The organism is Natronocalculus amylovorans (assembly GCF_023638035.1).
Classification (GTDB): domain Archaea; phylum Halobacteriota; class Halobacteria; order Halobacteriales; family Haloferacaceae; genus Natronocalculus; species Natronocalculus amylovorans.
This window is the reverse complement of sequence record NZ_JAKRVX010000009.1, coordinates 1-57,671: the sequence shown is the minus strand read 5'-3', so window position 1 is coordinate 57,671 and position 57,671 is coordinate 1. Positions and strand designations below refer to the sequence as shown.

The window sequence follows — 57,671 nt, the reverse complement described above, 5'->3', positions numbered from 1 at the left end:
GCTGGCAACACCCCTCGGTGTCGTCTCCGATACTGGAGTCGCGGGGCTCACTCTCGGTGGGGGGATCGGTCACCTTCGAAACAAATACGGATTGAGTTGCGACAACATCACATCCGTTGACGTCGTTACCGCGGATGGCGAGTATCTCACCGCTAGCGAGAACGAGAACGAGGAACTCTTCTGGGGCATTCGTGGAAGCGGTGACGCGTTCGGGATAGTCACAGGATTCGAATTCGACCTACATCCAGTTGGGCCCGAGGTTGCGACCGGATTAGTATTCTACTCTGGGAACCGTGCTGGAGAAGTGTTGCGTGCGTTCCGAGATATCGAGGAATCGGCACCGCAAGAGCTCACCACGCTCGTTTCTATCGGGGTGTTTCCCGAGGAGGAACTCTTTTCGGCAGACGTTGTCGATGCGTTAAAAATCGCTATTTTGGGGCTATACGCAGACTCACCAGCGGAAGGAGAGACGGCTATCGAACCGCTACGAGCGTTGGATGAACCACTAGCAGACTTCAGCGGCAGGATGCTATACACTGAATTCCAACAACTGTTCGACGAAGATTATCCTGATGGGATGCGATACTACTGGAAATCATTGTATCTCGAATCGCTCTCCGACGACGTCATCGATCGCAGTCTCGAGTGGGCAAAAGCGAGCCCATCGCCGCTGTCGACGGTCGACGTCTGGCCGCTAGGCGGTGCAATAACCGATATCGGACTCGACGAAAGCGCCTTCCCCGGCCGGGAGGCACCATGTCTTCTCGGTGTAGAGGCAAACTGGATTGATCCAGATCAAGACGAGGCTAACATAACGTGGGCACGCGAGTGTTTGGACGACATGCGACAGTTTTCCGACGGTTCGGTATACCTCAATTTCCCGGGGTTCTTCGAGGACAGCAATGAGATGATGGAAACGACGTTCGGTGATGCGTACGACCGAATCGTCGCACTGAAAACCGAGTACGATCCGGAGAACGTCTTCCGGCTAAATCAAAACGCAAAGCCAGCCGAGTAGAAAATATATCACCGTAGCAGCAATTCAAGAGTACGACCGTAAACAGATCCCTAACAGAGATCAACATGCAGTAGTAGCCGGTGCTGGCATCGCCGGTCTGGTGGCTGCCCGTGTCCTTTCAGACGCTTTTGACGAGGTCACGGTGCTCGACCGAGACCCGCTTCCCGACGAACGGGTTGCACGCTCCGGAGTCCCCTAAGCCCGCCAAATCCATATTTTGTGGGAGGCCGGACGAGCAACACTGGAGAGTCTCTTCCCGGGGTATAGCGAGGAACTTCGTAGCGCTGGCGGGGTGAAAATCAATGGACGACGCGACTTTTACATGTATAGTCAAGGTGGTTTCCTTGCCGCGGGATCGGAACCGTTTCCAATTTACGCAGCGACGCGGCCGCTATATGAGCAGTTGCTTCGACGACGTGTCTCCAAACTTGATGGAGTCCAACTGCGGGGGAACTGTGCATTTCTCAACTATCTCACTGACGACGGTGCAACCAGGGTAAACGGCGTGGTGATTCGGGATGATGGCTCTGTGCAGGAACTCGCCGCCGACATGGTCATCGATGCCACCGGTCGAACAAGTCGGACGCCTAACTGGCTACAGAAGCACGGTTACACGCCCCCCGAGATCGAGGAAGTGCACGTTGACTTAGCCTACAGCGCCATCCTCATCGATCGCCCCGTTGACGACCGCCGAATGATTGGTGTGCTTGCGGAAGCACCGCGTACCCGTGGTGGGGCAGTGTTACCCGTCGAGGACGATCGCTGGTTGGTGAACCTGCACGGAATTCATCTATACGATTTTTGTGTGTCAGTGCGTACCAAATGTATGAATGAAACACCTGATGACATCGAATTTCTCGTCACGTCAGACCACCGGGTCGCCGTGCTAGACACGCTGGCCGCGAGTTCGAGTGACCGTGACGGCTTACGCGCCGCGACAGGGGCTTCCTCGCCAACCATGAGCCGAATCCTTTCTGATTTCGAGGATCGCCACTGGATCGAACGCGAGGGCCGTACGTACCAGCTAACTCGCTTGGGTGAGTTTGTTGCCGATCGGCTGGAGGAATTCGTGGATGCGATGACGATTGAACGGCGGATCCGCGAGGTCTGGCCGTGGCTGCCACACGAGATTGAGGGATTCGACCTCGGGCCATTCACTGACGTGGTGGTCTCTCGTCCCGGTCCAGGTTATCCATACCAACCCGTCGAGCGTTTCACACATTTATTAACAGATACGACGACAATGCGTGGGTTCGGCATGGTAATCCTGAAGTCAAGTAATCTAGAGCCTTTTTTCGACCACGCTCTGGACGAGTTGGAGTGTGAATACATCTATCCTCCTTCTATATTTGAAAAGCTCATCGCTTGGGACAGGGACACGGTCGTAGGGGCTGTCGATCGAGCTAACTACACGGTCTGGCTGCACGATAACCTTCCATTGGCCGATCAGTGTGGGATTTGTCTCTTTGATGATCGTGTCAGTCTCTGTTGTTATGATCACGAGACAGGGACATTACAGACACTCGTTGATACCGGAAGCGAGGACATACGTAGGTGGGCTGAGTCGTACTATAGTCAGTTCCAAGCGGAGGCTCGACCGCTCGGAGACGTTGATAGCGTCGTTCTGGATGATTCATCTCCGTAACCGACGCCAATGGCTTGCATCCTGTTTTTCATAGTGTGAAAGATTTCACTAGGCATTTATACATTTGCTCGTGGCGTACTCGATCGCGTGGTGGTACGATGAGATCACAAAACCGAAAAACTGAGACTAACCACGAGGCGCTTCAGCTTAATCGGAGAGATAGAGGCGCTGTATCACCGATTGATCGAAATTGGGGAACCGTCGATACGCAGAGTCTCTTCCAGCAGCTCGGCGTAATCGGCCCGATGACCAAACGAGGGGAAGACCATGAGTGATCAAATGCGCCAATCGTCAGGCTGGCAGGTCGAGCAGAGCGCTTCCAAGGCCTACGAACAGTATCTTGTGCCGCCTCTATTCGCACCGTGGGCCGATCGGCTGGTCGAAACTGTTGAAATACGAGAGGGAGATCGAGTCCTAGATATTGCCTGTGGGACCGGCATTGTGACGCGTCGTGCCGCATCTCGGGTTGGTACAGAGGGGTCGACCGTTGGAGTTGACATTAACGAAGGGATGCTTGCAGTGGCGGAGGAAACTGCTGCTGAGATACTTCCCTCGATCGAGTGGGAACAGGGCGACGCGACCGATCTCCAGTTCGCCGACGAGAGATTCGACGTCGTCTACTGCCAACAGGCGTTACAGTTCTTTGAAGATTCTGCCGCGGCAGTTGAGGAGATGCGCCGGGTTCTTAGACAGCACGGCCGTGTGGCACTGAGCGTTTGGCGACCGATCGACTATCAGCCAGCATACGTCGTGTTAGCTGACGCCTTAGAACGGTACATCGGCGATGAAGCCGGAGGCGTGATGCGATCTCCATTCCCGGAGTGGGACGGAGAATATCTCCAGGCACTCCTCACAGATACAGGGTTCAGTGAAGTGCTAGTTACCATCCATATCGGCTCTGTACGGTATCCGTCGGTCACTGAATTCGTTAGACGCGAGATGGCTAGCTCGCCGCTGGCTGAACCGATCGCAGCTATCGAGCAAGCGGTACGAGATGAACTGATACACGAGGTCGAGGATGCGTTACACGCGTACATTGACGACGAAGGAATCGTCTCGCCAATGGAATCATACGTCGTCACTGCAGATACATAGCTGATAACTTACACTAATGTTTTCCACGGTTATCGATCGCCTCAAACAAACGTGGAGAAAATAGAACTTATTAATTATTCAAGATGGACAATGTGGACGGCAACGATCTGGTGAGGAATATCGCGGTCGAGTAGGCTATGACAGGGTAACAGGGGATTCAGTTCACATAGATACAAGGCGGATGCCACGGGGCTTGACCCCGTGGAGGAAGCCGACATGAGTGCTGCACGTTCACCTACATTTATAAGACAAGCCTGAGCAATGTGAAGTAGCGATGGAGAACCCGCCGCGTCGCACCGTCATCATCAAACTCGATGTGTCGAGTGATGACGCTGACGCTCTCCATCAGACGAAAGACCAGTTCCTCGCCTGTGCAAACCGGACGAGCGACTGGGCGTGGCGACGTGATGAATACTGCATCACGAGCAAAAACAAAGCGGAGAAAGCCCTCTACGGCGAGTTAAAAGAGGAAACAGATCTCACCGCAAATCTTGTCCAGAAAGGAATCCGGCGTGCCATTGGAGCGGTGACGCACGGCGTTAACCGGCTCAAGAACGGTAAGAAGACCAGCCAACCACACTTCCAGTCATGGAGTGTGGTGTATGATAAGCGGTCTGCGACGTTCAGCGACGATCACGCCACACTCTCGACGGTAGATGGGCGGATCGACGCCGAGTACGTCATCCCGCCAAAATCCGAGCGCGAAGATACTCCGTTCGGAAGGTACTATGATCCCGACGAGTGGGACGCCTCTCACGCCACGTTGCAATATGACGAGATTGCCGATGAGTTCTACCTCCACGTCACCGCGAAGTACGTCGGTGGCGAGGATGACTGTGAAATCCAAGAAGTCGAACACGATGATGACGGCCCCGAGAACGGAGTGGTTCTCGGCGTTGACCTAAACGTGAACGGTGCGTTCGCAGTCACCTCGACAGGAGCGTTTATCGGCTCCGCAGATCACCTCACGCACCGCCGCAATGAGTTCGAGAAGCGTCGCGGACGGCTTCAGCAAGTCGGCACGCGCTCGGCGCATCTCACGATTCAGTCAATCGGGGATCGGTTCTCGGAGTGGTCACTGGATTGGCTTCATAACCGAGCGAACGAGCTAATCGCCGAGGCCGAGCGCAACGGCGTTAACGGGATAATTTTTGAGAACCTGAAGCACATCCGCAAGCGCATCTCGAACGGGGCGAAGTTCCAACAATGGGCGGTTGCCAAGTTTATCGAACTGGTGACGTACAAAGTCGAGGACACAGACCTGTTTGTGGATACTGTGAATCCTGCTTACACCAGCCAGCGATGCTCCCATTGTGGGTTCGTACATGAAGATAATCGCTCGGATAAGGAATTCGAGTGTCTGAAGTGTGAATATGAGGTGAACGCGGATTACAACGCCGCGAAGAACGTCGCAAACCGATACTGTGCGTATATCCATCGCGGGCAGAAGTCTCGCGATGGATGGGCCAGCAGTCAACTGGCCCTGAAGTCAGGAACGTTGAACGTGAATGGCGATTTCAACGCCTCCCCTCATATCGAGGGGTAGAACCGGAGTTCACTGACAAGCCTCGGGGCTTGACCCCGAGGCTGTTGACCCTGTATTGCTAATTATATAACGGTCGTAGTTGGAGAATATGAGTCGCCCACATCAACTCTTAGAACTGCTCGGTGAAAACAGTGAAATAAATATCGTCTGTCACAACAATCCCGATCCAGACTGTCTTGCAAGTGCGCTCGCCTTAGGCCGAATTTCGGCTGCCGCTGACATCGATGAACACCATATTTATTACAGTGGCGATATTTCTCACCAGCAAAACCGAACCTTTGTCAATCTTCTTGATATCGATCTCAAACCGTTCGAAGTGACAATGGTTACAGACCTGCAACCAGGGTCGTTACTGGCCTTTGTTGATCATTCGGTTCCTGGCAGGAACAATCAGGTTCCCCCAGATACCCCAGTAGATATCGTAATCGATCATCACCCTGCTGAAGATATTAATGCCCGGTTCGTTGATCACCGTATTGAAGTTGGAGCTGCAGCGACAATTTTGACGGAATACGTTCGTGTTCTAGATATTGATATCGATGCGGAACTTGCAACAGCGCTCCTGTTTGCTATTCGTTCGGATACCCTTGATTTTCTCCGTGGGGCGACCTCTGCAGAGTATGATGCAGCAGGATACCTTCACGACCACGCAGATCAGGATATGGTCCGACAAATATCAAGCCCATCGGTCACCGGTGGAACTATTGATGCAATCTCAACTGCAATAAATAATCGGTGGACGAGTGGGTCGGTTCTTATTTCTCATGTTGGCCGGACAACTGAGCGAGATTCGCTTCCGCAGGCTGTCGATTATCTTGTCCGATTAGAGGGCGTTGAAACAGCGATCGTCTTCGGACTCGTTGACGACTCGATTCACATCTGTGCTCGATCGCCCGATCCACGAGTTCACGCTGGGGATATCCTGCATGAAGCGTTCAAAGATGTTGGAAGCGGCGGTGGTCATCACGATTCAGCAGGTGGTGAAATCACGCTGGGTATCTTTGCCGATTACACTTCTAATGACGAACAGCTACTCAGTATGGTCGAGCAGGTCATCACTGCTCGGCTCGTTGCAGAACTCAACCTTCCCGGTGAGATGGAAGGGTCTAAATCTGTCTGAATCAGACGTGATTGAGGGTCAATCACGTTCGGACGGTGGACACCTGTCCTGTAGATGGATGTTGGCAACAATATCAAAATGTAATACAAATTGTTGTTAAAATTGCTTGAAATGGTAGTTTTGTTAAGAACCACGCGCTGAGTAATTAATTTGGGTACCAGTAGCTATAATATTGTATTAACAATCCAACACAATTGAGTTGTCTCACCGACTTATCACCTACAAATGATAGAAACGGTAGCTGCATTTCTGTATGTATGAAACCATTTTTAATGTACTCTTAGTCGATATTTCCCGCCACTTACAGGATCTGAACAGGACTCAACAGCCTTCAAAACAGTATATCGCGTTTGTGGGCTATGAAATGATTTGCTTTTTAACAAGGTGATAAGTAATGTTGCCGCCAGATTAATATCACCGTATCCGAGCAATTCGGGGACACGAATGTATTTTGATACAAAGTGTATTGTGTCAAATATCGAATTTAACTCACCGTGGATTTTGATGGAGAATTTATAAACCGACCAACAACGCAGTCGGCAACGCTATGTATTTGTTGATCATTTACTTGCTAATCGTTGATCACATAATAGAAGGACTTCTGAGTCTCTCTGAGTGAACACCCTGTCGAGTGTCGTTGATAACCGATACGAGGCCATTCCGATCAGTTGCCATTTTCTTCTAGTTTCCGTCTCACCTGCTCCAGTTTGAGATACGTAGCCATTCCGATAATTGTCACTGGCCATAGGCCGACAAACTGTCCCCGCTGCTCCTCGCCACGCACATAGTAGTAGTACAGGGCTAAAGCAACTGACCCAATTGAGGCTAGCGCAGCCGGGTCAAGCCCGCTCTCATTAATTTCTTGTGCTATTCCTCCTGCCGAACTTTCTTGTGAGTTGCTCACACGCTACAATCCACACACATAAATATAAATCCCCTTGCAAAGTACGAAGGTAGTATCAATACTGAGGGATCAGTTCAAATGCCCTCAGTTTTGAACCAGTTGATCTACATCTCGCTTCAGTAGCTCCCCATATTGAAGACGTATTTCACGGGCCTCATTCCGATCGATGTACTCTCGACCGTCGATTTTCTGTGTTAGTGGTTCGTACTCTTGAACGTTGAATCCCATTCGCTTGAGGTAATCTGTTAGATCCGGTGATTCCACCCCGTCGTGTATCGCACTCTCAACATAGTCTAGTACAGCATCAAATTCAGGAATCGTGATTCTATCATCTGTTACTTCACCGCGGTTACCCTCGATTCGAACTTCTGTGTGATTGACCTGCCACATAATGGCACCAACATCCTTGGCTAGGCGGAGGATTTGGCTTGGAAGCGATGTATCGGCCGATCGCCACTCGATGGTCGGCATCTCGTCACGTAACCTAATTGGTGTCCAAACAACATCAATTGGGGAAAAACTGGCATCTATCGTCTCTTCATCGATCCCCCTTTTCATGGATTCCTTTTTAAATGACTCAAAAAGCCGATCAAGTTGCCTCTCCCACTGTCCGACGGTGTTGACATACTCCCAAAGCTGACCGTGCAGCGGAAAGTACTCATAGCATTTATTACGATAAATATAGGTACGAGCACCGTTTGCAATTCGATTCCCTTGGAAGTATGGAGAGGAATTTAGTAGGCCTAATGCTGGGTCAAGGCTTGCGAGCACGTTGAGTTGGTCTGTGACGTTTTGCTGTTCAAAATGTAGATGGGTCCCAGCACAGTGTTTTGCGTAGTCAAAATTATCTCCAAGCATACGTTGTTGTATCCGAGTTCGATCGCTGGGGCGAATTTCAATTGATCGACTGTTGATTGGGGTTCCAAGCGGAACGAGCGTTTTATCGAGTTCATCAGCCTTGGAGAGTAACTCATATAGTTGGTTGATGAACGTGGATTTAAGTTCTGAATACGTCTCACATGGAGGGGTTTTGAGTTCAACTTGCGGATACACAAACTCTTCTTCTACGTACTCTGAATACTCGGTAAGTGTGTCGGGTGTGGTGAGTGCGCCATCCTGATCGACAACCCAGTACTCGACTTCGATAGCTCTCTGCATTAATTTATTATCTTCTTTTGAGTGGTTCATAGTATCTTCTCCATGTTTTTATTTACGCAATGTCTCTTGGACCCTCTCAGCTGATTTTGATATTTGGTCCACGTATGCCCATTGGCGTTTGAGTGCTCTGACATCACGTTTAGTACGATCGGTTCAGATGCGATTAGCTCCTGCTCATCGACGCTTGCATAGTCCGTTCCCACTGGGAGCTGATTAATTGCAGTTGGATTGGCGACGATGTACGCACCAACCCATTTACGATCTGGATATGCCTTCCGCAAGCGAGATACCGCAGGTCCGCTGCCTGTCTTGCCGTCGTAGACGCCACTGACAGCCATCACTGCTGGCTCTCTCGGACTTCGGATGGTCACATCAAATAGATTAATTCCACCTTTCAACTTTTTCGCCACGTCAAAGAGATATATTCCACTGATGTTAAATTTCTGCCTCTCAGACTGATATATGACTGATTATCCAGCACGCGATCGGATAATAACAACAAATTATAGAACATTCAAAACTACAATTTCATGCTTAAATGATAAGAGAATCTCACTTTGTTGTCTCTTTCCACTCTTCGGGGTCACCTTCGTGAAATTCGCCCTTAGCCTGGCGCTTTCGGGGCCAGAAGGCAACGCTCAACAGTACAATATAAAATATCCCAATGACTGCGATCACGACAATACCTGGAATACGAGCGATTTCAGCCGTCGTCAGCCAGTTTTGTTGCGATTCGAATGCTGAAATACGGAAGACCCACGCAGCGAGTAACACACCAAGCAACGCGAGGTATACACGTTTTAGCCGGTTTGCGAGCGCTTCGGCGAACGAGACTTTTAACATCGGTCTACGATAGTCCTCACTCAATTCAACCCGCCACGCGTTGTTTTCAACACCCTCCGAAGGATCGAGAGCGTTCGCAAACAGGTTCTCCTGGAGAAGTCGAACTCGCGAGCGAAAGACATCGTAGTCTCGATAGCGCCGCGCTTCGATACCCAGAAAGACGGTGACAACGACGATTCCGACCAGCAAGATGTAGTGGGGGTTATCGGGGCTCGAAAATGCCCACGTCAAGATCGCAGCCAGTACAGTGACCGCCCATGTCGTCGTCTGGTCCAGGCGCTGGCGCCACGTACTCACTCGATCGATCTCCCCACGGTACGCGTGGGCCATCACTGAGCCAAGCCCTCCACTGTCGTTGACCATTTCGCCACCGATCTCTCGTTGGTCTGGCGTTGTGGGGTCAAACTCATCACTCTCCGAATCGCCCATAATAAAGAGACGTCTTCTTGTTCGATAAGTAGGTACGACAGTATCGTGGAATGTACAGCTAACATGGACCGTTTTCTGTGTGCTGTAGTCTTTAATTTGCATGCACTGAGTGTCCCGTTCTGGAGTGAGGCCGGGAACAGTAATATCTGGCTTCAGCCCGTATTGTGAAGAATGGAACGATCGACTGACATATATAATTCCGTTCGCAGACGACTTCTTCCGGGGGTACATGGTGTATTAGATGTTTTAATAGGTGGGTACGCACTTAGCGACACACCACCCGAGGAGTACGTTGGCACGCTCGAGTGTTCTACGTCTGAAGCTGAAGAACTGCTTGCCACCCTCGGATTCTCACGGAATGTTGTCGCCTCGTTAAAAGTTCGAGTCGACGGAAACGTCTCCGATGGCTCGTGGGTGTATCGTGAATCACTGTTTGCAGATTACCAACTACATGTTACCATTCATCGGGCAGAGTCCGGAATTCAGACCTATGCCCACTGGGAGTACTCCTCTATCCGCCACCCATATCGTCACTACCTTGCGCGGGAGTATAGCGCCGAAACTGGTGTCCGGATGATGCGATCGGTACTGGAGCGATCGGAGAATCGATCTGGAATCTCTTGGAACATCACTGCTTCGTATCGCCGATATACTTGGTACATTAGTCTCCTTCGAACCGTTTCAGAGCCCCTCGCTCGCAGAGTTGCGGATGTCTCTGACCGATTTAAAGGAGGATTGACAGAGGGGAAATCAGGGCTCTTTCAACGGATTTCCGCTACCCTGCGTCGATAGCTGTACTGTCACGCCAGTGAACACCGCTGACAGTATCGTGGTGTGCACAGAACAGTCCGGGGTATGATTTGGAACGTCTACCGCTGTCTTTGCATGGTCGATCGTATTCCTCAGCGATGTATGAGTCCCAGTATTCGTTTCCGAACGTCAGTAGCGGACGTATAGGTTTGGTTTCCGGTTGAGGCAAGCACTTCATCGATGGTTTTCCACCCGTTCTGAGTTTCAACTTCGTAGTCTCCATAGCGTTCAGTCAGTTCGTTCGTGGTAGTGGGATAGCTATGGGCTTCGAGGACCTCATCAAGGTCACCCAGCTGCTCGGTAGCGTTGTCTTGTATTGGTTCTGCTTCATCGGCACGATGACGAGCTTCGTCTAGTTCGCGCTCTCGTTGTCGTCGGTCCTTGTCGTCTGCTTTCTTGTCTCGAGATCGTTTGTTGTCTGCCATCTATTCTCATAGATGGCTGGATCGGATAAAAGTGTGGTTGCATATTAGTATACTGTCCTCCAGCCTGCCATTCACGTTCCCATTATAGAACGGTAAACGACCACAGGTTGGGTGACCTGTGGAACTCTCGCTGTTTCTTTTAGATTTAGTACATTATTACACACGTGGTGGTTTTCCACGACGCTCTATAACTATATCTTGATACCACGTATCACGGGATTCGTGAACGTAATTAATCCTGCAACCGGCGAACAGCTCGATAGCTACGATGAACAGACATGGAGCGATGTCGACAGCGCACTTGAACGAGCGAGTGAGGCCTTCGAGGAGTGGCGAAAACAGTCGATACGCGAGCGCGAGCGTCTGCTCGAAACTGCGGGTAGAGTTCTCCGAAACAACAAAAATGAGTACGCTGAGATCATAACACTTGAGATGGGCAAGCCGATAACTCAAGCTCGGGCTGAAGTCGAGAAGTGTGCGTGGGTCTGTGATCACTACGCTGAATACGGAAGCACCTATCTTGAAGATAGACATCACCCTAGCCCACCAGGTACGACAGTCAAAACTGTTCATCAGCCGCTCGGCCCGGTACTGGCGGTCATGCCATGGAATTTTCCGTTCTGGCAGGTCTTCCGGTTCGCCGCGCCGTATCTCACAGCTGGCAATGTTGGCGTGCTCAAGCACGCCTCGAATGTCCCGGGATGTGCCATCGCCATCGAAGACATATTCCGTGAGGCTGGCTATCCCGAGGGTGTCTTCCAGTCACTACTGGTCTCCTCCGATCTCGTCGCCGATATCATTGCTGACGATCGCATTCGTGCCGCGACCCTGACAGGGAGCGGCCCAGCTGGGCGTGCCGTCGCTGCAGCCGCCGGCGAGAAAATCAAAAAGACGGTCCTCGAACTCGGTGGCAGCGATCCCTTCGTCGTTCTTGACGACGCTGATATCGAATCCGCTGCCGAAACTGGCACCCAAGCGCGTAATCAGAATGGTGGCCAGTCATGTATCGCCGCTAAGCGCTTCGTCGTCCACACGGAAATATACGACAAATTTATTGAAGCCTTGATCGACAGTTTCGAGTCGCTTGTCGTCGGCGATCCAACCGACGAGAACACGGACGTCGGCCCACAGGCCCGAGTTGATCTCCTAACGGAGCTCCACGAACAGGTTGAGGCAAGTATTGAGGCGGGGGCCACACTCGTCACTGGAGGGGAGCCGCTCGATCGGGAGGGTGCGTTCTATCCACCAACGATCTTGACCGACGTTCCCGACGGGTGCCCGGTCGACAGCGAGGAGACGTTCGGACCTGTCGCAGCAGTCTATGAGGTCGCCGATGAGAGAGAAGCGATCACTCTTGCGAACAACACCGAGTTCGGTCTGGGCGCTAGCGTCTGGACTGCGGACAGAGAACGCGGCGAACACGTTGCTAAACAGATCGATGCGGGGTGCGTCTACATTAATCAGCTCGTCAAGTCCGATCCGCGGGTTCCGTTCGGCGGCGTCGGTGAGTCCGGATATGGTCGTGAACTCTCCGAAATCGGAATCAAGGAGTTTGTCAACCGAAAGACGGTCTGGATAGAGTAATAACGGTTTCAGAACTGCCCGCGCGGTGTCTCGAACGCAACGGTGTCGAGTACGTCAGTAAGAGAGCCATTCCCTCTCGATCACCTATCGCCGTTACTCACGTGTGTCGTCGAGTGTTCCACAAAGACTGAATGTCTCTTAACGAACATGAGCGAAAAATATACCGCGTCTATTGATTTCCGACCGAACAAACCGATAGCCGTGGTCGCACACGATAGTCTCTGGCGAGTGTGGGACGGTGCCTATTTATATACATTACTGGGTATTTCATGTTTCGAACCATCCGTCAGATACGCTTACTTCCGCGTGAATATGGCCCGATTTTGAAGCACTTCTTCGAATGTTAACAATCAGCGTATAACAAAATAGCTGCGAGTACTTATTTCAGTATGACACTAATTGAATCCGCAGTATCTAACAGCTCAGCGCTCAGCTTCGAACTCTTCCAGCTATTGCCATTACAGTTCTCTGGAGGATTCATCCAACTCGCGATCGTATTTTTCATCTTGGCGATTATCGCAGGTGTTGTCGGTGCGAGCGGCGTGGCAGGTATTAGTATGTCGATCGCGAAGTGGTTCGTTATCATCTTCATTGTGCTCGCCGTCATCTCCCTCATCCTCTAACTGCTCTCTCCTGCGGCTTTGCTCGCGGGAATGAACCGACTTGATCAAGATCTACTGACACGTGATGAATGAAAATCGGTGGCGCTTTTCGACCGTGCGTACGTATTTATCCATCTGAACCGTAGATCCGCGCATGCCGCTTCGTCCGCCGACAGAGGAGGACCTACTCGAACTTGCCGATCGACTCTGGCTCAATCTCACCGACAATGAAGTGTCGACTTTTCTTGAGCTTATTGAGTCAGAAATGGAAGCGTATGAGACTGTTCGAACATACACACCCGAGCAACGCCTCGGCGGTGCGGAGGTGCGGTCGCGCAACGCCGGCACACGTGTATCTCGTAGCGACGATCCACACAATGCATGGGTTTCGTCCTGCCGGGTCTTGGGAGCGGAAAACGGCCCTCTCTCGGGGATGGAGGTCGCAGTCAAGGACAATATCTCCGTCGCTGGCGTTGAAATGACGTGCGGGTCGTCGGTCGTGGAGGGATACGTTCCGGACGTCGATGCAGTTGTTATTACCCGGTTGCTCGACGCTGGGGCCGATATCGTCGGAAAGACAAATATGGACGCGATGGGAACGAGCACGACGGGACACAGCGCCTTCGGGCCGATACACCACCCAACCGTTGCGGATCGACTGGCCGGGGATCGAGCGGGGGAAGTGCTGTTGTTGTTGCAAACGGGGATGTTGATGCAGCGCTGGGAACCGATCAAGGGGGAAGCGTCCGCATCCCTGCGGCACACTGTGGCATCGTTGGACTGAAGCCAACCTACGGGTTGGTTCCGTACACCGGGTGTATCGGGCTCGAATATGCCGTCGATCATCCCGGACCAATGGCCACGGACGTAGAGACTGTGGCAAGCCTTCTGTCCGCAATCGCCGGTAAGTCGGCCATCGATTCGAGACAACCCAGATCGATCGCTGCCGAATCGTATGCCTCCGACCTCACTGGAGATGTTCAAGACTGCGCCGTTGGCATCCTGCAAGAAGGATTTGAACAGTCGAACAGCGACGAACGCGTCCTCGACGTGGTCCGTGACGCCATTGCTCACTTCGACGCATGCGGTGCGTCGACCGAGGTCGTTTCAGTCCCAATGCACGCGGACGTCGGTGCGATCCATACGGTAACGAGCTCCGAGGGGTTGGTTGCGGCGGTGTCCGGAGAGGGGCTCGGACACGGACCAAAGAGCTGGTACGATACGGCATGGGTCGACGCGTTCGGCAAGTTCCGTCGGGCACACAGTGATGAGTTTCCGGCGACGCTGAAGCTTCCTCTCCTCATGGGTGCGTACACGAGCAGATACTACCATTCACGATATTACGGACGGGGGATGAACATGGTCTTGGATCTCCAAGACATGTATGACGCCGCGTTCGACGAAGCCGACCTTCTCGCGATGCCAACCGTCGCAACAACGGCTCCTAAATACGAACCTGAACTGGACGAGTTCGATCGCATTCGGGCGGACGGCCAGCCGTCGAACACTGCCCCGTTCAATCTGACCGGCCACCCAGCGATAACGGTGCCAGTCGGAACCGTTGATGAGCTTCCGGTTGGACTCATGATCGCCGGACCGCAATTTGCTGATGGTATTGTCCTTGACGCTGGCCTTGCGATTCAGAACACAGTGGAGTTCCAGAACACGCCGTAGCATCAAAAACGTTGGAACGCCCCGATGCGCCTCTTCGTCTAATCCGCATACGCTCATATCAGAGCCCAACGCCGATCGGTACCGCTTCGGAACAAATGCCCTCCAAGCAGCAGTTGGACGGGCGACAAGTAGCACGCAAAGCATGGGAAATGATACTGTCTCCTTCGTGAGGTTGTACATGTAGCTTTTGACACCACTTCCATTACATGGGTAGCTTTGTAACACAATACTATAAGATAAGCCAAGGTTACAGCATCTTGCACGTTACTCACGACGATCGGGATATACACGGGCAAAATAAGGCAACGATTCCAGTCCTTTTGTACTCATTCAGTTCGTCCTCGGAGCATAATGGTTGTGTTCTCCTCCAGTTCCTGGAGATTCGTTTAAAGTCTCAAGAGGGCCTACAGTCACGGTATTATTGGATTTGTGGTCGTAAGTACTGAGCCGGTAATGGTCGGCATCTTCGACGAGTACATCCGCATCTCTGGGGGCTCTTGTACCCCAACCTCGACCCTGCCATACCAATCGTCGGTGAACTCGGTAAGCTCACGGTGTTCCGATATATCAGACGAGTTGTCGGCGCGGTCTGCATCGAGTTACTCATATGGGCTATCAAAATGTGCAATGAGTCATACGGCCGCCCGAATTGGACGACCAATGTGATGACGTGTCGGATCAGTCAATGACCGCTGTGACTGTCGCGATCACAGTACGTGATGTCCGCCCCGGTTTGGGAAAAAACGGCGGTACAGTCTGAGGAGGACCGAAGCGGCGGTTCCAATGCCGGGGAATCGGTTGGACACGGCAGCGGCCCCAAGCAGGAGAAGCCCGCTCTTCGGCCGACCTCTCGCAAACTCCAGTGCGGCGTCGACGAGGGTCGAAATGATACTCAGGTCTTTCAACATGTCTGGGATGTTGGATACTGTGGACATGATTCAGCATACTCTTCGACCGCTACCCACTAATAGTCTCCTGCAGGCTGATGCGTAATCGTGAGGACGCACTCGTTGCTCTCAGGAGTCATCCGGGAACAACTACGAAACGCTCACAAAGTGTTCACGCTGTTGCTATTTATTTGCGTGCGTTCCATACTCTGTGCATGACAACCGAGACCCGCACGGAGCGTTCCGTACAGGAGGGAGACACTATCCGGGACCGTATCGTGACGTGGATCCTTCTTGAGGGCAATCGTCCAATCGTCGCGGCCGGAATCGTTACCGCGTTTGTCGCAACCATTGCCGTGCTGATCTCGGTCGATATCCTCGCTGTCGGACCGGACAGTTTCGCAGCGACAATATTTGGAAGCGGACTCACCTCCGGAGTCTTCACGATCGTGACGATCGCACTCTCAATTAATCAGCTCATCCTCTCCTGGGTGTTCGGGACGCCGGACACGCTAACCGCCCGACTTGACGGCTCACGCAGCCTCCGCCACAAGGTCGAGGAACTCGCCAACCGACCGTCAAGCCCTACAGATCCAGCTGCGTTCCTTTCGTTGATCGCAACAACATTGAGCGACCGCGCCGCCGATATCCTCACCGTGAGCGACTCTCCCGGGTGGCAAGCGCCGGACGAACTCACAGCCGCGATGGAGGACCTCGTAGCATATGGTCGGAACATCGATGACTCACTCGGGGAGAACGCGCCCCTCTCGGATACCCTTGGCGTCGTGCTAGGGCCCGAGTACGCGCTAAACATGGCCACAGTACACCGGCTTCGGAACGATTACAGTTCGACGCTCCCCGGAGATGCTCGGGTCGACCTTCGTGCCATCGAAGAACTGCTTGAGTCGATCGCCGTCAGCCGCCAGTTCTTCAAAACGATGGTCCTCCAGCAAGACTTCGCAGCCCTCTCCCGACAGCTTGTCTACTCCGGTCTACTTGCTCTTGTCTGCGTCATATCCCTGACGCTTATTTATCGGATGAATACCGTTACGATCCCACTCTCGACACTGCCCATCGTCATCAGTCTCGGGATCGGCATTATCATCTCTCCACTGGCGCTGTTTGCTGCGTACATTCTCCGGGCAGCAACCGTTGCCCGAAAAACCATCTCGGTCGGACCGTTCATTCCTCCGCAGAACAGGTGAGCGAGTATACTTCGACGACGTGGACGGTGAGGTACCTCACACGATTTGAGCGGACGACGGTTTCCACCGCAGTTCTTATGACGACGAAAAGAGAAATTACCGTATGAAGACGCGTGCAGCAACAGCAACTGATAGCCACCAAATTCGTAAAATCGCGGAGCAGTCGTTTGAGGCGTCATACGCTCTCAGCCCGCTGGATATCGAGTCAATTATTGAAACGGATTTCGACACCGACGCCATCACGGAGTGGGTCGACGACGACGATCGACTCTTGTTTGTCGCGGAGTCCGAGGATAGCCTTCTTGGATTTACACAAGCGCGGATCACAGACGACCAGCGCGGGGAGATTGTCTGGCTTCACGTCGACCCGACAGTGCGGGGCCAAGGTGTTGGAACGGAACTGATCGATCGCGTCCTCGCAGCACTTCGCGAGCGCGCAGTTGAGGGGGTACAGGCGACGATCCTTGCACAGAATCAAGAGGGGGGAGAGTTTCTCGATCGCTTCGGATTCCAGCAGAGCGGTCAAGAAGAACGCACGTTCGGCGGGGAACAGTTCCGAACGGAAGTGTACAGCACTGTCGAGTCCGATCGTATCGATGATGAGCATATGATTACCGAGTCCGGAGAGGTAGCTGTCGGTGGAGAGACTCGATTTATTGACCCGGCGGAAGCGATCGCGGGCGATGAAGGGGAGTTTCTTCTTGTCTTTGCGGGGAAAGACGAAGAGGAGCGCTTGGGGTTCTACTGTACGAACTGTGGATCGATATCCAACTTGGTCGACACGGATGGAAAGGTCGTTTGCGAGAGTTGTGGGAACGTTCACAATCCGGACGAGTGGGACGAGAGCTACCTGTGACCTAGTCCGGTGTTTCAGCCGGAGGACTGAATGATCCTCTGCCATTGCATACGCTACGTTGCCGGATTCAGCCCACACAGCGTGAATATGCCGGCGGTACAGTTATTTTCGTTGCGGACGAGAGTATGTTCATGACTTCTGCCGATCGAGAGCCAAGAGAGCCAAGAGAGATGAAAGAGATGAGTGCTGTCCGTGGGACCGTTCGTGGCATCATTGGGGGAGTAGTCGCTACTGCATTGATGACGCTATATCGATTTCCGCTCTTTCGGGCACTCCCGCCGACAGCGGAGTTTTGGTCAACATACGTTGGTAGTGGCGAACCCGAAGAGTATGTGTTGGAGGGCCTCGTGCTACATTTCCTGTATGGTGGTATCGCCGGAGGTCTATTTGGGGTGGTGTTTAGCCGGATACCATTCCGGAGCGAGCGCAATCAGCGTCTCGGGGCGATCGGCCTCTCGTTGGGGTACGGCCTGGCACTTTCTATTTTCGGAACGCGCATCGTGTTTAAGCGATTTCTCGATGAAACCCTTGAGCCGGATGAGGGTGCTGTCTTCCACGTGGGACATGCCATTTACGGCCTCGCGCTCGGTACGTGGATGAGTTCACGCGAACGGACTGGCGAGGTATACGATTGAATTGCTATTTGTCCTCGCTCGGTTCATATCACATACTGCCGATGCTATTTGTCGATCTTAGGGAGGAACCCACTACTGTCTCTTTCAAAACATTCTCTTTTATAATATCGCGAGTAGCAGATCTCAGTATAATCATTTTAATATAATATTTTAACAGGACAATTATTTTAGCCGTGGGTTGCGTTATAAGAATTGAGTTATAATGAAAGTCCCATTGTTCGCAGCGCAATCTGGGTCGTCAGCGTCCAGCGCAAACGATCAGATGATACAAGCAGTCGTAGATGCTATTGAGGGTTCGAACGACAAGGTCATCGAGATCCGGCCGACAAAACAGTCGAGCGGCTGGGGAAGAGCCTTGGTGTTGTTACTTATTGGTAGCGCAGTTGGAGCGCTCCTCTGGCAGCGAATAGCACAAGAAGACACTGATTTCGTTCAAACCGTGGCAGACAAAACCTCGGACCTGACCCAACAGGCGACCGACCAGGCTGCTGAAACGATCCGGAGCGGTGGCGATAAAGTCGCGATCCAGCTCGAAGAACAGTCAAAAAAAGCCCAGCAGATGACCAATCAAGCTGCTGAGACGGTTAGTGACAGTGGCAAGCAAGTTGCTGATCAAGTAGAAAAAAAGTCAGACGAAGTTGCTGACCAAGTAGAAGATGCAGGTGACGACACAGCCGAAAAAGTTGAAGACGCAGGTGAGTCGCTCTCAGAAAAAACAGATGAAAACAACAGGTCGTCTAAGACTTACGCCGAAAAGACTGAGGGAGCCGGCAATTAGGACGACTGGCCGGTGAAATATGGCTGAGAACCACGGTTCCTCGAGTAGCTAACTCAGACGCGTGGTTCGAGTGAATTTTTTGTAGCCATCAAACGGTGCAGGGACCAGTCGCTCTCGTTTTGTTCACCAATACACGTCACAGTTCTCTTCTCGCACATGTAATTCAATTACGCTCCGGGCGTCGACACTGTTGGTTCGTTCGTATCCTATTTTTCATCCCTGCTCCCTACCCAACGCGGAGCGGATCCACTCCAGTAGCAACGGTCATCGATCGGTACCGCAAACTCGCAGGCACCCACGGTACAACAAGCAAAGGGTCTCCCGACCTAACGAGTCTCAGAACGATTCGTCCGTTTTCTCCTCATCAGTTTCGGTGGCTGTCCCGCCCCGATCGCTGTATCCTTTGCGCCCTACAGCGTCGTCACCGACCATACTGAAGATGGCCTGACGAACGCTCTCAGCATCCTCGTACTCCTGCTCGTTCTCCGGTCCAAGTATATCACGCAGTGACGTGCTACTATCGGCAAGTTCGAGTTCGCGATCGCCGTGTCGGCTGAGAAGGTCGTCATGAGAGAGCGGATACGATTCGTCCTCGAGTTCCTCAGCAAGCGAGCCGAATTCAATGCCTTGTTCACGGGAATTAACGGAATCTTCCGACATATCTGTCCCTCGACTACGTAACAAGTAATCGCTTTTGCTGGCATGTGCAAGGTACTAATATTCAACAGGGAGGTCTCCAGCAGGAACCATCGCTACTAACTAGTTCATTGTGGTGAGAGATCGATCGTGTTTCCCGTTACATTCTGTCCGGCGATCGACAGCACCCGATCGCGATGTTCGGTTCGACGAGCCCTTCGAAGAGTATTGAGCGGTTGCATTCCCCTTGAATCACCGCGCCACAAACCAAGAATAGAGTTGTGTCCACGATACGTCGATCGGAGTAATCTCTAACTAGTACTCATGGATCTATTATACAACATTTCAGATACTAATATGTAGAGTATATTCATTTGTGGTCTCCGTAACTAGAAGGGATGGGTACCATCGTAGACGTAGGTATTTCGTCCAAGGAGTTCGCGCTGTCTGAGACGTTCAACGCCGTGCCCGATGTAACGTTCGAACCACTCCGAGTTACTGCACACGAGCCTGGGGGAGCGATGCAGTTTCTTTGGGCATCGTCATCCGATTCTGAGCGACTTGACAGAGCGCTCCAAGAAGATAATACGACAACCGTAGCCACACGACTGTCGATAGATTGTAAACACACCCTCTATCACATCAACTGGTCTGCGAAAACCCAGGCTGCTATGAATATTTTCGTGGAATCTAATGGGGCGTTGCTCGATGTGCAGGGTACAAACAATTTCTGGGAGTTTCGGATACTGTTCCCTGATCAGGCGGCAGTATCAACAGCATACGACAACTGGTGCAATCACAGTCTAGATCCATCGATTCGACAAATTGGCGGGCTCTCAAACACGATTCATCACAACGGAATGGGGCTTTCGGAGTGTCAGTACGAGGTTATCACCGAAGCGTTTCGGATGGGATATTATGATATTCCCCGGGGTATTACACTACACGACCTCGCGACCAACTTTGACGTATCTCATCAGGCACTCTCGGAGCGGCTTCGACGTGGCCACCAGACCCTTATTGAGAAAACACTCTGCCAATCCCCAATTTCGATAAGACATCATCCGTGACATCCTCCCCGGCGTAAACGCCGGGATTCTCTCTCTCTTTAAAGATAGCTGCCGTCTAGACGAAATCGTTGTCAAAACTACCACTGGTTAGTATTGTTTAATTACCACAACAAAGATCAACGCTTAATTGACCCTGCATATCAGTCTGTTCGGAACCCACGATACCATTTGAACTGCTGTGTTTCTGTATATGCTCTGCAAGAAACCCAGCCTCTCCGCGGACACATTTTATTATCAATATCAATCACCATACCGTTGTCACTCGATCATACCTGTAGACGTAACGTGATTGCATAGAATAACATCTGATCGATACGTCGTTTTAGATATGAAAAATGTGGAGTAAGAGTATCTATAATCAATCAGCGAGTAGGGTTGCGAGCTCGCACCTACTGTGTGCACATTATACACTATTACGCAACGTCTTCCCCTATGTAAGGGCAGGATTTCTCTGTGTAAAATAGAATCGGCGTTTGGAAAGCCCGTTAGGGGCTGGTTTTATTCAGGGTCTCGATCGGTCACGTCGTGTGCGTTCCAGCCGCATGGCGCTAGTTGATGGCCGCGTCCAGCGAGTCGATGGCACCGCCCAGCGTGGTGATGTGATCGCGTAGGCTGTCGGTGACAGCGTCGGCAGGCAGCTCGCCGGCGGAGATATCCTCGAAAAACCCGCCGGCGCTTTCGGTGTAGCCGTCGAGATCCCGGATCGCATCCGCCTGACCCTGCTCGTCGTTCTCGGCAGTGGCGACGGCGTAGTCGACGAAGAAGCCGATGTGGTCGCGCCACAGGCTCAGGAACGTATCGCGGTTGTCGTCGCCAGCCAGTTCGCCGATGGCGTCAGCGAGCTGTACAGAGTTGCTGTCCAACGTTCCCGCCGCCGCCTCAAACTCGCCGCTGTCAAGACCCTCCGCATAGGCGTTTTTGACCGCGATACCGGCCAGGTATACGTGCTCTTGCAGCCCGGTGGCGAGATTCGTGCGGAGCTCCGATGCTTCCGACCCGGTGTCGCCGTCGAGGTCAAGCGCGGCGGCGAATCCGCTGGCCAGCACGCCGCCACCTCCCACGACGTGGTCTGCAGCAGTCTTCAGGTCGTCGAACGCGCTAGCGTCGCCGGCAGCGAGGGAGTCGATTGCGGCCGCGAGCGTGTCGATGTGGCCGTCAAGGTGGTCGGTGACGGTCTCGGCCGGCAACTCGCCGTCAGTAATATTCTCGAAGAACCCGCCGGCTGCGTCGGTGTAGTCGTCGAGATCGTCCAAGGCAGCCTTGCGGCCATCGTCGTCGTCTTCGGCGGCCGCGAGCGCGTAGTCGACGAAGAAGCCGATGTGGTCGCGCCACAAACTTAGGAACGCATCGCGGTTGTCGTCGCCAGCCAGTTCGCCGATCACGTCGGCGAGCGCAACGGAGTTAGTGTCGAGCGCCTCGGCGGCGAGTTCGAACTCACCGCTCTCGGGGCCGAAACTGTAGGCGGCGTCGACTGTGTAGCCGGCGAGGTAGACGTGCTCCTGCAGCAGCCCGGACAGGGTGGCGCGTAGCTCGGCGGCTTCGCTGTCAGAATCACCGTCGAGGCCCAGCGCGGCGGCGAACCCACCGGCCAGCGTCTTCGCGGACCCTTCGACGTGATCTGCAGCGGTCTTTGCGTCGGCGAAAGGATCGCCAGTGCTGATGGTTTCGAGGACAAATTCCACCTCCTCATCGTCCATGTTGTCGTCCATGTCGGCAGCCGTGTTGTCATCCATGTTGTCGTCCGTATTATCCTCCATGTCCGCCTCACCATCGCCAGTACAGCCCGCCAGTGCTACGATCGCAGTTGCTCCGCTCATTTTCAAAACTGTGCGCCGGTCAAATCGGTCGGATCTTTTTTGACTCATACTATTGCTCCATCAGCACGGATGGCACTACAGTAATTGAAGATTTACCGAACTGCAACCATACTCTCACCCAAATCCACCCCGAAAGTCACCCCTGCCCTTGGCCACATTGTTGTCACACAGCACATCGATGCGGTGACGAACCGTTTAGGCTCTTTCCGCCGCCTGTTCCTGTCAGCACATACCAGAGCACCCTTTCGATGGGTGAGTACAAATTAAATAAGCATATGTAACAATACCGCTACGAAAACACGCTCCCACTAATATCGCGTTGGAGTATCCCTGGTACAGAAACAACACGAGGCCATCTCCAAGATACTGGCTTCACGATCTTCGAGGAGTGGAACATTGATGAAAACGAACACTGGGTGTTTCTCGCCGCACAGCTTGACAGTTAGCTTTGAATCTCAACAGATTATTTTAACGTTAAAGAGCCAGGTATTCACCTTTATTATGCAATTCCCATCCATTTATTCCTCAGTGGTATTAATGAGCATCATCCCGTCATGTAGACATGGCTATCGCGAGACACAAAAGCGGTATAAAAGCGGACATCGGGGCGCTGCTCTCGCAAATACACCCCGTATTCATGCTGCCTCCGCTTGCTGCCTCCTGGCTCGGTGCTGCTATCTCCGGGGAGTTCACGATTACCATCGGCGCACTCCACATGCTTGCGATGTTCTTTGCCGTGTACACTGCCCACGTCAAAGACGGTTACATCGACTTCTATCAGCGAGGAGAAGACGACGATCACCCGATGTCGATCCGCGGCTGTCGATTTGCACTTATTGGTGCAACTCTCAGTTTCGCCGTCTGTACGCTCTTACTTGGGGTGATCGTGGGGCCAGGAGCAGCACTCATCACACTTCCAACTTGGTTCATCGGCTATCTCCACGCGCCACAATTAGATACGAATCCAATTACGACGACCCTCGGCTATCCGACCGGAATCATGCTCGCAATCCTCGGTGGATTCTACGTCCAGACGACGACTCTCACTCCGACAGCGATCGGATTTGCGCTCGTCTTTCTGGTTACATTAGCCGGTGTCAAAATCATCGACGACGAGCAGGATTACGACTATGATCGATCGATTGACAAGCAGACAGTCTCCGTGTTACTTGGCCCCTCGCCGGCACGGCGACTGGCTAGCGCGCTCATGTTTCTCGGTCTTGTGGGTGTGCTCTGGGGGACGATCGGTGGGTTTTTTCCACCATCTTCCCCACTTGCCGCACTCGCATTTGCAACGATTGTGCTGATCGCAATCCGGGCGGAACCGACGATCGCAACAATGCTATTGATTCGGGGGGCGTACGTTTTTTTGGCGCTCCTGTTCGTGGCTGTCTGGTTCCGTCCTTTGTCCGGGACCGCGCTCCCAGATATTACAGTACTCGGACCGTACACCTATCTCGCAACGGAGATTTTCTTTGGCGCCATTGCGCTTGGCCTGCTGTACCATGCTGATGCGCTTCGCAGTGCGGCGTACACCATTGCTGCTCTGTACCCTGTGGCGTACATCTGGGACTGGTATACCCTGGAAGTGGGCGTGTTCGAGATTACAATGCGGACGGGGTATGACTTGTTCGGCATCCCGATCGAGGAGCATCTATTTATGATCGTTGTGCCGGCGCTTGTTTTAGGTATTCACGAGACAATTCGAACAGTGTCTGCAGACTCGATGATCACAGATGGTAATTCAACCGATAAATCTACCTCACACGTGGATGAGTAACATCACAAAGTGTCATAACCAATACTGACGGCACTGACCGGTGCTGTACTCTTGATGAGCAAATAATGACCATCGGCTAATATCCGCGTTTTTAGATACATCTTCAAGCGACGAGTCAGGTACCAACGACAATCATCGCTGATTTACTGGACTGAAGTACCACGGGCACAGTGGCTCGTGGCATCTGTGAATTGAATCAGGCGTTCTCCAACGTCTTCGAAATTTCTTCAGTAATCGCTGAATTGTTTGTCCAGAACCCTGTGAACTCTCCCGATCGCTCTTTGCCAACTAAGCTACAGGATTGTGTTTCATCCGTCCCACCGTCGTAAGCTAAGACCCAGTATGCTCCGAATTGTTCGGCTGCATTAGCATGATACGTGATTCCAGAGATTGGTGGAGGCGTCCAGTCCTCGATGGCATAAATATGGATATCGAGATCTGTTTCAGTTGCGAGAGTCCGATACAGTTCGATCTGTGATTTGAACGTTGAAAAAGTCTGAAAACTAACTTTGAGTATTCCGTTCCCAACACGAAAGGCACGGTCTTCGATTTCCCGACTAATCGCGAGTAAATCGTGTCTGTTCATCCCGGAAAACATCGTCTTTTCAAGAATATCAAAAAGCACTCGATACCCTTCAGAAATCCCGTCTCTTTCACCAGGGGTGACGAGCGGAGGCTCAATCAGTGCTTCAATTGCTTCGACTCCGATCACACCGACGACCTCGTCATTAGCCTTGATTTCGATGAATGGTTTTGGCCAATGTGGTGGAAGTGACCGGGACCGTATGGTCACACCGTGGGTAGCAAGCCACTGTTCAATTTCAGTTGGCTCACCACTCCGATACACTGTAAACTGTCGATCTTTATTCTGTACCTCGGCAATCAGCGAATCAAACATGGCTACGAATCATCTGACTGTCTGACTCCTACACTTTGACGGATGATGTCTGCAACTTGAGGATGGAGTGTGTTAATTTGGACAGAACCGGTGTTTGGTTCATACTCTATCAGGCCCGCATCGACAAGTTTCGGTAGATGGACGTGTACCAGTGCGACGTAGATTTTTGAATGGTCTGTTGATGTTTGCATCGTCCCAGTGGTAGTGGTTTCCCAGCCACAGAGAACGGTAGCAAGTTCATCGACGGTAGTTTCGTTTTCTTCAAGCAAATAAGAGAGAACACATCGGCGATGATATGAAGAGAGTGCTCGGTAGAATTGATCATCGGATAGTTGTGGTGGGAAATCATCCTCTACACTGTGCCTCCTTCGATTGATACTGTTATCGGATCCACCCATACCACGATGATAGTTGTCATCCTACATGAATTTATTTCCCTAATTACAGTTAAATAGTATCAGATATATTGTATGTTTGTTTTGGAGATGTACTGCATCCCTGTTTTTCATCAGGGTACAAGGCGGATACCCCGAGGCTTGACCTCGGGGAGGAAGCCGACACTCCTTTCTACAACCCACGCGCGATAGCAGACTGACTCCCCACACCTCAATAAATACTATTAGGTATTCCCGAGCATACTAATGAAGTATGGAGGTTGTTCGGAACATCCAAGTCAAACTCGACGTTTCCAAAGAGGACTACGAAGTCCTTGATGAGACGTTCGAGCAGTTCCGACAAGCGGCGCAACACGTCGCTGACCACGGATGGGAAGACAACCCCTACAATATCACGGATACGAAGAATACACTCCACGACGAGACGTATTCCGATGTTCGTGAAGAACTCTCCCTGCAATCCAGCCTCGTCCAAAGTGCCCGAAACCTCGCGGCGACAGCACTCGGCAACTGCAAAGACAGAATCATCGAAGACGGTGACAAGGCAAGCAAACCCGAGTTTCGAGGAACGGTTGTCGTCTACAACGGTCGCACCATTACGTACAACGACGACCACGTATCCCTCGCCACCACCGACAAGCGCGTGACCGCAGAGTACGTCACGCCCGTCAACGAAGAAGGCACGCCGTTCGAGGACTACTGGACGGACGAGTGGAAGAAATCCGAAGCCACGCTCCACAAGCGTGATGGTACGTACTACCTCCACGTCGCCGTGAAGAAAGAAGTCGAACCCTCTTGCGAGGAAGAATCCGAGAACGGAGTGGTTCTCGGTGTGGACTTGAACGTGGACGGATACGTCGCTGTCACCAGCACGGGGGCGTTCTTCGGCAATGCAGATTACCTCAACCACCGCCGCGACGAGTACGAGCGTCGGCGCGGCAACCTCCAACAGACAGGCACTCGCTCATCTCACCTTACTCTCAAGAGCATCGGTAGTCGATTCGCTCGGTGGAGTGCCGATTATCTCCACCGCGTGTCAAAGGCCATCGTTCAGGAAGCCGTGGAGAACGACTGTACGGCAATAGCGTTCGAGAACCTGAAACACATCCGGAAGCGTATCTCGAACGCTTCAAAGTTCCAGCAGTGGGCGTTCCGAGAACTCCAACGCCACGTCGAATACAAAGCCGAAGAGTACGGAATTGACGTGGACGATGTTGCGCCTGCATATACGAGTCAGCGGTGCAGCCACGGTGAGTGTGGGTTCACGCACGAAGACAACCGTGATGGTGACGAGTTCGAGTGTCTGAAATGCGGGAAGCAGTTGCACAGCGATTACAACGCCGCTCGGAATATTGGGTGGCGTCTTATCCAGCATTGGCTCAAGTCTGGTGCTGGACGAGCCACGAGTCAACTGGCTCTCAAGTCAGGGACGTTGAACGCGAATGGTCGATTTCGACCTACTGCCCTTCGCAGTTAGAGCGGGAGTCCACTGACAAGCCTCGGGGCTTGACCCCGAGGCAGTTGACGCTTTCTGTGGAGGTGGTCTGCGTTTCATAGAAATGCAAGGAAGAAGCCCACGATCTTAGTTGTGAGAGGAATCCGACCCGAGTAGCTATCCAGTTAGTATGCAGTCAAACTGACTTCTACCGGTTGATCGACTCAATCTCTGCTAACCGGGTGTACTCCTCGTCCGAGAGCGAGATTGTGGAGGCAGCGACGTTTTCTTCGAGGTGTTCAAGGCTTCCGGTACCGGGAATTGGCAGCATCACATCCGAGTGTTCTAACAGCCACGCGATCGCAATTTGGTAGACTGTGGCGTCGTGTGCATCGGCAACAGTATTGATGGTATCGATACCAGAGATCGACCCTGCAGCGATCGGGAAGTATGGAATGAAGCCGATGCCATAGTCTTCACAGGCCTGAAGAACATCCTCCTGATCACGATGTAATACGTTGTACTGGTTCTGAACCGACGCAATCTCAACGTGCTCTCTGGCTGCTTCGAGCTGGTCGACGCTCACATTTGAGAGGCCTACGTGATCGATGAATCCGTCGTCTTTGAGCTCTGCGAAGGCTGTGATACTGCTCTCGAACGGTGTGTCTGGGTCAGGGCTGTGCAGCTGGTACAGATCGATCGAATCTACTCCGAGGCGGTCACGGCTGACTAGCACCTGATTGCGGATGTAGTCGGGATCTGCATGGTTGAGCCATTGACCCTCACTGTTTCGGAGTAGCCCAGCTTTCGTAGCGATCGTTACCTCGCCCGTATCGACTGCATCGCGCAGCAAGCGTTCGCTAACACCCGGTCCATAGGAGTCTGCGGTGTCGATGAAATCAACACCAAGGTCGACAGCGTGTTGGACGACTTCTTTGGCATCCTGCTCATTCTCTGGCGGTCCGATGATACCCTCGCCACAGAGGCGCATCGCACCGAATCCCAGTCGATTTATTGTTAATTCTCCATCAAGATCGAATGTACCACTCTCGTTTGTGAGGTTCACAGGATTGTTTACATTCTGGAACCAGTTACCTCTGGTGGTGAGCAGCTGATGATTACCGCGGCAAGCCAGACTTCAGGGTGATTTATTTCTTTTTTGACAAAATCTAAACAGTACCTTACAATAGTGTTCAAGATAGCCAATTCTCTAGTGGACATTTCTCTAAATTTCCACCCACAAGTGATGGAGGCAATAGGTATCTCTTTTGAGGGCCTGAGACCATTTTATACGAAGCTACGGTCAGCATAATATGGCCGATAGCGAAGTCCTAGTGGAGCAAGCTTGGTCTAATAGTTGAAGCCGTTATATTGGTACTATACCATCCGAAAAATTCAGCGTTAAGAAGTAATTTTGACTTGCAGTATATTGTAACACACAAACAAAACAATCTGTCAATAATTCTGCCAGTGATTTCGACAATAGCAACCTGTTCAAGCCCTGAATCAGGCGACAAAAAATGTATTATGGAAGTTCCGAGGGTGATATCCTGTCCTTCAGGGCGCGAAAGTATCAATTATTTATACACCTCACAATTTAGAACTCATAACTGTCAGACCACGATGTAGGTCAAAATCAACAGCAATGACTTCCCAAAGTCTAGCTGAGGTCCCCTCATCAAGCAGTGGTGAAACAAGGTTTGTAAATTTTGTCTGAAGTTCTGCAGCTGTGAATGGATTACTGTGACCTCCTTTTGCCTCACTGACTGTTTCGCTCAGTTTTTGTCCATCTGTAAGCGTAACCGTAATCCGGCATCCGCGTTCCGCAGGTGCACGGTCTTCAAACTCATCAGTCGCAGCAAGTGTCATAATGTTCATCACACTAGTAAGTGAGTCAGGTACTGTATCAAAGTAAAATGCCTTCTTTTCAACAGTCCCATGGACACACTGCAAAGCAACGGTGAATGGAAGCGAAAACCGAGCCGCAAGTGCAGAGGACGGAGTCGTCGAATCAAGCGCTGCCGCGGCATCGTATGTTTCGATCGTAATGTCTTCGATTGAATCTATAGAGACGGTATTTGATGCTTGGATCGCAGCCATCGCATCAATCGCAGCGTGAGTGAACCGGCACGCAGGATACTGTTTGAAATATCCGCGTTCAATCTCGAATGGATCACCAATCGATCGGGTGAGGGCGGTGGTATCAAATCCATCTGCAGTGGCTAATGAAAGATGGCGTTCGATCCCCGCAACGGTCCCAGTAACACCCGCGGCTGCAACGCGAGCAGCAAGATAGCCGGTGAGGTTACTCATACCGGCATACGTATTTCTTACAGTTGCACCCTCTGTTGCCGCCGCAAAGTGTGTATGCTGTGCATTATTTGCTGCAATCTGCATCGCAGCACGGGTGGTCGCAACGTCAAACTGTCTGAGTTTCGAGATTGCTGCGGCTGCCCCGACACCACCCCAAACACCATGTGGATGGTACCCATCTGCTAATGGAGCGCATGCTTGTCCAACTCTCGCAGCAACCTCATAACCAATAATAAACGCAGTCTGTATCTCTGTACTTGTGTAGCTGTTCTGTTGGATTGCAGCAATAAGTGCAGGCAAAACATGAATCGCTGGGTGGCCACCGGCAAACTGGTGACCCTCATCGAGTTCCAACGACGTCCCAGCAGTACCTTGTACAAACGCACTGTGCTCGGGTGCCATTGGTATGTTTGTCCCGATAGGGTTGCTCGTTCCTGTAGACTGTTCGAACTCTGTAAGGAGTCCCTGAACTGTTGGATCATCGAGCCCACCAATGATTGCGCCGATGGTATCTGCAGCAGTGAGTGCTGCCCGTTCGAGGATTGCCTGATCCACGGACTCGATCGAAAAACCGACAACTAGCGTCGCAAGATCGGTTTCAATGGAATTTCGATTGGTCATAGTCTGTTAGTTGTGCGTCTCATCTACTGCGTCCTCGTCTGTTGGTGAGTCCTGCCATCCAAGAAGGTCGGCAAGACGCTTCGGCCACGATACAACCCCTTTGGGACTGTATAGCACAATCAGCACGAGCAGGAGTCCGTAGACGATTCGATCGGTCCCGGGCAGATCAAGCGACTGTCGTGCGATCTCACTGAGCGGAGTGACAATAAACGAGCCAAGAATTGGTCCGATAACGGTTCCAAGGCCACCAACAATCGCTGGCAAGAGGATCTCAACATTAATCAGCAGGTCAAATACCGTGTCTGGGCGGATTGTGTCGAAGTACATCGCCCAGAATGCGCCTGCCCATGCGGTAAAGAATGCACTAATAGCGACAGCAGACAGTTTGTATTTGAATGTTGGAATCCCAACTGCTGCGGCTGCATTCTCGTCCTCACGAATCGCAAACAGATACAAACCGAACCGCGAGTTTCGAATAACGAATGCGACAGTTGTGACAATCAACAGGAATGCCAAAATCACATAGTAGTACGGCAGGTCGGTGCTGAACTGGAACGCAAGCAGTCCCGGCCCATCCGCATACTCGCGCGGAAGCGGTTTAATGAACCCGCTTGCCCCACCTAGTGCGCCAATATTGTTGATAATGAATCGAAGCAGTTCTGCGAACGCAAGTGTCGCAAGCGCAAAATAGTGGCCTCGAAGGTCGTATCGGAAACAAAGCACACCAATGAGCAATCCATAGAGTGCAGCTAACACTGCACCGACCAGCATCCCGATCCACGGGTTGATGGAGTAGTTTGAAACAAGTAGGATTGTACCGTATGCACCAAGTCCAAAGAATGCAGCATGTCCAAAAGAGAACTGCCCGGTGAACCCGGACATAATGTTCCACGATTGGGCAGTGTATGCCCACACAAGCGTGACAATCAGCATCCCAAGGCTGACTCGAGTCCCAAGCGAGTATCCGGCAATTGATACTTCAAGCAGTGCAGGAAGCACAATCAGAATGCCAAAAATGATCCCAAGCAGTAACGGTGTTGCATATGATTCATTACGGAACTGTTTGTATCGATGCCACACAGTAGAAAGTGAAGAACCAGTTTCTGAACTCATGTACGTTTCCCTCCAAGAAGCCCCTCAGGTCGAAGCAACAGAACCAGAATGAAGATCATAAATATCATCACTTGGTAGACTGACCCTGGTAGGTAAAACTGCCCAAACACCTGTACAAATCCAATAATCATACCGCCAAGGAGCGCCCCAGGGAACGACCCTAACCCACCGAGCACAACAATGACGAATGCATTAATTAGGTACACATCACCAATGTATGGGTCAAACCGTTGGATAAGCGGAATCGCTGCACCGGCAAGTCCTGCGAGTGCCGCACCAAGTCCGAACGTCAGGTAATCAATGCGTTTGATATTAATTCCAACAAACTTTGCGCCCGATCGGTTGTCTGCAGTTCCACGAATTGCACGGCCCAACTGTGTTCGTTGCAGGAATAGCCACATTCCAATCACTGCAGTGATGGAGATTACAAGTGCATACAGTTGCCCTTCCGGAATGAACACGCCCGCAGCCCCAACAGAGCCGAGGTCAATATTGTAGCTTCGTGGGTTCGGTGAGAATGCAATCTCAATCGAGCTAATAAGGATCAACATCACACCAAACGTTACGATCAGCTGATTTTCTTGGGGTGCCTCCATAATGGGTGCGATCGTAAAGTGGTGTATCAAGATGCCAACCCCGAATAGAGCGACGACAGCGATCGGGATGAAGACCAACGGTGTCAGCCCGCTTGCGCTTGAGAGCGACCAGACGATGTACATTGCAAGTACCATCAGTGCACCATGGGCGAAATTAATCACATCCATGACACCAAAGATCATGGTAAGCCCAAGGGCAACAAGCCCATAGATTCCGCCCAACAACAGTGCAAAAACGAGTAGTTGTACAATCGTCGTCCCGGATTGGAGCGGAACACCAACGGCAGTTGCAACAATACCCGGTGATAGGTGGGAAGATACTGCCAAGATCGAAGTAGATACCATTTGTAAATTGTATATCTTTTGTTAGAACGTCGGTTCAGCCTCGGCAAACTCCTCAGGGGAGATAACACGATCGACGAGGTCCTGAACTTGGAACAGCACACCAAGTGCATTTTCATTCTCGCCGTCGTCTCTAAACGTGACTGGCGGCATTGCAGCGATGTGGTCAGTTACTTCGATCTCTTTGAGCGTGTTATTGATATCTTCTGGGTCTCCGCTACCTGCTTCTTCGATCGCTGCGATAATCACTTGCGCTGAAGCATATGACATTCCAACGTTAGCATCCATTGTCTGGTCGAACTCTTCACTGAAGCGCTCTCGTACCTCGGCGGTCTCATCCAGCGTTGGATTCAGTCCAAAGTTTGTAGCGAGTGCACCGTTCGCGATCTCACCTATTTCAGCAAGCTCACCGGTATCATTGAGTGCCGCATTTGCACAGCCAGCAAGCACTGGTGGTCGGTAGTCCTGATTATCCATTGCTCGAAGCAGTTCAACAGTCCCTGCTTCGTACGTGGTTGCAATGATAACGTCCGGATCAGCCTCACGGAGGCTTGTTACTTGCGTATCTGCGGTTCCACCAAAGTCAATGGACGTTTCTTGAACAATCTCCACACCGTTCTCTGGAAGCGCGTCACGAAGCGTATCTCTAACAGACTGTCCAAAGCTGATGTCAATGTAAAATAACCCTGCAGTCTCTACCTCAATACCAGCGTCGCGTGCCACTTGTGGCATGATTTCCGCGTGATCGCGAGACATACGATCTGCACTTGGCTGTGGACGGTACACGTAATCAAGTGGTGTCTCTTGCAGAATATCGTCATCGATCGAAACCGAGATAACGAATGGTATCTGTTCACGCTCTGCAACACGTGTTGCAGCGTTAGTGACCGGTGATGAGAAACACCCGGTGAGTACGTCTGCTCCGTCGTTTACAAGTTCCTGTGCAACTTCACTGCCAAGTTCCTGTTCCCCCTGATTGTCTTCGCTGATAACTTCGACCTCAGCACCATCGAGGGACTCAATGCCTCCCTGCTCATTTTTGAGCATTGCAGCCAGTTTAATTGCATTATCCATCCGTGTCCCTGTAAACGAGAGGTCACCCGTGAGTGGGTGGTTTGACCCAATAACAACGGTATCGACCGAATCATCGCTATCCCCGACGGTCGCACCATTCCCGTTCCCATCTCCGTTCCCGTTCCCATTTCCATTACCGTCATCAGTCAAACAGCCAGCCAGTCCAACGATACCCGCTGCCCCTCCGTACTTGATAAACGATCTTCTACTAGACGGATTTGTCACTGTCGGATCCATATTCATGGTATGTGTACTCATACAACATATATCTTTGCAAAATTTTAATCAAATTTACACTATAGGTCAGATACCGAGATACAATTCAACAAGGTCGTCCTCGTCTGTAAGCGTCGTAGGATCACCTTCAAACTGCAGTTCTCCCTGTGCAAGAATATATACATAATCTGCAATACGAAGGGCCTCGCGAACATTCTGCTCAATCAGAATAACCTGTGCACCATGATCAACGAGCCGTGTTGCCATTTCGAATGCATCATCAACAAGAGATGGTGCAAGTCCTGCACTTGGTTCATCAAGGAGGTATACATCAGCCCCAGTCATCATCGCCCGAGCGAAGCTAAGCATCATCTGTTGTCCGCCAGAGAGTGATTTTCCGTCATCTGCCATTTTATCTCGAAGCGCAGGAAAGGCGTCCAATGCAGTCTCCATCCGTTCTTTCATCACATCAGGATCATCAACGGTAAAACCGCCTAACAACAAGTTCTCTCGAACACTCAAATTTCCAAAAATACCGCCATCTTGTGGCAGCATTGCGACCCCAAGACGAACATTTTCATGTGGACCATTTGCCGTAATATCTTGTCCGTTGTATGTAAGTGTACCAGACCACGCAGGGACCACACCCGCAAGCGATTTCAGGAGGGTTGATTTACCGCTTCCGTTCGGCCCAAAAATACACGTGATACCATCTCGACTCTCAACGGAGATACCCTTGATGACTTTGTGATTGCCGTACCCGGTAACAATATCTGTTCCAACAAGGCGGCCTTCTGATTTGGGCGTTTTTATGTTTTGTTGAACAGCTGTAGCACCACCGCCAGTAGGGACGTCAACAGGATCGGACGTGTCGGCCACTGAAGAGCTCTGTTCCTCAACATCTGAGAGTACATCTGCAACACCAGCGTTTGGATCATCGCTTTGCCCTAAGTATGCCTCTCGGACTCTGTGGTCCGCCGTGACTTCTTCAAACGATCCTTGTGTGACGATTTGCCCCTGATCAAACACGGTAACACGATCGGCAATGTTTGAAATAACGCTCATGTCGTGTTCAATCAGTACAAACGTTGTCCCCTGTTCATTGATCGTTCGCAGATGTTTGAGGATTCGGTTCTGTAGCGCGGGATTTACTCCTGCTGTTGGTTCGTCAAGCAGAATGCACTCGGGCTCAAGCATTAGTATACGCCCAAGCTCCAAGAGTTGTTGCTGCCCACCACTAATGTCACTGGCCTCATGATCAGCGATATGTGGAATCTCCAGTAGTTCAAGGATCTCGTCCGCCCGTTTCCGCTTTTCTTTTGAGATCCTGATGCCGGATCCAAGACCTTCAGTATACACACCAAGGAGATTCTCTCTGACCGTTAAGTCCTCAAACGGCGATGCGATTTGAAATGTTCGACCCAATCCGCGGCGTGCAATTCGATCGGATCGCCACCCAGTTATTTCCTCACCATCAAACCGGACGGAGCCGGAATCTGGCTTATAGAATCCAGTTATCGTATTAAAAAACGTGGACTTACCGCTCCCGTTTGGCCCGATTATTGCATGTACCTCGCCCGCTTCCACAGAAAGCGAAATACCGTCGTTTGCGACGAGCGCGCCGAAAGACTTCTTCAGCTCGCTCGTCTCTAGAATCGTGTCATTCACATTCACACTGAGACACGGATTGATATTATACGTTTCCCTGTCACAGACCAACAATCCACAAACAAATAAAAGCAACTATGATTCGAGTTTTGATTTCGTGTACTCTTTGAGTCCCCCGGATTCAACAAGCGATTGCAAAAACGGTGGGAGTGCCTCCGCCTCGTATGACTCATCTTTTGTGTGGTTATGGACAACGCCATCAGCAACATCCATACTAATTTCATCACCGTCGTCGATCCGATCGGCGTCTGGGCAGATCAACAGTGGAAGCCCGAGGTTGATGCCGTTTCTGAAGAAGATTCGTGCAAACGACTGTGCAACGACACCTGAGACACCGGCACCAATCAACGAGAGCGGTGCATGCTCTCGTGAGGAGCCGCTGCCGAAGTTTTCACCAGCAACAACAAAATCACCTGGAGAAACGTTCGCTGAAAACTCCGGTCGAAGATCGTTGAACGCATGCGTTGCAAGCTCTTTAGGATCCGACGAGACAATAAATCTCGATGGCGTAATCTGATCGGTATCAATATCAGCACCGAATACCCACGCTTGTCCGGCAGTGTCTGGGTCGCGATCACTCATCGCTGTACCTCCGAAAGAATGTAATCGTCATGGCGATTGAGCTTTGATTCGACTGATCGTGGATCGGTTATCTCACCATACAAGGCGGATGCACCAACTGTGGCTGGGCTTGCGAGGTATACCTGGCTCTGCATTGATCCCTCCCGGCCAGGGAAGTTTCGATTTGCGGTTGCAAGACAGACATCATCATCACCAAGAACGCCTTGGTGATAGCCTGCACATGGGCCACAGCCTGCGCTCTGAATGATCGCACCGGCATCAATGAGTGTCTGGAACACACCGGTCTCGAGTGCCTTCTGGTACACACGCCGTGAGGCAGGGACAACAACCATCCGAGTGCCTTGTGCAAGCGTTTCACCTGCAAGAATGTCAGCAACAATTTTGATATCTTCGTATCGGCCATTGGTACACGTCCCAACAAACAGCTGATCTATCGATGTCCCTGCAACCTCCGATACGGAGACCGCATTCTCCGGGTTCGATGGTTTCGACACCTGCGGTTCGATCTCTTCGCCGATATACCGTTCGACCGATGCAAACTCTGCATCGTCGTCCGAATAGAGGTTCGGATCGAGTTCGACGGATTCACCTGTTTGTGCTTCAAGGAATGCAACCGTTCGTTGATCCGGTTCAACAAGCCCTGCTTTGCCACCCATCTCAATGGCCATGTTTGAAAGCACGATCCGCTCATGAATCGGGAGCGATTCGATCGCCGAGCCAGTGTACTCTGCCGCCATGTACGTTGCACCCGCAAATCCAACGTCACCGATAAATTTGAGGATGAGGTCTTTTGCATACACACCTGGTGAGAGCTCACCGGTTACCTCAAAACGGCGCGTTTCTGGGACCCGAAACCAGAGCTCACCCGTTGCCATTGCGGTTCCGAGGTCGGAAGAGCCAACACCGGTTCCGAATGCACCAAGTCCACCGAAGGTTGTCGAGTGCGAATCAGCACCGATCACGAGGTCGCCCGGTTTCACGAACCCTTCTTCAACGACAAGCTGATGACAGATGCCATCGCCGACTTCAAACTGTGCGACACCGTGTTTCTCACCAAACTCACGAAGGATATTGTGATTATTCGCTGCTTGGACGCCATCAGCAGGTGCATGATGGTCGATTGCCAACAGAATCGACTCGGGATTCTGTGGGGAAGCATCCTCACCAGCAACCTCATAGAACGTTTGAAAACTCAGTGGTCCGGTGATATCATGCGTCAACATTGTGTCAACCGTTGCTTCAACGTAGTCACCCGCACGAACATCGTCGCCCGATTTGTCCGAGAGAATTTTTTCAGCAAGCGTTTTTCCACTCATTGTGATCCCTCCTTATCCGCTCGAACATGTTCAAGCACACGTTCCGGAGTGCCACCCATTAAGACGTGGCTCGTTGGGCCGAGGTCAAGCTCATCTTTGACTATGTGTGCAGTTTCTTCAACCCGATCGAAGTCAGCAGTGACTGCAATTCCCATTGCGGTAAGCATGTGCACAAGATCTTCAGTTGGTGTGTTGCCAACGCCGCCCATACCATCAGGGAGGACGACCCCACCGCCAAGCCCACAGACAGAGGAATCAAATCGATCGACCCCACACTGCATTGCAGTGAGTGTATTTGCAAGGCTCATCCCGTTCGTGTCATGAAGATGAAGCCCGACGTCAAGGTCTGGATAGCGCTCAAACACCGCTGTGAACGTCTCTGCGATCTGGAGTGGGTTCGCTAACCCCATTGTTGTGGCAAGGGTAACTTCATCAACTCCAGCAGCAACAACCCCATCGACAACGGCAAGGGTCTGCTCCATCGGGATTCGTCCCTCATACGGACAGTAGAAGCTGGTACCCATCCCTGCCTCAACCAGAATGTCATGATCGTGTGCAAGCTCAACGATATCATGAATGCCAGCAACAATTTCATCAGTGCTCATTCGCTGGTTGTTCTGGCTGTACGTTTCGCTCACAGTGACGAGCGCATTGACTTTGTCTACCTCCGCTTCAACCGCTCGTTCCATTCCACGAAGGTTTGGAACAAGCGCCCGGTAGCAGACATCGGGATTTCGATCGATCTGTTGGGCAACCGCATCCGCATCTTTGAGCGTTGGCACCGCTTTCGGATGCGTAAATGAGGTAAATTCGATCTCATCGACACCAGTCTGGGAAAGCTGATTGATTAGTTCGACCTTTTTTTCGGTCGGGACAAACCTATCAAGCCGCTGGAATCCATCCCGAGGGAGCATCTCTACGATCGAAACCGCCTCAGGCGTTGACAGAGAGCCAGCAGGCAGTGGAATCTCCATTAGATCACCCCCTCTTCAGCAAGCCGAGTACGCTCTGTCGCATCATATGCAAGCAACTCACCGTAAATTTCGTCATTATGTTCGCCAAGCTGTGGTCCGAGGTGGCTCACATGTCCGGGTGTCTCGCTAAACACAGGGAATGCGTTTTGAACCAGCCCTTCACCAAGTTCGGGATCGGGAACTGAGACGACAGCCTCGCGCGCATTATAGTGTTCATCGTCGAGAATATCCGCAATATTGTAGATTGGGGCAACGGTCGCTTCTGCATCTTCGAAGACCGAGATCACCGTTTCGCGATCGTTCTCATCCATCCATGCTTGGATGGCGTCGTCGAGCGCCTCGACGTTTTCAAGCCGTTTCTCGTTTGTCTCGAATCGTGGATCATCTTTCAGCTCTGGGCGTTCGATCGCATCAAAAACACGCATTGCAATCGGTTGGGCGCTCGCAGAGATGGCAACGTATCGATCGTCTTTTGTCCGGTATACATTGCGTGGCGCAGATGAGGTTGAGCGGTTGCCCGATCGTTCTTCAATGTCGTCTAATTGTTGGTACCGAAGCGACTGTGGACCAACGAGCGAAAAAATCGGCTCAATCAAGCTCGTATCAATATACTGGCCGCTCCCCCCATTTGCATCCCGATGATAGAGCGCAAATGCGATCGAGAACGTCGAGAACAACGCCGCAATCCCATCAGCGAGCCCCGTTGGTGGCAAAAGCGGTGCTCGATCCGGATAGCCATTAAGATATGCGAATCCACTCATCGCCTCCGCAAGTGTGCCAAACCCGGGCCTGCCAGCGTACGGCCCTGTTTGCCCGAAGCCGGAGATTCGGAGCATAATCAGTCCAGGATTGCGTTCCGAAAGCGACTCCCACCCAACGCCCCAACGCTCAAGCGTTCCTGGGCGGAAGTTTTCGACCAGTACATCTGCTTCTGAGATAAGGTCCTCAAACACGATTTTTCCATCTTCGGTGCTCAAGTTGAGTGTGATCGATCGCTTGTTTCTAGCAAGATACTTCCACCATAGTCCAACGCCCGCTTTTTGTGGGCCAAAATGGCGGAGATGGTCGCCGTTTGCAGGATGTTCGACTTTGATTACATCCGCTCCAAAGTCCGCCAGCAGTCGGCCGACCGTGTTTCCAGAGATCATCGTCCCCGCTTCGACGACAGTCACGCCGTCTAGTGGCCCTTGTTGTGTGTCAGTCATAGTCAGTGATCAGCAGTTGCCATCTGCATGAAGGCAACAGGTAGTATGTGTTTCATTGTCGCAATTGGTCTTAAATTGTATGTGTAAGTACAGATAAGTAACAGGTTTAGATCGGTCGATCGATGTGTGTACCGAATCCACGCTCGCCGACGATTTCACCATCATCATATGCAAGCTGTCCGCGGACGATCGTTTGGGTTGGCCATCCAGTGACGTCTCTGCCCTCATATGGTGAATAGTCCGGACCGCCTTGGAGCAGTTCAGGAGTGACAGTCTTTGTTTCCTCCAGATCAACCACAACGAGGTCTGCGTCGCTGCCGACACGGATAGCGCCTTTTTTCGGGAAGAGGTTCCAGGCTTTTGCCGTGTTTGTGCTTGTGATTTCTACAGCACGCGTGAGCGAGATTCGATCGTTGTTGACACCCTCTGAGAGAATGAGCGGAAGCATTACCGGTGTACTTGGGAATCCAAGTTTGGAATCTCGAATATCGGTTCCCACCTTTTCGGCACGCATATTTGCACAGTGATCGGTCCCAATACAGCTGATGGTTCCATCAGCAATGCGCTTCCAAAGCGTATCCTGATCGGCTTGGCTTCGTACCGGTGGGTTTACTTTCATTCGTTCGTCGCACTCCTCGGCAGTGAGTGCCAGATAATGAATACAGGTTTCGCCAGTGACATTATATCCTGCAGTATGAAGTGCAGCAAGCTCATCTGCAGTCTGGCCTGCACTGATATGAACTGCGTAAAAGTGATCATCATAGTCGTGAACTTTTGCCATCGCAGCACCTGAAATCATATCTTGTGCTTCAGCATGTGCAGGGAACTCCTCAACCATGACCTCGTACCCTTCATACGCTTTGTTTTCATCGGCCTCCTCCTCAATGTAGACGTTGCCACCTGCAAGCGCATTGGTGATCTCAACATTTTCCGAGTGGTATCCAAGCGTTGTCGGGACATCTTGTGCGGCGAGTTTCGCAATGAAAGCATCGCCAAAATCATCTTTCATTTCGCAATCGACGCCAAACTTCTCCGCGGCAGCATACTTGTAGTTCATATACCATTTGAACGAGGTGATGCCGAGCTCGTCAATGATATACGGAATTTCGTCGATATGTTCGAACGACAACAGTCCAAGCGAAAAGAAGTAGTCATGGTAGTAGTTTGCCTCCGCATCGGCAGTATACTCACCCATAATCTCCTTGTAGGATCCCGCTCGCCGGAAGTAGTTCCCAATCGTCGTGACGCCGCCAACAAGATCCCCTCTAGATTCACTCTCTGCATCTGCAGCCATTCCACGGTAGATACTGTGGTGGGTGTGTGGATCGATCGCACCGGGAAGAACGTGTTTCCCTGCCGCATCAATGACCGTCTCTCCATCGACACCAAGTGAGCCCGGTTCTGCAATCGCCGCAATCGTCTCTCCACGGACACCAACATCAGCCGAGAAGACACCCTGTTCTGGGATGACGACCTGCCCATGCTCGATCACAAGATCGTAGCTGCTCATGCGATTGACTCCTCGATGTATGCTTGTACTTCCGATCGCTCAAGCACCTCCGCATATTTCATCCACAAATCAAGCAACCCAATTTTGTGTGATGCCTCAATACGATCAAAAATACACTCCTGTGGCAACAAGACGCTGAATCCGTTCTGTTTCGCATCCACTGCCGTTGCACGGACACAGCCGCTTGTTGAGTTGCCAACGATAATGACCGAATCATGCCCACCACGAACCAACCGAGAGAGCAAGTCTGTCCCATAAAACGCAGATGCGTATGATTTGTCAATAACGGTATCCCCTGGCTCGGGACCGACCGCATCAACAATATCTAAATCCGGATGAGTCGGGTCATCGTAGCTTGATGGAACAACTCGAGTATACGTGATCGGAATCTCATGCTCTCTAACAAACGAAAGGAACGGTTGGATCTCCTCGATCGCCTCCCATGCAATATGTCCCATTGCTGTCCGGTACTCTTCGACTGCATCAAGGATATGTTCGTTTTCTCCAACAATGAGCCGTTGCATATCAATGACAAGAACCATTGGATTGGTTCCAAGTCCTCGTGACTCCCACGAAGAAGCACCCTCTTTGTCATATCCTGCTTTTGTAATAACTTGTTTATCTTGTTCGGACAGTAAGTCCTCCCAGATTCGTTCTGTCATTCGTGTTGACCTCTAGCATGAATCGGTACGGATTGATTATAAAGCTATGGCCACTGCGGAGTTCAGCTCTCTGGAGCGAACGTCTGCAGAACGGTGTCTCTCATTTCGTCACTGCAGCCAGATGGGGCCCGCACAATCGGTAAGTCAACACCTGCGCGCCGATACTGGTTGAGCTGTTCGACGGCTGTTTCAGGCGTCCCCGTGATTGCGACGAGATCAATGAATTCCTGAGAAACGGCAGTGACTGCCGCATCAAACGTTGGTGCAGCTAAGATGTCATCAACGGTCTCATCAAGACCTGCCTTCCGTGCAACACGCTCGTAGTAGCCGGGGATCACGCGCATATAGTATGCAATATGGTGAGCTGCGGCTTGGTGTGCAACAGTTGAATCCTCATCGACCGCGGTGAGAATGTACATTGCAACGTCAATGTCGTCACGCGTGCGACCGCCACGATCGAGTCCGGTTTCGAGCCACTCGAGGGCCGTCTCAAATCGATCGATCGGATACAGATTTGGGACCCACCCATCGGCAAACTCCCCCGTCAAACGGACGTTTCCTGGGCCAAGTGCGCCATTGTAGATCGGAATATCAGATCGGAGTGGCTCAAACGCATCCCAAAACGCCGTCCGAGTAGGTGAAAAGAATCGTCCATCGTAACCGGACACGTCACCATTGAGGTACCGACGGATCAGTTCAATATATTCGTGCATTCGTGGGAGCGGCTTCTCAAACTTCGCACCATGAAATCCCTCGACAACTCCCGGATGTGCAACGCCAAGACCTAAGATTGCACGACCATCCGAATGATCATCAAGCGTTGCGATCGCTGATGCGGTCGTTGCAGGTGTTCTCGCGAAAATATTGACGATTCCTGTCGCAAGGCCGATTGATTCGGTGACTGTCGCCCAGCGCTCAAGTTTGCCAAAGGCGGATTTTCCTTGTCCCTCAGCAGCCCAGAGGCTTTCATAGCCCAACGCTTCCGCGGTTTTGACGGTGTCTAGATCATCTTCAAGTGCCAGCAGAAATCCGGTTCGGGGGGTCATTGGCCGGCCTCAGCGACGCTCACGACGCCATCGACTGCGAGATCGTTCCAGATATCTAATCGAGCGATCAATCCGGTGTCAGGATCGATTGTATACACATCGATGTAGCGAACGTCCGCAAACTCGGTCCCAGCATTTGTTTCACCGTAGAGTGTCCCGATGCTGATGACCTCGTTTCCTGTTTCGATCCAGCGATCAAACGATTTGTCAGCCCACTCATACCGTGGGGCAAGGAACTGAAGAAAATCGTTCGCTGCAGACGAACCTGAAAACGTTGCTCCAGGGAGCGATATTGTTGCATCATCCCGAAACAGTTCACCCACAGATTCCCGCGCAGTCCCGCCTTCAGACATTTTGGCAAAAAATGATTCGACGACGTCTCGTGGAGTGTCACCCATATCAGATAAGAGTCCTCATCCATGTTAAGCGTACGCACCACATGATTCTGTGGTGAGATATCAGCCGATAGACTTAGGTGAAAAACACACAAGGTCATGGTATGGGTACGCAAGGCAGTAGTACACCGTTGGAAACACGTGTGCAGTCAGCCACAGACGTTTCATTCGACGAACAGGCAGATATCGTAGTTGCAGGTGCTGGTGGAACCGGACTTGTTGCGGCTCTTGCAGCGTGTGAGGATCCGGATATTTCAGTCCACCTGTACGAAAAGGCAGACAAAGCAGGTGGGAACGCAGCACTTTCTACAGGAATGATACCTGCTGCGGGGACACGGCTGCAACAGGACGCTGGGATTGAAGAAACACCCGCAGATTTTGTTGCTGATGTGATGGCAAAAAACGGTGGGAACGCCGATCGGGCGATGGTCGAACACCTCTGTCAAACGAACATAGATCTCATACATTGGATGGTAGATGAGTGGGATATTACACTCCATCTAGTTGCTGATTTCAAATATCCAAAACACTCCGAGTATCGGATGCATGCCCCCGATGGGCGCAATGGTGAAAATCTCGTCGCGGAGTTCGTTGAACGGATTAGAGAGCAGCCAAATATTGCATTCCATACGCAGCGTCCAGTGACAGGGCTCGTTGCTGAGGATGGTGCAGTCTGTGGTGTGCTCGTTGATTCAATCACGGAAGATGGTGAGTTAGAGAACGATCCAACAGCAGTAGCCGCAGAGAAGGTGATACTCGCGACGGATGGATTTGCTGGAAATACGGAGATGGTGACAGAGTACTGCGACGAGATGGTGGATGCGCTCTATTATGGCTCTCCGGGCAATACAGGGGATGGAATCAGGCTCGGAAAAGAGCTTGGAGGAACCCTTGCCTGTATGGATGCGTATCAGGGCCACGCAACCGTTGCAGCGGACACGGAGACGCTCTCAACGTACGCGGTGATAATGAACGGCGGGATTATGGTGAACAGTGACGGAGAGCGATTTGGAAACGAATCTGCAGGCTACTCGAAGTTCGCGGTCTCAGTCGTCCAGCAGCCGGGTAATATTGCGTACGAAATATTCGATAAGTCAATTTTTGATTCGCTTCGAGGCGAATTTGAGGATTTTGAGAAAGCGATCGAGTTGGGAAGTTACATCCACGGTGAGACACTGTCAGAGATCGCTGAGAAACTGGATCTCCCAGTTGAGCAAGTAAATGAGACCGTCGCCACGTACAATGACGCTGTTGCTGCTGGTGAACCGGATGACACAGGCCGGGTTGATGGACGGTCGGTCCTCTCAGCGCCGTTTGTTGCTGCAAAGGTTACTGGCGCCCTATTTCACACCCAAGGTGGGCTGGTCGTGGATAAGAACGGCCGTGTGCTCAGAGAGGATGGCTCTGCAATCGAAAATCTCTATGCGGGCGGCGGTGTCGCAGTGGGAATCAGCGGCAATGGGGCAGGCGGATATTTAAGTGGAAATGGACTGACTGCAGCCTGTGGACTGGGTCGGCTTGCCGGGATTGATGCGAGAAAAACGCTCTAAGAACATTATGACAGATCAAAAGATAGACACGGAGATAACACCGATGTCAGAAGAACCGGTTCGAGAGTGGGAAGCGAACGTATACGAGTTTCTAACAGCGGACATACCGGAGTCTGCGATGAACGCAGGAAGCAACGTGGTGCTGAATGTAGTTGCTGCAACAGTTGCGGGTTCAACAGTGTCTGCACACCAACATGCCCAGGCTGCTCCGCTGGCAGACGGAAATGCAACCGTTCTCGGTACTGACAAATCATACCACCCCACACATTCGGCATTGTTGAACACGGCCGCAGCAATCACTCCCGAAATAGAAGAGGGACACAATTGGGGTGGACATGTTGGAGCAAGTATCGTTGCTGGTGCAATCGGCGTCGCCGAAGCCGAAAACTGCTCAGGTGAGGAGTTTGTCAAGGCGTGTGTACGGAGCTACGAACTCTGCGTACGGATTGAGTATGCGATTTTCGCAATGAAGGCGAAGTTGAACGAGGCGGTGCCATGGCTCCTCCGTGATCCACATGCAACGTGGACAACGATCGGCCCGGCGCTCACTGCAGCACAGTGTATGGGTGCAACCGGAGAGCAGTTGCGAGAGGTGTTCCGAACTGCGGCGAATCTCGCAGTAATTTCAATGCACGATCCATATGAGGAGGGTGCTCCGGCTCGGAACTTCACAGCGGGATACTCTGCACAAGCGGGTGTGTCCGCAGCCGTTCTGGCAATGTCCGGTGTCAAAGGCTCAGCAACCGCGATCGCAGATGTGTACGATCCATTCCAATCGATGCTTGAGGAGGGTGAATTTGACCGGCTTTTCAGCGAGCTAGGAACAGTATGGGAGATCGAAAATGCATATTTCAAGTGGGCACCTTCGTGCCGATATACACATCCCCCGCTTGATGCACTTGAGCAGATGGATATCGAAGCAATTTGTCCGTCCGAAATCGAATCGATCGATGTCTACACGTATGCCAATGCAGTTGCAATGGGTCAGAAACATCCGAAAACAATGACCGGCGCGAAGTTCTCTATTCCATACGTCCTAGCACGACGGCTCGTTGCTGGGCCGCTTGAACTTGCTGATTTTATGTCAGCGGCGGTTGCCGATACAGCGACACAACAGCTAGCCGATCGGGTGAATGTCCATCATGACGATGCATTTGAAGCGGCGTTTCCTGATGAGTGGGGCGCGAGCGTCGAAATTACGCTCACCTCTGGAGAGACGCTACACAAAACGTGTCCATATCCAAAGGGAGATTATCGAAACCCACTCTCAGAGACAGCATTTCGATCGCTATGCAAGGACCTGTTCGCAACAGCAGTGGGAGATGAAACAGCCCAGAGCGCTGTTGATGGGTGGTCAGAAATTATGAATACAGAGATCAGGTCACTCATAGAGCTACTGTCACCAAAATGAAATTGGTGGGCCAATTGTTCAACAATGTAGAAACTTTGTTCGGTATCGTCGGAAAATAGAAAGGGTTTTTAAACTGCGTAACCGGTTATTAGTATGAAAAATGATGAAAATACAGCGCTGGAAATCAAATCTGTTGGAAAGGTGTTCGACATTGTTGAATATCTTGGGGAGAATGGGACATCATCTGTCACATCAATCGCAGATGCGCTGGAGATGGCAAAAAGCACCGTTCATGCATATCTCTCATCGCTTGAAACACGTGGGTATGTCGTACGTGAAAAAAAGAAATACCGTCTATCGCTGCAGTTTCTTAGTTTAGGAGACTACGCCCGTCGGCATCACGGATTATACATGTCTGCAAAATCAGAGATTGATGAGCTAGCTGCAACAACAGGCGAACGGGTGCAGCTGATGGTTCAAGAGGGTACTATCGGTGTGTATATCTATCAGACACAGGGAAACAAAGCAGTGCAGACTGACTCTCATGTTGGGACTACTGTGGCGTTACATGCAACCGCAGTTGGGAAAGCATATCTCGCATTTTTGCCTGATGATCAGGTCAAAAAAATACTCGATCGCACAGAACTCAGTGCAGTTACTGACAAGACGATTACCGATCGATCGGCGCTTCTTGATGAGCTGAGGGTGGTAAGAGAACAAGGATATGCAACAAATATGGAAGAGCGTATTGCAGGTATGCGCGCAGTTGGTGCGCCAATACGTGATTCGGATGGGGACGCAATTGCAGCGATCAGCCTATCGGCTCCAACAACCCGACTCCAGGGAGAACAGCTCGAGAAAGTCATTCCGGAAAAAATACTGCAAACAGCCCGAGTTATTGAGCTAAGAACAACCTATTCATAAGATTGTATAAATTACAACGTTATGTTTGTAATACCCTTCCAGCGTTTGTTCACTCCTCAAAAAACAGTTGAACGGATCGCCAGTCGAATAGATGAAGTATAAAAGTTAAAACACTTATGTACACGTGTCTAGTAAATAATATTTCTCTACATGAGTTCACAGCGGATAAAATGGATTACGATCGAGGTATACTGATGTATCTTGAGAAACGTATCGAGTTTGAGCGGTAGACAAGGGCTTCAAGTCACGATATCATCTTTATGGAGAACGCCTTCCATCAGCAGCGTTACACAAATCTAATGACAAAAATTAATCAAATTGTGCAAAAAATCGAGGTGGAATGTGAGACGAACGTCCGATAACTAGTAGCTGGGATATCGATCATGATCGCTCGTGCTGTCTTTTTAAAAAGAATTTATTACGACAACTGTCAAATAATATATTTATATATTCATATTATACTTCGATTTTAGATATAACATAGTTAACGGCCTCTCCGGTTGACGTTCGGCCGCTTCGCAAAGATTCCCACATTGATTTTGAGGGCGAAAGCCCACGACTTTAGTTGTGGTAACTGACCCGGCTTACAACTCTTCAAATCCGGTTGACTCACCACCACCAAAATCAGCAGGCTCCGATCGGACTGGTTGTGATTGCTGCCGATCGTACGTTTCCGACCATTGCTCTGTTGCGGAGAGACTGCCTGCTCCGTGATCTGTCAATCGCTTTCGTATCTGTACCAGTGCGGGTGTATTCATCGCATCTCCAGACAGCACTGCCTGTCCGGGGGTGAGTCCCGGAAGCTCTCGGAGGACATCTTCTCCTGCTGCTTCGACCGATTTTTTAATTGCTTCTTGGTCGGTTGGGTTTCTGATTTTCATCGTAATTTGTGTCCCACATTGTGAGAGGACGTCTTGGTCGATCTTAGAGGGTCGCTGACTAATGATGCCGATACCAAACCCAAACTTCCGCCCCTCAGATGTGATTGTTCGCAGAATTCCAATTGATGGTGCACTGCCAGACCCAGGAGCAAACCGATGACCTTCTTCAAACAGTGCAAACACTGGACATTCAATATCTGACTCACGTCCTCGCATTGCGTTTAAACGCTCTCGATAGATCCGTCGAAGAAGAACTGTCGCAATGAGCTGTTGGTTGCGCGAGTCCAGTGTCTCCATGTTGAGGACCGTGCACTGACCAGCAGCAACAATCTCATCAAGTGGAACATTAGCGTCAGGCTGGAACAGTTCGTTACGCTGGATCGATCGGCGAAGCCGCCACTCTAGACCACCAACACTGGAGTCATCTTCGCCGTACATAGTGTACATTTGCTCGACAAGTTCATCAACGCCCCATGTTCGGCTATCTTTATTCTGCATGGCTCGCCATCCACCTGCAAGCCGTTCCTGCATTCGATCGCTTGGGTTGTCAAGAATGGCCATGATATCTCCAAGTTCAAGTTCGGAGATACGGATTCGAAGCCGATCCTCGTCGAAGTATACAACATCCGGTTGATATCCGTCATCACCTTCGAAAGCGGAGTGTGTCTGCATTTCCGAGAGTGTATCATACTCACCATGTGGATCAAAAATCAAGAGTGCAGCCCGCGAAGACGGCAGCATCATCTCTTCGATTAGCACACCACCAGTGTAGGATTTACCACTTCCTGTTGATGCGAGAATCGCAAGGTGTGTTGAGGCAAATTCATCGATCGGCATTCGGATGTCAACCTCTCCAGCAGGTCGATTGAGGAGCCATCCAGTATGTGCGAGGCCATCAAACTGCGCCACATCAGCTGTTGTTGAAGCAACACCAAGATTCGGGAGAACTGCCTCTAGTTGTTCAGCAGGCGCAATTCGGAGTGGGGTACCTGTTTGTGGAAGTTGTCGTGGATTCGCAAATGTAGACATCATGGTATCGTAGTAGCCGATCACCATTGCAGTCAACTGATACAAATCAGTGTCATCGTGTGGAACGCCAAGTGTTGCTGCGATCGTTTCGGGGGCAACGGCAGGATCTGCGAGAAACGTATCCGGAAGGCCTCGAATCTGCTCACGGTTTGTAACACGAGCGAAGACATCCCGACTCTCACCTTCGACAGTGACTGTGTACGTGATGAACTCTCCAGTCTTTACTGCCTGATCTTCTGGTGTAACAAAGAGGAATTCGTTTGGATTGTCTCCCGGACCGGACACTGCTCCTATTACATCTGATCGATCGTTCATCGAATCACCCCCCGATCGGTGTGGGCTTGCCATGTAATGTTTTGCTCAACAACATCTAACACACGCTGGTTTTTATCCGTATCTGCAATCATCGATCGGAGTCGCCCGATAATAGATAGCAAAACGTCCGATCCAAGGGGGCCACCAACATTCAAGATCCGATCCGCATACGCAAATTGAAGATCTCCCTCATCGTTCATATGGAACGTTTTTGTTAATTCATCTGGACATTGACAAACAATGTCATCAACTTCGAGTGTCCACCGAGGAAGTTCGTGTGATGGGTCTGTAAGTAATCCATCTTCGGTTACTCTAGCGGTTCCAAGAAGCGCAACACCTGCGAGAGTAGTTCGTTCTTCAATATACCCCGGGGTGAACTGTCCTTGATCGCTCTGTGCAAGGCGTGTCCCTGTCCGTCCCTGATCTGGATCAACTAATTGTGTATTATAAATAACGCCCATGACGAGGTACGGTTCTCCGCTAACGCTTTTCTGAATGAAGACTGGTTGTCCAAATTCCCGCTCATCAATTTGCGGTGCACGCTCCCGATCGGTCTCTTTGTAGATTTCGACGGTGTAATCGAGGTGGCTGTTCGAGCTGACAATACTCCCAAGTGCTAAGCAGTTGTCAACGTGTGTGTCTTCTGGTTGTGTTTCGATTGTCATTTGTGTTGTAGGTCTGTGTGAGATAGTCAGTTGTCGATACCATTGCTGTACGTCTGATTCACCGGTTACCGACGTCGACGTTCCTTGCTCAATGCTTTTGCGTTCCATTCGAGAGGGACATTGTTCTCTTCGGCCCACCGTCCGAGAATTCTCGTGAAGCGATCTCGATCTTGTTGAGAAATTACTGCATCACTGTCTGCTTGTTGAAGAATTTCTGGGTACCCGCGACCGATCGCTGCTTCAGCTCGAACGATCTCCTTGGTATAGTCATACATTGAATCGTATCCATCAGGGCCCGCAGCATCTATCAGCCACCCAGGGAACTCAATTCGATCAAGGCCTGTGCCGGGTGGGACTTTGAGATATGAGAACAGCAAGTCATTTTTGAACGAGTATGACTCTCCTTTGTACGTCGTTTCCAGTGCATCAACACTCCCATCACGACGAGACGCAAACGGGATTGTTGTATCTCCCCACGGACTCATGAGCTCTGTGAGGATTCTAGAGTCCGCCAACACAGGGCTATCCCCGAATTCTTCTTGTAGAAGTAGCCGTGTCATTTTGACAAGTTCAGACGCATTCGATCCAGCGACATACCCAACGAGTGGGATCTTGTGATGCTGGCTTGCTGCGACAATGTTGCTCAGTGTCTCAAGATACCGATCACGTGTTTCCGGTTTGAGCGGGGTGGCAAACGAACCAATAAGTGGACCATCATAGAACACTACGGGCCGGTGATCCAACTCACCTTCTTCATAAGCACTTGCGATTGATTGGAGCTCAGTAATTAGTTTTTTTCCTTCATGTGCAAACCGATGATGGCCAACAAGCTTTGAATCAATAAACCGATACTCTCCGTTCGCGGACTCCGCAGAGATTAGATCCGGTGTGAGTAGCTTCCCGTCCAGTCCCCGAGTAATTTTCCCATCCGGGTGGTGATAGTTGAGACACCATGCAGTCTGGATGTATGCAACGGGAAGGTTGTATTGTGTCGTCGGTGGAAGTTCTGAGCCATCCACTGCAAGCACAGGGACATCACGAAGAATGTCTCTCGCCCAGTCATTGACTGCCTCATGGCTCTCCCAGTGATTGCTTTCTTCATGCGTCTCAATGAGAGATGATGCAGTGTCAAACAGATCTATCGGGAGTGCTCCCGGATACGACGCTGATTCAAGCTCCGATTTAATTTTATCGCTTGACCACTCACGTGGCAGGCTCTCGAACACGTTACGATACCGTTCAATGAGATCGTAATCGTCTGTCAGATATGCCTCGATTGCATCACGGTTATCGTCCAGTGCGGTCGCGATGCTGTAGTTATCGATCGGCATTACTGCGAGACAACCTCCGTTGTTTGTTTGTCCTTTTCGACGGTTACTGTGTAGTCAGTCATGGAGTCAAACGTTTCATCGTGGCTGATCACAGTGAGTTGTGTGAATGCATCCAATGTATTCAGTTGCTCAACGAGATTTGCTCTCTTTTCAGCATCCAAATTAGCGGTTGGCTCATCAAGGAATGCGATGCCAATCGTTGACAACTGTTCTAAGGTTGCAAGTCGGACGGAAAGAGCCGCAGCCATTTTTTCACCGCCTGACAGTGTTGTGAACGACTTTTGGAGACGCGCATCATGGACAATAATCTCGTAATCACTACGCCATTCGAGTGTCTCGGAAGATCGTCCACGAATCGATCGGAAGATCTGGTTTGCTCGTTGTCCAATACGATCCGTGATTACTTCACGCATCTTTGGCCCAGCGGCACGAACATTCTCCCGAACCCAGTTAGCAAATTGAAGGTCTGCTTCGAGTTCTTTGTATTCGGTGAGCTTCTCCGATCGACTGTCTAATTTGGACTCTAACTCAGCGGTCGTTTCTTTGACCTCAGTCAGTGTATCCTGTGTTGTACGTTTGCTTCCCTCTTTTGCTGCTTTTGCACGCTCTTTCTCTGCTACCTCTGCTGTCAGGTTCTCGAGAGTCTCTTTGTCGAATGACTCTTGTTCCGTTTCCAAGTCTGTCTGAAGACCTGATTTCGCATCAGTTACCGACTCAATCGTAGATTGAAGCGACTCCACAGCCGCTTTTCGATCGTCAAGTTCTGCAGCCTGTTTTTTGTGTTGAATATACTTGTTATAATCTTCCTGAGTCTCAGAAAGCGTCTCTTTGACAGCTTTCAGTTCTGGCTCAACGTGGTCATACTCACTGATCTGCTCCTCGATCGACGACTGCGCTTCTACGTGCTCCTCAAGACGTGATTTTGCATCCTCTAAGTCAGCATGTGCGCCACTGAACTCATTAACCCGTGCCTTTGCAGTAATGTGGTTATCGTATACATCTTGTAATGATTCTTTTTCAGAGACACGCTCAGGCAATTCCGCGGCCTTTTCTTTTGCTTCCTGAAGTTCTGATTCCGCCTCTTCTTTTTTATTGGTTGTCTCTGAAAGGTTATCTTGTAGCGACTCCAGCATCTCGTTGTGATTCGGTAACGAAGCAACTTCCTGTTCAATCTCTTGTGCTTCAGTATGCTCTGATTCGAGCGCTTCAATTGATGCTTCAAGCTCTACGTATCGCTCGGATATCTCCTCCAGCCTGCTCTCTTTTGTAGCGATCGTTTCTGAACGGTGTGTCTCATCAAGTGGTCGGTCACAGGTTGGACATGGTGCATCTGCATCTGCGTCTCTGAGGCGGTCTATCTGGGTCTTGAGCTTCTTTTCCTCTGACTCAAGCGCTTTTTTATTTGCTTTCGCAGAACTCAGCTCTTCGCGGATCTCAGATGTAGGGCGTATTGCTTCTTCTTTTCTCTGAATGGACTCAATCGTCGATTCTCTCTGTTCAATATTGGTTTTGGTTTCTTTGATCTTTTCAGAAAGTTCCGACACCTCCTGCTCTAATGTCTCAGTCAATTCGGCACGCTGCTTCAATGCCGATATTTGAGTCTCAAGTTCATCATACCGCTCCTTTTCAGATGCAGTTTCTGAAAGTGTTTTTTCGGCCTGCTCCAGCCGCACCACATCCTTTTGACACTGTTCAACAGCTGCCTCAGCCCGAGCAACCTCTTGGTCTTTCTGGCTTTTTTGATCTTTGAGATCGTTGAGTTCGGCCTCTTTATCCTGAAGTGTGTCGCGTTTCTCTCGAGCAGACTCATGTGCCAGATATCCTTTCTCTGCCTGTTCGCAAACGCTAACTGCCTCTTCTGCAGACTCCAACTCAGCCTCTGCGGTTTCCAGCGCAGCCTCTTTTGCATCAATCTCTTGTTGCTTGGAGTTGATCTGTGTTTCAAGCTCCTCGATCCGACCTTGCTGTGACTCTAATTCATCGCGCTTCGCCTCAAGTTTAGTGATCTCGTCGCTAAGTGAGTCGATCGCATCTTTGAGAGATGTGATCTTCGCTTGGAGATCTTCCGCACGTCTCCGTTCATCGGGGAGACTCTGGACTTCTCCAGTGAGGGTTTGAATCTCGTCCCGAAGGTTATTTTTGTCGGCCTTGATCGTGTCGGGAGCGTCTTTGAGCGCGTTCTCCCATGACTCCTCGTATGCATCTACTCCCAATAGCGGGTCGAATGTTTCCTTCCGTATTCTAAAGCTTGATCCAAAATCCGAGAGGAAACTTGTTTGTGGAACACCGATACAAGATTCCCACAGTCTCGACAATTCATCTCCATCAGCCACACTGAACTGCGAAGTCAACCAGTCGATAAGGTCGGATTTTGAGCCGATATCCAAGTCAATCCACTCGTCAGCAGCCTCGTCATATCGATAGACATCATAGGTCGATCGGCCAACACCCCGTTTGACTCGGAATATCTGTTGTTTGTCTCTACTCTGTTTTGTAAACGTGACTTCAACAAGCCCAGACTTAGCACCTTCTCGGATCAACTCCTTATTATTGAATGGAAGCGAGTCAAACAGTGCAAATCCAATTGCTTCTTGGATTGTTGATTTCCCCGAACCATTCTCTCCCAAAATTGCGGTTACTCCACCACGCAGTGGCACCGTCGTCCGATCGGAATACGATTTAACATTCGTTAGTGTGACTTCTGTAATTTTCATTCTTGCAGCACCTCCATCTCTTGCTCTTCCTGTTCGCTTGTATCACGAACGAACGGGTCCTCCGGAAGATCAACCACAACATCATCAACCATGGTTTCAAAGAGCTCTCTTCGCTTCTCCGTAACGGAGACTCGGATATCTTCTGGAGACTCGTTGCGCTGTGCCATATGGTGTGCCCGCTCCAGTACATCTGCAACAGCATCCGACTCAGTATTGTACACGGATTCTTCGGCGATTGTCTCAAAGACGCGTCGCTCCAAAAGTGCCGTATTCAGCCGTCCATCAACGAATACATCACCGTCTTCCATCTCTGAAAGGAGTGCTTGGACGTTCGCAGTTCGAATCCCCGTATTTGTCTGTACGTACAACGCACCATATTCCTCTTCTGCCCACTCGGCAAGCTTTCCGGTACGGAAATCAGCACGATCAAATTGGAGCGTGCCAGTGAAACGGAGATCAACTATTGGCTCTCGTGGCGAGCCACCGGACAGATAGAGTGGTTTTTGAAGATGGTTGTTGAGCGCATACTGGCTTTCAGAGAGCTCCGATCGGAATGCCTCTTCAAGTCCACTTTGTGATTTGTACCCCGTCACGTCAAAATCGATTGTGAAGTATGGCCGACGCTTTGACTCACAGTGAGAGACACGGTGCGAAAGGCTCGTTCCACCCTCACTATCGCTCAGTGTAACTGTATAGTAACCGTGTTCCCAGTCTGTTCTTCCTTCGCGTGTGTTGTGTGCCTCTGGTGAACCCGGATTATAGATCCAGCCAGCGGAGTCATATCGCTTGTGTATATGCCCAAGTGCGAGATAATCAACAACCTCTTTGACTTCCCGAAGCTCCGCATGTGTCACGGTACCACCAAGCGTTGGGACTTCGTCTTCAATGCCAAAGTGGGCTAATAAGACTGTGAAATCAGGCTGACCATGAAAATCGTTTGTTTCTTGTATTCCTGCAGCAACCTGTTGCAAAGCAGTGTCAACTCGTGCACCGCGCCATTGGAGTCCAAAGAAGCGCACGAGCCCTTCATCAGTTTCGAGGTCGTAGAAGCCCGAACTGCTCCCAAGGTTCTCTGTATCATGTGGAGTGAATACTGCTGCCTCACTGTTTGACTCCAAATCAGCTTCCAAAAGAATGATTTTACCTTTCTGATGGAGATATTTTAACCATGTCACCTGTCTTGGTGTGAGGTTTTCGTCGTGGTTCCCACGTGAAACAAGAACTGGAATGTCTTCGGGAACAGAATCAAGCACCCGCTCAGCATCAGCAAGGATTTTTGGGCGAATATCACGAGCATGGAATAGATCACCGGGGAGAACGATCGCTTCTACACCATGGTCTGTGACCATCTCTTTGACAGTCGCATATGCAGTTGAGGCCATATCGTCTTCGCGCTGACGCAGTCCATACTGTCGATGGCCAAGATGTGTATCTGCAAGATGCCCAAATACGCTCATTCAATTACACCTCCCTGACAGCAGTGTGATGGGCCGAGAATGACGTTGCCTATATTTTAAAACCAGCTTACATAAGGGCGATATACTGTGTTGGAGCATCGTATCTCCAAAGTTTATTTGTGATAACATAAGGGCTGGCCAAGCGCGGTGAAAGTAAAACAAAATTGAAATTATATGAGGGGACAGGAGTTCCTCGCAGCTGGCTGTGGTTCCGTTGGTGGAATTAGTGCCGCAGTCTTGATGAAGACAACTCTGATCCAGTCCCCGAGATTGTTAGCTTGGAAGTTCGAAATGATCACCGGGGAGAACGATCGCGAATTCATGGTTCAAATTGAGGACGAAGAGAGAACTATTTTTGAGCACTCAACTGTGCCCACCTATCTTTCAATTTTTTACTAGGTTGATACACTTAATATGTTAGCGTACAACATAATCTTGTGGCAATATCTTTGGATTTACCGCAGGTGACAGAGCCGTCGGTAATCGCAATGAGATGGCTTGTGCTTGCAACAGCCTACTTTACCCTTGTATTATTCATTATTGGCGTATTTGATCTCTTGCTCGGTCTATGGGAGCTCGTTACAACTGGACGCTTTACCGACCCAATCGCCGTCGTTGAACTTCTAGATATGGTACTCTTGTTACTGATCATTGTCGAAGTTCACCGAACACTGATCGCATACGCTCGCAAGGAAGCTGTGGTGCCGATCGTGATCAGTGCTGCGATCATTGCAATCACCCGTGAGATAATCAGCTTACGGATTGACGAATTCGATACAACTGGTGATGCAGTGAACGCTGCTGGCGCGTTAGCCCTCCTTCTCGTCGGGCTCGTCATTGCATATTTTGTGATTCGATACATGGAAGCCAAAGAGTTAGCATATCAGTCGTGACATATTTTCTCACGCGGCACGGTCTAACTAAGCCAGTTTGGGACGCGAGTAGTTCGTAATTTAAGTTAGCTATTCAGCGTCCAGCGCTCGCATCAGAGGATTTCAAATGGGCACCTCCAGTAGCACATATTTCTGCCACCGGGTTTTATAAAATCAAATAACTAGCCGCTGTTAAATTAGCGATGCATTTTTGATTGTGTACATACACTGTATGTACATGAGCACAAAAAGAGTCAATTTTCGCCTTCCTGAAGAATTGGTGGTACATGCCGATATCGCAGCAGAAGTGACTCACAAGAACCGAACAGAGATCCTTATTGAAGCACTCAGACAGTATCTCGAAGAGAAAGAGTCTGATGAAAACTTTCGGGAAGCCGTTGTTGAGCTATATTTGGAGGATCATATCCAATTCAAGAAACTTGCTGAGGTTATCGGCCGACAAGATGCTGAAGCCGTTCGCGCCTCGAAACAGGTACTCGATCGTGGCGAAGAGCTTGCAGACAAACTTGCTGATCGCTAAATGATCATTGTAGACACAAGCGCATTTATTTCTCTCGCAGTTGGCGGTGCTCTCGAACCCGCTATTGATGAGTTCGAAGTTACCACTTCCGAGACAGTTCTTAATGAGCTGGTAAAAACTGCCGAGTACAATGACAACCATGGTGAAGCTGCCAACCGCGTCCTCAAAATGGAGGACAATTTTGGCGCTGTTGCTGTTGATAGTGACGAATTTGTGACGAGTCGAATTGATCATGGTGAGGCCAGCTGTGTGGCCGCCGTCCGTCAGGAGACTGCAGATTTCTTGATTACCGATGACTACAGAGCTCTTCCTGAACTCCGTGAGTTAGTGGATGCGGAAGTTGCGTTGTCTCCAATCGTTCTTCGAGCGTTGGTCAAACGTGGTGCTCTCAGCGAAAAGGAAGCAATAGCCGCTTTCGAAACAATGGCCGAGGGACGTGATTGGCTTGGTGCACCAATCTACCGATACGCTCGCCAACTCCTTGACGGTGGCCCAAAGTAAGGGATTATAACAGTGCAAGGAGAGTGTTCGGCCCTTTAGCATCAGAATGATGGTGTGAGAGAGCAACAAAAAAGATACTAAGACAGGACGGATGCCAATCGGATATACTAAGACTTGATTATGTCAGACATACCATTAATCGCTATCATATTCCATTATTTTCCAGTGTCTAAGTGTACACTACTACTTGATTTTGCTTGTATTCTGGCGTTTCTGGAAATTCTGGAAAGAGCCCTCAGAGCGTTATGTATTCTGCATCCGATCGGACTATCATGCGATCGAACACACAACCAACACGTATTCCTGAACTCCCGACACTCGGGGGAAAATATACGCAACTTATTGCGACGGAGGATACCAGATCGGTATTAGCGGCACTCGTCGTTGACCACGCACTGCTCAATGACGGTCCACTATACTGGATCGACGCGTGTAACTATGCAACAACGGATGCAGTCATGAGTGTTGCACCGAACCCACGAATGCTCGATCGAATCCATGTGGCTCGCGGATTTACTGCGTATCAACACCGCAAAATCGTGGAATCACTAGACACTGTGACATCCTCCCTGTCGTAAACGACGGGGCTTCCCACACGGTGGGAATGCCAGTTAATCGTCGTCACCAGAACCGTAGGTTCTGGTTGGCCCACGAGACATAGT

At 50.9% G+C, this 57,671-nt stretch carries 50 protein-coding genes and 1 pseudogene (1 of these 51 running past the window's edge); 23 read left to right on the top strand and 28 right to left on the bottom strand.

Annotation, left to right across the window (positions count from 1 at the left end; all coding sequences use genetic code 11):
• The 5 genes from AArcSt2_RS15130 to AArcSt2_RS15110 form a co-directional block, all read left to right on the top strand.
• Positions 1–1,018, top strand: partial view of an FAD-binding oxidoreductase gene (locus tag AArcSt2_RS15130; RefSeq protein WP_250585829.1) — the 3' portion only. Its footprint begins 392 nt before the window's first position; only the last 1,018 of its 1,410 coding nucleotides appear in the window; its start codon lies off the left edge, out of view; it ends in the stop codon at positions 1,016–1,018.
• Between the two features lie 826 nt (positions 1,019–1,844).
• Complete coding sequence (locus AArcSt2_RS16880) at positions 1,845–2,663, top strand: helix-turn-helix transcriptional regulator (RefSeq protein ID WP_425493675.1); 819 nt, start codon at positions 1,845–1,847, stop codon at positions 2,661–2,663.
• A 267-nt stretch (positions 2,664–2,930) separates the two neighbouring features.
• On the top strand, positions 2,931–3,758 hold the full coding sequence (locus AArcSt2_RS15120; RefSeq protein WP_250585824.1) for a class I SAM-dependent methyltransferase: 828 nt from the start codon (positions 2,931–2,933) through the stop codon (positions 3,756–3,758).
• 274 nt (positions 3,759–4,032) lie between these two features.
• A complete protein-coding gene (locus AArcSt2_RS15115; protein ID WP_250585822.1) occupies positions 4,033–5,304 on the top strand; it encodes an RNA-guided endonuclease InsQ/TnpB family protein in 1,272 nt (423 codons plus the stop codon).
• Positions 5,305–5,392: 88 nt separating this feature from the next.
• Positions 5,393–6,424 (top strand): DHH family phosphoesterase, encoded by a 1,032-nt coding sequence (locus AArcSt2_RS15110; RefSeq protein WP_250585820.1) that lies wholly within the window; start codon positions 5,393–5,395, stop codon positions 6,422–6,424.
• Positions 6,425–7,412: 988 nt separating this feature from the next.
• Here AArcSt2_RS15110 and AArcSt2_RS15105 read toward each other — a convergent pair.
• The 3 genes from AArcSt2_RS15105 to AArcSt2_RS15095 all read right to left on the bottom strand — a co-directional run bounded on the left by AArcSt2_RS15105 (position 7,413) and on the right by AArcSt2_RS15095 (position 9,758).
• A complete protein-coding gene (locus AArcSt2_RS15105; protein WP_250585818.1) occupies positions 7,413–8,516 on the bottom strand; it encodes a glutamate-cysteine ligase family protein in 1,104 nt (367 codons plus the stop codon).
• On the bottom strand, positions 8,513–8,896 hold the full coding sequence (locus AArcSt2_RS15100; RefSeq protein ID WP_250585816.1) for a hypothetical protein: 384 nt from the start codon (positions 8,894–8,896) through the stop codon (positions 8,513–8,515). Before AArcSt2_RS15100 ends, AArcSt2_RS15105 begins: the two co-directional genes overlap by 4 nt.
• 142 nt (positions 8,897–9,038) lie before the next feature.
• The gene (locus AArcSt2_RS15095; protein WP_250585814.1) at positions 9,039–9,758 is read right to left on the bottom strand and encodes a DUF2270 domain-containing protein; all 720 of its coding nucleotides are present in this window, start codon (positions 9,756–9,758) and stop codon (positions 9,039–9,041) included.
• Positions 9,759–9,929: 171 nt separating this feature from the next.
• On the opposite strand from AArcSt2_RS15095, the gene AArcSt2_RS15090 reads away from it, so the two are divergent.
• Positions 9,930–10,550, top strand: a complete 621-nt coding sequence (locus AArcSt2_RS15090) for a hypothetical protein (RefSeq protein WP_250585813.1) — start codon at positions 9,930–9,932, stop codon at positions 10,548–10,550.
• Positions 10,551–10,660: 110 nt separating this feature from the next.
• Here AArcSt2_RS15090 and AArcSt2_RS15085 read toward each other — a convergent pair whose 3' ends face one another.
• Complete coding sequence (locus AArcSt2_RS15085) at positions 10,661–10,993, bottom strand: DUF5789 family protein (protein WP_250585810.1); 333 nt, start codon at positions 10,991–10,993, stop codon at positions 10,661–10,663.
• A 222-nt stretch (positions 10,994–11,215) separates the two neighbouring features.
• Here AArcSt2_RS15085 and AArcSt2_RS15080 point away from each other — a divergent pair, with 222 nt between their 5' ends.
• From AArcSt2_RS15080 to AArcSt2_RS15070, 3 genes and pseudogenes are all read left to right on the top strand, one after another.
• Entirely contained in the window at positions 11,216–12,577 is a 1,362-nt protein-coding gene (locus AArcSt2_RS15080; protein ID WP_250585809.1) for an NAD-dependent succinate-semialdehyde dehydrogenase, read from the top strand.
• Between the two features lie 389 nt (positions 12,578–12,966).
• Positions 12,967–13,200 carry a DUF1328 domain-containing protein gene (locus AArcSt2_RS15075; protein WP_174654675.1) on the top strand — a complete coding sequence of 78 codons (234 nt, stop codon included), beginning with the start codon at positions 12,967–12,969 and terminating at the stop codon, positions 13,198–13,200.
• A gap of 133 nt (positions 13,201–13,333) precedes the next feature.
• Positions 13,334–14,853: pseudogene (locus tag AArcSt2_RS15070) on the top strand (amidase family protein).
• Between the two features lie 707 nt (positions 14,854–15,560).
• Here the strand turns inward: AArcSt2_RS15070 and AArcSt2_RS15065 are convergent.
• A complete protein-coding gene (locus AArcSt2_RS15065; RefSeq protein ID WP_250585807.1) occupies positions 15,561–15,788 on the bottom strand; it encodes a hypothetical protein in 228 nt (75 codons plus the stop codon).
• 167 nt (positions 15,789–15,955) lie between these two features.
• On the opposite strand from AArcSt2_RS15065, the gene AArcSt2_RS15060 reads away from it, so the two are divergent.
• The 4 genes from AArcSt2_RS15060 to AArcSt2_RS15045 all read left to right on the top strand — a co-directional run bounded on the left by AArcSt2_RS15060 (position 15,956) and on the right by AArcSt2_RS15045 (position 19,214).
• Positions 15,956–16,945 (top strand): DUF7972 family membrane protein, encoded by a 990-nt coding sequence (locus tag AArcSt2_RS15060; protein ID WP_250585805.1) that lies wholly within the window; start codon positions 15,956–15,958, stop codon positions 16,943–16,945.
• A 103-nt stretch (positions 16,946–17,048) separates the two neighbouring features.
• Complete coding sequence (locus AArcSt2_RS15055) at positions 17,049–17,801, top strand: GNAT family N-acetyltransferase (RefSeq protein WP_250585803.1); 753 nt, start codon at positions 17,049–17,051, stop codon at positions 17,799–17,801.
• Between the two features lie 131 nt (positions 17,802–17,932).
• Entirely contained in the window at positions 17,933–18,436 is a 504-nt protein-coding gene (locus tag AArcSt2_RS15050) for a hypothetical protein (protein WP_250585801.1), read from the top strand.
• A gap of 202 nt (positions 18,437–18,638) precedes the next feature.
• A complete protein-coding gene (locus tag AArcSt2_RS15045; RefSeq protein WP_250585799.1) occupies positions 18,639–19,214 on the top strand; it encodes a hypothetical protein in 576 nt (191 codons plus the stop codon).
• A gap of 336 nt (positions 19,215–19,550) precedes the next feature.
• On the opposite strand, the gene AArcSt2_RS15040 is transcribed toward AArcSt2_RS15045, so the two are convergent.
• Entirely contained in the window at positions 19,551–19,874 is a 324-nt protein-coding gene (locus AArcSt2_RS15040; protein WP_250585797.1) for a DUF5789 family protein, read from the bottom strand.
• A gap of 374 nt (positions 19,875–20,248) precedes the next feature.
• Here AArcSt2_RS15040 and AArcSt2_RS15035 point away from each other — a divergent pair, with 374 nt between their 5' ends.
• Positions 20,249–20,920: a helix-turn-helix domain-containing protein gene (locus tag AArcSt2_RS15035; RefSeq protein WP_250585795.1), complete on the top strand. Its 672-nt coding sequence runs from the start codon at positions 20,249–20,251 to the stop codon at positions 20,918–20,920.
• Between the two features lie 548 nt (positions 20,921–21,468).
• Here AArcSt2_RS15035 and AArcSt2_RS15030 read toward each other — a convergent pair.
• A complete protein-coding gene (locus tag AArcSt2_RS15030) occupies positions 21,469–22,677 on the bottom strand; it encodes a hypothetical protein (protein WP_250585793.1) in 1,209 nt (402 codons plus the stop codon).
• 622 nt (positions 22,678–23,299) lie between these two features.
• Here AArcSt2_RS15030 and AArcSt2_RS15025 point away from each other — a divergent pair.
• Positions 23,300–24,517, top strand: a complete 1,218-nt coding sequence (locus AArcSt2_RS15025) for a UbiA family prenyltransferase (protein ID WP_250585791.1) — start codon at positions 23,300–23,302, stop codon at positions 24,515–24,517.
• Positions 24,518–24,713: 196 nt separating this feature from the next.
• Here AArcSt2_RS15025 and AArcSt2_RS15020 read toward each other — a convergent pair whose 3' ends face one another.
• Together AArcSt2_RS15020 and AArcSt2_RS15015 are read right to left on the bottom strand one after the other, a co-directional pair.
• Entirely contained in the window at positions 24,714–25,415 is a 702-nt protein-coding gene (locus AArcSt2_RS15020; protein ID WP_250585789.1) for a DICT sensory domain-containing protein, read from the bottom strand.
• Positions 25,416–25,417: 2 nt separating this feature from the next.
• Entirely contained in the window at positions 25,418–25,813 is a 396-nt protein-coding gene (locus AArcSt2_RS15015) for a DUF7344 domain-containing protein (RefSeq protein ID WP_250585787.1), read from the bottom strand.
• A 250-nt stretch (positions 25,814–26,063) separates the two neighbouring features.
• Here AArcSt2_RS15015 and AArcSt2_RS15010 point away from each other — a divergent pair, with 250 nt between their 5' ends.
• Positions 26,064–27,287: an RNA-guided endonuclease InsQ/TnpB family protein gene (locus AArcSt2_RS15010; protein ID WP_250585785.1), complete on the top strand. Its 1,224-nt coding sequence runs from the start codon at positions 26,064–26,066 to the stop codon at positions 27,285–27,287.
• A gap of 166 nt (positions 27,288–27,453) precedes the next feature.
• Here AArcSt2_RS15010 and AArcSt2_RS15005 read toward each other — a convergent pair whose 3' ends face one another.
• From AArcSt2_RS15005 to AArcSt2_RS14940, 14 genes are all read right to left on the bottom strand, one after another.
• Complete coding sequence (locus tag AArcSt2_RS15005; protein ID WP_250585784.1) at positions 27,454–28,311, bottom strand: aldo/keto reductase; 858 nt, start codon at positions 28,309–28,311, stop codon at positions 27,454–27,456.
• Between the two features lie 524 nt (positions 28,312–28,835).
• Positions 28,836–30,179 carry an MmgE/PrpD family protein gene (locus tag AArcSt2_RS15000; RefSeq protein WP_250585782.1) on the bottom strand — a complete coding sequence of 448 codons (1,344 nt, stop codon included), beginning with the start codon at positions 30,177–30,179 and terminating at the stop codon, positions 28,836–28,838.
• Positions 30,180–30,185: 6 nt separating this feature from the next.
• On the bottom strand, positions 30,186–31,292 hold the full coding sequence (locus AArcSt2_RS14995) for a branched-chain amino acid ABC transporter permease (RefSeq protein WP_250585780.1): 1,107 nt from the start codon (positions 31,290–31,292) through the stop codon (positions 30,186–30,188).
• Positions 31,289–32,215 (bottom strand): branched-chain amino acid ABC transporter permease, encoded by a 927-nt coding sequence (locus AArcSt2_RS14990; RefSeq protein ID WP_250585778.1) that lies wholly within the window; start codon positions 32,213–32,215, stop codon positions 31,289–31,291. The genes AArcSt2_RS14995 and AArcSt2_RS14990 overlap by 4 nt, the downstream gene beginning before the upstream one ends.
• 39 nt (positions 32,216–32,254) lie before the next feature.
• Positions 32,255–33,562, bottom strand: a complete 1,308-nt coding sequence (locus AArcSt2_RS14985; RefSeq protein WP_425493673.1) for an ABC transporter substrate-binding protein — start codon at positions 33,560–33,562, stop codon at positions 32,255–32,257.
• Positions 33,563–33,607: 45 nt separating this feature from the next.
• Positions 33,608–35,188: an ATP-binding cassette domain-containing protein gene (locus AArcSt2_RS14980; protein ID WP_250585776.1), complete on the bottom strand. Its 1,581-nt coding sequence runs from the start codon at positions 35,186–35,188 to the stop codon at positions 33,608–33,610.
• A 75-nt stretch (positions 35,189–35,263) separates the two neighbouring features.
• Entirely contained in the window at positions 35,264–35,770 is a 507-nt protein-coding gene (locus tag AArcSt2_RS14975; RefSeq protein ID WP_250585774.1) for a 3-isopropylmalate dehydratase small subunit, read from the bottom strand.
• Positions 35,767–37,086 carry a 3-isopropylmalate dehydratase large subunit gene (locus AArcSt2_RS14970; protein WP_250585772.1) on the bottom strand — a complete coding sequence of 440 codons (1,320 nt, stop codon included), beginning with the start codon at positions 37,084–37,086 and terminating at the stop codon, positions 35,767–35,769. Before AArcSt2_RS14970 ends, AArcSt2_RS14975 begins: the two co-directional genes overlap by 4 nt.
• Positions 37,083–38,060, bottom strand: coding sequence for a hydroxymethylglutaryl-CoA lyase (locus AArcSt2_RS14965; protein WP_250585770.1), 978 nt, complete (start codon positions 38,058–38,060; stop codon positions 37,083–37,085). Before AArcSt2_RS14965 ends, AArcSt2_RS14970 begins: the two co-directional genes overlap by 4 nt.
• Entirely contained in the window at positions 38,060–39,265 is a 1,206-nt protein-coding gene (locus AArcSt2_RS14960) for a CaiB/BaiF CoA transferase family protein (protein ID WP_250585767.1), read from the bottom strand. The genes AArcSt2_RS14965 and AArcSt2_RS14960 overlap by 1 nt, the downstream gene beginning before the upstream one ends.
• Positions 39,266–39,371: 106 nt before the next feature.
• Complete coding sequence (locus AArcSt2_RS14955) at positions 39,372–40,775, bottom strand: dihydroorotase (RefSeq protein WP_250585765.1); 1,404 nt, start codon at positions 40,773–40,775, stop codon at positions 39,372–39,374.
• Positions 40,772–41,437 carry an isochorismatase family protein gene (locus AArcSt2_RS14950; RefSeq protein WP_250585762.1) on the bottom strand — a complete coding sequence of 222 codons (666 nt, stop codon included), beginning with the start codon at positions 41,435–41,437 and terminating at the stop codon, positions 40,772–40,774. Before AArcSt2_RS14950 ends, AArcSt2_RS14955 begins: the two co-directional genes overlap by 4 nt.
• Positions 41,438–41,499: 62 nt before the next feature.
• The gene (locus AArcSt2_RS14945; RefSeq protein WP_250585760.1) at positions 41,500–42,483 is read right to left on the bottom strand and encodes an LLM class flavin-dependent oxidoreductase; all 984 of its coding nucleotides are present in this window, start codon (positions 42,481–42,483) and stop codon (positions 41,500–41,502) included.
• Entirely contained in the window at positions 42,480–42,881 is a 402-nt protein-coding gene (locus tag AArcSt2_RS14940; RefSeq protein WP_250585758.1) for a nuclear transport factor 2 family protein, read from the bottom strand. The genes AArcSt2_RS14945 and AArcSt2_RS14940 overlap by 4 nt, the downstream gene beginning before the upstream one ends.
• A 101-nt stretch (positions 42,882–42,982) precedes the next feature.
• Here AArcSt2_RS14940 and AArcSt2_RS14935 point away from each other — a divergent pair, with 101 nt between their 5' ends.
• From AArcSt2_RS14935 to AArcSt2_RS14925, 3 genes are all read left to right on the top strand, one after another.
• On the top strand, positions 42,983–44,428 hold the full coding sequence (locus AArcSt2_RS14935) for an FAD-dependent oxidoreductase (protein WP_250585756.1): 1,446 nt from the start codon (positions 42,983–42,985) through the stop codon (positions 44,426–44,428).
• A 43-nt stretch (positions 44,429–44,471) separates the two neighbouring features.
• Complete coding sequence (locus AArcSt2_RS14930; protein ID WP_250585754.1) at positions 44,472–45,839, top strand: MmgE/PrpD family protein; 1,368 nt, start codon at positions 44,472–44,474, stop codon at positions 45,837–45,839.
• 93 nt (positions 45,840–45,932) lie between these two features.
• Positions 45,933–46,703: an IclR family transcriptional regulator gene (locus AArcSt2_RS14925; protein ID WP_250585752.1), complete on the top strand. Its 771-nt coding sequence runs from the start codon at positions 45,933–45,935 to the stop codon at positions 46,701–46,703.
• Between the two features lie 584 nt (positions 46,704–47,287).
• Here AArcSt2_RS14925 and AArcSt2_RS14920 read toward each other — a convergent pair.
• The 5 genes from AArcSt2_RS14920 to AArcSt2_RS14900 all read right to left on the bottom strand — a co-directional run bounded on the left by AArcSt2_RS14920 (position 47,288) and on the right by AArcSt2_RS14900 (position 55,095).
• Entirely contained in the window at positions 47,288–48,928 is a 1,641-nt protein-coding gene (locus AArcSt2_RS14920; protein WP_250585750.1) for an ATP-binding protein, read from the bottom strand.
• Positions 48,925–49,593, bottom strand: coding sequence for a DUF8166 family protein (locus AArcSt2_RS14915; protein WP_250585748.1), 669 nt, complete (start codon positions 49,591–49,593; stop codon positions 48,925–48,927). The genes AArcSt2_RS14920 and AArcSt2_RS14915 overlap by 4 nt, the downstream gene beginning before the upstream one ends.
• 65 nt (positions 49,594–49,658) lie before the next feature.
• The gene (locus AArcSt2_RS14910; RefSeq protein WP_250585746.1) at positions 49,659–50,924 is read right to left on the bottom strand and encodes a DNA double-strand break repair nuclease NurA; all 1,266 of its coding nucleotides are present in this window, start codon (positions 50,922–50,924) and stop codon (positions 49,659–49,661) included.
• On the bottom strand, positions 50,924–53,638 hold the full coding sequence (locus tag AArcSt2_RS14905; RefSeq protein WP_250585744.1) for an AAA family ATPase: 2,715 nt from the start codon (positions 53,636–53,638) through the stop codon (positions 50,924–50,926). Before AArcSt2_RS14905 ends, AArcSt2_RS14910 begins: the two co-directional genes overlap by 1 nt.
• On the bottom strand, positions 53,635–55,095 hold the full coding sequence (locus AArcSt2_RS14900) for a metallophosphoesterase family protein (RefSeq protein ID WP_250585742.1): 1,461 nt from the start codon (positions 55,093–55,095) through the stop codon (positions 53,635–53,637). Before AArcSt2_RS14900 ends, AArcSt2_RS14905 begins: the two co-directional genes overlap by 4 nt.
• Before the next feature lie 443 nt (positions 55,096–55,538).
• Here AArcSt2_RS14900 and AArcSt2_RS14895 point away from each other — a divergent pair, with 443 nt between their 5' ends.
• From AArcSt2_RS14895 to AArcSt2_RS14880, 4 genes are all read left to right on the top strand, one after another.
• Entirely contained in the window at positions 55,539–55,988 is a 450-nt protein-coding gene (locus AArcSt2_RS14895) for a phosphate-starvation-inducible PsiE family protein (protein ID WP_425493674.1), read from the top strand.
• Between the two features lie 211 nt (positions 55,989–56,199).
• Positions 56,200–56,508, top strand: a complete 309-nt coding sequence (locus AArcSt2_RS14890) for a CopG family transcriptional regulator (protein WP_174654697.1) — start codon at positions 56,200–56,202, stop codon at positions 56,506–56,508.
• The gene (locus AArcSt2_RS14885; RefSeq protein WP_250585738.1) at positions 56,509–57,009 is read left to right on the top strand and encodes a PIN domain-containing protein; all 501 of its coding nucleotides are present in this window, start codon (positions 56,509–56,511) and stop codon (positions 57,007–57,009) included.
• Positions 57,010–57,254: 245 nt separating this feature from the next.
• Positions 57,255–57,587 (top strand): hypothetical protein, encoded by a 333-nt coding sequence (locus tag AArcSt2_RS14880; RefSeq protein ID WP_250585912.1) that lies wholly within the window; start codon positions 57,255–57,257, stop codon positions 57,585–57,587.
• The last annotated feature ends 84 nt before the right edge of the window (positions 57,588–57,671 follow it).

What these genes read in the sequence shown, in the direction of transcription:
- AArcSt2_RS15045 (WP_250585799.1), top strand. Translation starts at nt 18,639, where the DNA reads ATGAAAGTCCCATTGTTCGCAGCGCAATCTGGGTCGTCAGCGTCCAGC.
- AArcSt2_RS15000 (WP_250585782.1), bottom strand. Translation starts at nt 30,179, where the DNA reads ATGACCAATCGAAATTCCATTGAAACCGATCTTGCGACGCTAGTTGTC.
- AArcSt2_RS15050 (WP_250585801.1), top strand. Translation starts at nt 17,933, where the DNA reads ATGACTTCTGCCGATCGAGAGCCAAGAGAGCCAAGAGAGATGAAAGAG.
- AArcSt2_RS14965 (WP_250585770.1), bottom strand. Translation starts at nt 38,060, where the DNA reads ATGGAGATTCCACTGCCTGCTGGCTCTCTGTCAACGCCTGAGGCGGTT.
- AArcSt2_RS15090 (WP_250585813.1), top strand. Translation starts at nt 9,930, where the DNA reads ATGGAACGATCGACTGACATATATAATTCCGTTCGCAGACGACTTCTT.
- AArcSt2_RS14955 (WP_250585765.1), bottom strand. Translation starts at nt 40,775, where the DNA reads ATGAGCAGCTACGATCTTGTGATCGAGCATGGGCAGGTCGTCATCCCA.
- AArcSt2_RS15025 (WP_250585791.1), top strand. Translation starts at nt 23,300, where the DNA reads ATGGCTATCGCGAGACACAAAAGCGGTATAAAAGCGGACATCGGGGCG.
- AArcSt2_RS14920 (WP_250585750.1), bottom strand. Translation starts at nt 48,928, where the DNA reads ATGAACGATCGATCAGATGTAATAGGAGCAGTGTCCGGTCCGGGAGAC.
- AArcSt2_RS14970 (WP_250585772.1), bottom strand. Translation starts at nt 37,086, where the DNA reads ATGAGTGGAAAAACGCTTGCTGAAAAAATTCTCTCGGACAAATCGGGC.
- AArcSt2_RS15105 (WP_250585818.1), bottom strand. Translation starts at nt 8,516, where the DNA reads ATGAACCACTCAAAAGAAGATAATAAATTAATGCAGAGAGCTATCGAA.
- AArcSt2_RS15010 (WP_250585785.1), top strand. Translation starts at nt 26,064, where the DNA reads ATGGAGGTTGTTCGGAACATCCAAGTCAAACTCGACGTTTCCAAAGAG.
- AArcSt2_RS14890 (WP_174654697.1), top strand. Translation starts at nt 56,200, where the DNA reads ATGTACATGAGCACAAAAAGAGTCAATTTTCGCCTTCCTGAAGAATTG.
- AArcSt2_RS14905 (WP_250585744.1), bottom strand. Translation starts at nt 53,638, where the DNA reads ATGAAAATTACAGAAGTCACACTAACGAATGTTAAATCGTATTCCGAT.
- AArcSt2_RS14910 (WP_250585746.1), bottom strand. Translation starts at nt 50,924, where the DNA reads ATGCCGATCGATAACTACAGCATCGCGACCGCACTGGACGATAACCGT.
- AArcSt2_RS14985 (WP_425493673.1), bottom strand. Translation starts at nt 33,562, where the DNA reads ATGAGTACACATACCATGAATATGGATCCGACAGTGACAAATCCGTCT.
- AArcSt2_RS15115 (WP_250585822.1), top strand. Translation starts at nt 4,033, where the DNA reads ATGGAGAACCCGCCGCGTCGCACCGTCATCATCAAACTCGATGTGTCG.
- AArcSt2_RS14975 (WP_250585774.1), bottom strand. Translation starts at nt 35,770, where the DNA reads ATGAGTGATCGCGACCCAGACACTGCCGGACAAGCGTGGGTATTCGGT.
- AArcSt2_RS15095 (WP_250585814.1), bottom strand. Translation starts at nt 9,758, where the DNA reads ATGGGCGATTCGGAGAGTGATGAGTTTGACCCCACAACGCCAGACCAA.
- AArcSt2_RS15015 (WP_250585787.1), bottom strand. Translation starts at nt 25,813, where the DNA reads ATGGGTGGATCCGATAACAGTATCAATCGAAGGAGGCACAGTGTAGAG.
- AArcSt2_RS15065 (WP_250585807.1), bottom strand. Translation starts at nt 15,788, where the DNA reads ATGTCCACAGTATCCAACATCCCAGACATGTTGAAAGACCTGAGTATC.
- AArcSt2_RS15060 (WP_250585805.1), top strand. Translation starts at nt 15,956, where the DNA reads ATGACAACCGAGACCCGCACGGAGCGTTCCGTACAGGAGGGAGACACT.
- AArcSt2_RS14885 (WP_250585738.1), top strand. Translation starts at nt 56,509, where the DNA reads ATGATCATTGTAGACACAAGCGCATTTATTTCTCTCGCAGTTGGCGGT.
- AArcSt2_RS15110 (WP_250585820.1), top strand. Translation starts at nt 5,393, where the DNA reads ATGAGTCGCCCACATCAACTCTTAGAACTGCTCGGTGAAAACAGTGAA.
- AArcSt2_RS15055 (WP_250585803.1), top strand. Translation starts at nt 17,049, where the DNA reads ATGAAGACGCGTGCAGCAACAGCAACTGATAGCCACCAAATTCGTAAA.
- AArcSt2_RS14950 (WP_250585762.1), bottom strand. Translation starts at nt 41,437, where the DNA reads ATGACAGAACGAATCTGGGAGGACTTACTGTCCGAACAAGATAAACAA.
- AArcSt2_RS14960 (WP_250585767.1), bottom strand. Translation starts at nt 39,265, where the DNA reads ATGACTGACACACAACAAGGGCCACTAGACGGCGTGACTGTCGTCGAA.
- AArcSt2_RS15120 (WP_250585824.1), top strand. Translation starts at nt 2,931, where the DNA reads ATGAGTGATCAAATGCGCCAATCGTCAGGCTGGCAGGTCGAGCAGAGC.
- AArcSt2_RS14995 (WP_250585780.1), bottom strand. Translation starts at nt 31,292, where the DNA reads ATGAGTTCAGAAACTGGTTCTTCACTTTCTACTGTGTGGCATCGATAC.
- AArcSt2_RS15040 (WP_250585797.1), bottom strand. Translation starts at nt 19,874, where the DNA reads ATGTCGGAAGATTCCGTTAATTCCCGTGAACAAGGCATTGAATTCGGC.
- AArcSt2_RS15030 (WP_250585793.1), bottom strand. Translation starts at nt 22,677, where the DNA reads ATGGAGGATAATACGGACGACAACATGGATGACAACACGGCTGCCGAC.
- AArcSt2_RS16880 (WP_425493675.1), top strand. Translation starts at nt 1,845, where the DNA reads ATGAATGAAACACCTGATGACATCGAATTTCTCGTCACGTCAGACCAC.
- AArcSt2_RS14930 (WP_250585754.1), top strand. Translation starts at nt 44,472, where the DNA reads ATGTCAGAAGAACCGGTTCGAGAGTGGGAAGCGAACGTATACGAGTTT.
- AArcSt2_RS15035 (WP_250585795.1), top strand. Translation starts at nt 20,249, where the DNA reads ATGGGTACCATCGTAGACGTAGGTATTTCGTCCAAGGAGTTCGCGCTG.
- AArcSt2_RS15075 (WP_174654675.1), top strand. Translation starts at nt 12,967, where the DNA reads ATGACACTAATTGAATCCGCAGTATCTAACAGCTCAGCGCTCAGCTTC.
- AArcSt2_RS15085 (WP_250585810.1), bottom strand. Translation starts at nt 10,993, where the DNA reads ATGGCAGACAACAAACGATCTCGAGACAAGAAAGCAGACGACAAGGAC.
- AArcSt2_RS14900 (WP_250585742.1), bottom strand. Translation starts at nt 55,095, where the DNA reads ATGAGCGTATTTGGGCATCTTGCAGATACACATCTTGGCCATCGACAG.
- AArcSt2_RS14915 (WP_250585748.1), bottom strand. Translation starts at nt 49,593, where the DNA reads ATGACAATCGAAACACAACCAGAAGACACACACGTTGACAACTGCTTA.
- AArcSt2_RS14880 (WP_250585912.1), top strand. Translation starts at nt 57,255, where the DNA reads ATGTATTCTGCATCCGATCGGACTATCATGCGATCGAACACACAACCA.
- AArcSt2_RS14935 (WP_250585756.1), top strand. Translation starts at nt 42,983, where the DNA reads ATGGGTACGCAAGGCAGTAGTACACCGTTGGAAACACGTGTGCAGTCA.
- AArcSt2_RS14940 (WP_250585758.1), bottom strand. Translation starts at nt 42,881, where the DNA reads ATGGGTGACACTCCACGAGACGTCGTCGAATCATTTTTTGCCAAAATG.
- AArcSt2_RS15020 (WP_250585789.1), bottom strand. Translation starts at nt 25,415, where the DNA reads ATGTTTGATTCGCTGATTGCCGAGGTACAGAATAAAGATCGACAGTTT.
- AArcSt2_RS14945 (WP_250585760.1), bottom strand. Translation starts at nt 42,483, where the DNA reads ATGACCCCCCGAACCGGATTTCTGCTGGCACTTGAAGATGATCTAGAC.
- AArcSt2_RS14925 (WP_250585752.1), top strand. Translation starts at nt 45,933, where the DNA reads ATGAAAAATGATGAAAATACAGCGCTGGAAATCAAATCTGTTGGAAAG.